The sequence below is a fragment of the Roseateles subflavus genome, from assembly GCF_030285365.1.
Lineage (GTDB): Bacteria > Pseudomonadota > Gammaproteobacteria > Burkholderiales > Burkholderiaceae_C > Roseateles_B > Roseateles_B subflavus.
Genome location: NZ_JASVDS010000001.1, coordinates 775,011 through 832,681, shown reverse-complemented (window position 1 = coordinate 832,681; position 57,671 = coordinate 775,011). Strand labels below are relative to the sequence as shown.

46 protein-coding genes (2 of these 46 cut by a window edge) are annotated in these 57,671 nt (G+C 71.2%); 23 read left to right on the top strand and 23 right to left on the bottom strand.

The genetic code is table 11. The features are described 5' to 3' along the window. On the top strand, positions 1-407 hold the 3' portion of the coding sequence (locus QRD43_RS03800) for a tetratricopeptide repeat protein (protein WP_285981141.1). Its footprint begins 346 nt before the window's first position; only the last 407 of its 753 coding nucleotides appear in the window; its start codon lies beyond the left edge, outside the window; its stop codon occupies positions 405-407. A 17-nt stretch (positions 408-424) separates the two neighbouring features. Here the strand turns inward: QRD43_RS03800 and QRD43_RS03795 are convergent, their stop codons facing one another. Then, positions 425-1,273: an enoyl-CoA hydratase-related protein gene (locus QRD43_RS03795; RefSeq protein WP_285981140.1), complete on the bottom strand. Its 849-nt coding sequence runs from the start codon at positions 1,271-1,273 to the stop codon at positions 425-427. 164 nt (positions 1,274-1,437) lie between these two features. On the opposite strand from QRD43_RS03795, the gene QRD43_RS03790 reads away from it, so the two are divergent. Then, the gene (locus tag QRD43_RS03790) at positions 1,438-2,295 is read left to right on the top strand and encodes an alpha/beta hydrolase (protein WP_285981139.1); all 858 of its coding nucleotides are present in this window, start codon (positions 1,438-1,440) and stop codon (positions 2,293-2,295) included. Positions 2,296-2,304: 9 nt separating this feature from the next. On the opposite strand, the gene QRD43_RS03785 is transcribed toward QRD43_RS03790, so the two are convergent. Continuing rightward, positions 2,305-2,688: a DUF4902 domain-containing protein gene (locus QRD43_RS03785; RefSeq protein ID WP_285981138.1), complete on the bottom strand. Its 384-nt coding sequence runs from the start codon at positions 2,686-2,688 to the stop codon at positions 2,305-2,307. A 163-nt stretch (positions 2,689-2,851) separates the two neighbouring features. Here QRD43_RS03785 and QRD43_RS03780 point away from each other — a divergent pair, with 163 nt between their 5' ends. Beyond that, positions 2,852-3,556, top strand: a complete 705-nt coding sequence (locus QRD43_RS03780; protein WP_285981137.1) for an autoinducer binding domain-containing protein — start codon at positions 2,852-2,854, stop codon at positions 3,554-3,556. Between the two features lie 458 nt (positions 3,557-4,014). On the opposite strand, the gene QRD43_RS03775 is transcribed toward QRD43_RS03780, so the two are convergent. After that, positions 4,015-4,719, bottom strand: coding sequence for an autoinducer binding domain-containing protein (locus QRD43_RS03775; RefSeq protein ID WP_285981136.1), 705 nt, complete (start codon positions 4,717-4,719; stop codon positions 4,015-4,017). A gap of 216 nt (positions 4,720-4,935) precedes the next feature. Here QRD43_RS03775 and QRD43_RS03770 point away from each other — a divergent pair, with 216 nt between their 5' ends. The 5 genes from QRD43_RS03770 (at position 4,936) to QRD43_RS03750 (ending at position 13,657) form a co-directional block, all read left to right on the top strand. Continuing rightward, on the top strand, positions 4,936-6,411 hold the full coding sequence (locus QRD43_RS03770; RefSeq protein WP_285981135.1) for a M20 family metallopeptidase: 1,476 nt from the start codon (positions 4,936-4,938) through the stop codon (positions 6,409-6,411). A 119-nt stretch (positions 6,412-6,530) separates the two neighbouring features. Next, the gene (locus tag QRD43_RS03765; protein ID WP_285981134.1) at positions 6,531-9,713 is read left to right on the top strand and encodes a bifunctional diguanylate cyclase/phosphodiesterase; all 3,183 of its coding nucleotides are present in this window, start codon (positions 6,531-6,533) and stop codon (positions 9,711-9,713) included. Positions 9,714-9,793: 80 nt separating this feature from the next. Continuing rightward, positions 9,794-11,278 (top strand): MBOAT family O-acyltransferase, encoded by a 1,485-nt coding sequence (locus QRD43_RS03760; RefSeq protein WP_285981133.1) that lies wholly within the window; start codon positions 9,794-9,796, stop codon positions 11,276-11,278. A gap of 2 nt (positions 11,279-11,280) precedes the next feature. Beyond that, entirely contained in the window at positions 11,281-12,318 is a 1,038-nt protein-coding gene (locus QRD43_RS03755) for an alginate O-acetyltransferase AlgX-related protein (protein WP_285981132.1), read from the top strand. 79 nt (positions 12,319-12,397) lie between these two features. Beyond that, positions 12,398-13,657 (top strand): THUMP domain-containing class I SAM-dependent RNA methyltransferase, encoded by a 1,260-nt coding sequence (locus QRD43_RS03750; protein WP_285981131.1) that lies wholly within the window; start codon positions 12,398-12,400, stop codon positions 13,655-13,657. Here the strand turns inward: QRD43_RS03750 and QRD43_RS03745 are convergent. The 5 genes from QRD43_RS03745 to QRD43_RS03725 all read right to left on the bottom strand — a co-directional run bounded on the left by QRD43_RS03745 (position 13,617) and on the right by QRD43_RS03725 (position 18,269). Further along, positions 13,617-14,810, bottom strand: coding sequence for an MFS transporter (locus tag QRD43_RS03745; RefSeq protein ID WP_285981130.1), 1,194 nt, complete (start codon positions 14,808-14,810; stop codon positions 13,617-13,619). The two genes, QRD43_RS03750 and QRD43_RS03745, sit on opposite strands and share 41 nt — an antisense overlap. A 76-nt stretch (positions 14,811-14,886) precedes the next feature. After that, on the bottom strand, positions 14,887-15,177 hold the full coding sequence (locus QRD43_RS03740; protein ID WP_285981129.1) for a hypothetical protein: 291 nt from the start codon (positions 15,175-15,177) through the stop codon (positions 14,887-14,889). Positions 15,178-15,195: 18 nt separating this feature from the next. Next, positions 15,196-15,924 (bottom strand): 16S rRNA (uracil(1498)-N(3))-methyltransferase, encoded by a 729-nt coding sequence (locus tag QRD43_RS03735; RefSeq protein ID WP_285981128.1) that lies wholly within the window; start codon positions 15,922-15,924, stop codon positions 15,196-15,198. 52 nt (positions 15,925-15,976) lie between these two features. After that, complete coding sequence (locus QRD43_RS03730; protein ID WP_285981127.1) at positions 15,977-16,534, bottom strand: hypothetical protein; 558 nt, start codon at positions 16,532-16,534, stop codon at positions 15,977-15,979. A 61-nt stretch (positions 16,535-16,595) separates the two neighbouring features. Next, entirely contained in the window at positions 16,596-18,269 is a 1,674-nt protein-coding gene (locus QRD43_RS03725) for a long-chain-fatty-acid--CoA ligase (protein WP_285981126.1), read from the bottom strand. Between the two features lie 342 nt (positions 18,270-18,611). Here QRD43_RS03725 and QRD43_RS03720 point away from each other — a divergent pair, with 342 nt between their 5' ends. After that, positions 18,612-22,622 (top strand): CHASE domain-containing hybrid sensor histidine kinase/response regulator, encoded by a 4,011-nt coding sequence (locus QRD43_RS03720; protein WP_285981125.1) that lies wholly within the window; start codon positions 18,612-18,614, stop codon positions 22,620-22,622. Positions 22,623-22,624: 2 nt separating this feature from the next. Next, positions 22,625-23,635, top strand: coding sequence for an HD domain-containing phosphohydrolase (locus QRD43_RS03715; protein WP_285981124.1), 1,011 nt, complete (start codon positions 22,625-22,627; stop codon positions 23,633-23,635). Positions 23,636-23,652: 17 nt separating this feature from the next. Here QRD43_RS03715 and QRD43_RS03710 read toward each other — a convergent pair whose 3' ends face one another. The 4 genes from QRD43_RS03710 to QRD43_RS03695 all read right to left on the bottom strand — a co-directional run bounded on the left by QRD43_RS03710 (position 23,653) and on the right by QRD43_RS03695 (position 28,615). After that, positions 23,653-25,632: a sensor histidine kinase gene (locus tag QRD43_RS03710; RefSeq protein ID WP_285981123.1), complete on the bottom strand. Its 1,980-nt coding sequence runs from the start codon at positions 25,630-25,632 to the stop codon at positions 23,653-23,655. A gap of 18 nt (positions 25,633-25,650) precedes the next feature. Further along, positions 25,651-27,075: an NAD(P)(+) transhydrogenase (Re/Si-specific) subunit beta gene (locus QRD43_RS03705; protein WP_285981122.1), complete on the bottom strand. Its 1,425-nt coding sequence runs from the start codon at positions 27,073-27,075 to the stop codon at positions 25,651-25,653. Between the two features lie 85 nt (positions 27,076-27,160). After that, on the bottom strand, positions 27,161-27,472 hold the full coding sequence (locus tag QRD43_RS03700; protein WP_285981121.1) for an NAD(P) transhydrogenase subunit alpha part 2: 312 nt from the start codon (positions 27,470-27,472) through the stop codon (positions 27,161-27,163). A gap of 27 nt (positions 27,473-27,499) precedes the next feature. Next, complete coding sequence (locus tag QRD43_RS03695; protein ID WP_285981120.1) at positions 27,500-28,615, bottom strand: Re/Si-specific NAD(P)(+) transhydrogenase subunit alpha; 1,116 nt, start codon at positions 28,613-28,615, stop codon at positions 27,500-27,502. Positions 28,616-28,994: 379 nt separating this feature from the next. Between QRD43_RS03695 and QRD43_RS03690 the strand changes: the two genes are divergently transcribed. The 9 genes from QRD43_RS03690 to QRD43_RS03650 all read left to right on the top strand — a co-directional run bounded on the left by QRD43_RS03690 (position 28,995) and on the right by QRD43_RS03650 (position 42,959). After that, positions 28,995-29,999 carry an ABC transporter substrate-binding protein gene (locus QRD43_RS03690; RefSeq protein WP_285981119.1) on the top strand — a complete coding sequence of 335 codons (1,005 nt, stop codon included), beginning with the start codon at positions 28,995-28,997 and terminating at the stop codon, positions 29,997-29,999. A 6-nt stretch (positions 30,000-30,005) separates the two neighbouring features. After that, entirely contained in the window at positions 30,006-33,890 is a 3,885-nt protein-coding gene (locus tag QRD43_RS03685) for a response regulator (protein WP_285981118.1), read from the top strand. Between the two features lie 13 nt (positions 33,891-33,903). Further along, positions 33,904-35,019, top strand: a complete 1,116-nt coding sequence (locus QRD43_RS03680) for a response regulator (RefSeq protein WP_285981117.1) — start codon at positions 33,904-33,906, stop codon at positions 35,017-35,019. Positions 35,020-35,044: 25 nt separating this feature from the next. After that, positions 35,045-35,557, top strand: coding sequence for an NUDIX hydrolase (locus tag QRD43_RS03675; RefSeq protein ID WP_285981116.1), 513 nt, complete (start codon positions 35,045-35,047; stop codon positions 35,555-35,557). 254 nt (positions 35,558-35,811) lie between these two features. Continuing rightward, positions 35,812-38,724: a bifunctional diguanylate cyclase/phosphodiesterase gene (locus QRD43_RS03670; RefSeq protein ID WP_285981115.1), complete on the top strand. Its 2,913-nt coding sequence runs from the start codon at positions 35,812-35,814 to the stop codon at positions 38,722-38,724. 60 nt (positions 38,725-38,784) lie between these two features. After that, positions 38,785-39,990 (top strand): tRNA 2-thiouridine(34) synthase MnmA, encoded by a 1,206-nt coding sequence (gene mnmA, locus QRD43_RS03665; RefSeq protein ID WP_285981114.1) that lies wholly within the window; start codon positions 38,785-38,787, stop codon positions 39,988-39,990. A gap of 91 nt (positions 39,991-40,081) precedes the next feature. After that, a complete protein-coding gene (locus QRD43_RS03660; RefSeq protein ID WP_285981113.1) occupies positions 40,082-41,329 on the top strand; it encodes a sensor histidine kinase in 1,248 nt (415 codons plus the stop codon). A 31-nt stretch (positions 41,330-41,360) separates the two neighbouring features. Beyond that, positions 41,361-42,005: a response regulator gene (locus QRD43_RS03655; RefSeq protein ID WP_285981112.1), complete on the top strand. Its 645-nt coding sequence runs from the start codon at positions 41,361-41,363 to the stop codon at positions 42,003-42,005. Positions 42,006-42,077: 72 nt separating this feature from the next. Beyond that, positions 42,078-42,959, top strand: coding sequence for a hypothetical protein (locus QRD43_RS03650; RefSeq protein ID WP_285981111.1), 882 nt, complete (start codon positions 42,078-42,080; stop codon positions 42,957-42,959). Positions 42,960-42,983: 24 nt separating this feature from the next. Here the strand turns inward: QRD43_RS03650 and QRD43_RS03645 are convergent, their stop codons facing one another. Beyond that, positions 42,984-43,487, bottom strand: a complete 504-nt coding sequence (locus QRD43_RS03645; protein ID WP_285981110.1) for a CAP domain-containing protein — start codon at positions 43,485-43,487, stop codon at positions 42,984-42,986. Between the two features lie 286 nt (positions 43,488-43,773). On the opposite strand from QRD43_RS03645, the gene QRD43_RS03640 reads away from it, so the two are divergent. The 3 genes from QRD43_RS03640 to QRD43_RS03630 are packed head-to-tail and all read left to right on the top strand — an operon-like array spanning position 43,774 to position 46,374. Then, the gene (locus QRD43_RS03640) at positions 43,774-44,451 is read left to right on the top strand and encodes a choice-of-anchor J family PEP-CTERM protein (RefSeq protein ID WP_285981109.1); all 678 of its coding nucleotides are present in this window, start codon (positions 43,774-43,776) and stop codon (positions 44,449-44,451) included. Positions 44,452-44,479: 28 nt separating this feature from the next. Next, a complete protein-coding gene (locus QRD43_RS03635; RefSeq protein WP_285981108.1) occupies positions 44,480-44,926 on the top strand; it encodes a post-PEP-CTERM-1 domain-containing protein in 447 nt (148 codons plus the stop codon). Positions 44,927-44,934: 8 nt separating this feature from the next. Continuing rightward, on the top strand, positions 44,935-46,374 hold the full coding sequence (locus tag QRD43_RS03630) for a PA domain-containing protein (protein ID WP_285981107.1): 1,440 nt from the start codon (positions 44,935-44,937) through the stop codon (positions 46,372-46,374). 104 nt (positions 46,375-46,478) lie between these two features. Here the strand turns inward: QRD43_RS03630 and QRD43_RS03625 are convergent, their stop codons facing one another. The 10 genes from QRD43_RS03625 to gspG are packed head-to-tail and all read right to left on the bottom strand — an operon-like array spanning position 46,479 to position 55,730. Further along, positions 46,479-46,964, bottom strand: coding sequence for a type II secretion system protein (locus QRD43_RS03625; RefSeq protein WP_285981106.1), 486 nt, complete (start codon positions 46,962-46,964; stop codon positions 46,479-46,481). 13 nt (positions 46,965-46,977) lie between these two features. Next, the gene (locus QRD43_RS03620) at positions 46,978-47,355 is read right to left on the bottom strand and encodes a type II secretion system protein (RefSeq protein ID WP_285981105.1); all 378 of its coding nucleotides are present in this window, start codon (positions 47,353-47,355) and stop codon (positions 46,978-46,980) included. Then, on the bottom strand, positions 47,355-47,837 hold the full coding sequence (locus QRD43_RS03615) for a type II secretion system protein (protein ID WP_342399032.1): 483 nt from the start codon (positions 47,835-47,837) through the stop codon (positions 47,355-47,357). Before QRD43_RS03615 ends, QRD43_RS03620 begins: the two co-directional genes overlap by 1 nt. Positions 47,838-47,847: 10 nt before the next feature. Further along, positions 47,848-50,097, bottom strand: a complete 2,250-nt coding sequence (locus QRD43_RS03610; protein WP_285981104.1) for a secretin GspD/PilQ domain-containing protein — start codon at positions 50,095-50,097, stop codon at positions 47,848-47,850. A gap of 5 nt (positions 50,098-50,102) precedes the next feature. After that, positions 50,103-50,645, bottom strand: a complete 543-nt coding sequence (locus QRD43_RS03605; protein ID WP_285981103.1) for a hypothetical protein — start codon at positions 50,643-50,645, stop codon at positions 50,103-50,105. Then, on the bottom strand, positions 50,642-51,250 hold the full coding sequence (locus QRD43_RS03600; protein ID WP_285981102.1) for a GspMb/PilO family protein: 609 nt from the start codon (positions 51,248-51,250) through the stop codon (positions 50,642-50,644). The genes QRD43_RS03605 and QRD43_RS03600 overlap by 4 nt, the downstream gene beginning before the upstream one ends. Continuing rightward, a complete protein-coding gene (locus QRD43_RS03595; RefSeq protein WP_285981101.1) occupies positions 51,247-52,575 on the bottom strand; it encodes a hypothetical protein in 1,329 nt (442 codons plus the stop codon). The genes QRD43_RS03600 and QRD43_RS03595 overlap by 4 nt, the downstream gene beginning before the upstream one ends. Next, positions 52,556-54,097: a GspE/PulE family protein gene (locus QRD43_RS03590; RefSeq protein WP_285981100.1), complete on the bottom strand. Its 1,542-nt coding sequence runs from the start codon at positions 54,095-54,097 to the stop codon at positions 52,556-52,558. Before QRD43_RS03590 ends, QRD43_RS03595 begins: the two co-directional genes overlap by 20 nt. Next, positions 54,094-55,290: a type II secretion system F family protein gene (locus QRD43_RS03585; protein ID WP_285981099.1), complete on the bottom strand. Its 1,197-nt coding sequence runs from the start codon at positions 55,288-55,290 to the stop codon at positions 54,094-54,096. The genes QRD43_RS03590 and QRD43_RS03585 overlap by 4 nt, the downstream gene beginning before the upstream one ends. Before the next feature lie 14 nt (positions 55,291-55,304). Further along, positions 55,305-55,730, bottom strand: a complete 426-nt coding sequence (gspG, locus tag QRD43_RS03580; protein WP_285981098.1) for a type II secretion system major pseudopilin GspG — start codon at positions 55,728-55,730, stop codon at positions 55,305-55,307. A 345-nt stretch (positions 55,731-56,075) separates the two neighbouring features. Here gspG and QRD43_RS03575 point away from each other — a divergent pair, with 345 nt between their 5' ends. Beyond that, on the top strand, positions 56,076-57,671 hold the 5' portion of the coding sequence (locus QRD43_RS03575; protein ID WP_285981097.1) for a TonB family protein. 330 nt of this gene lie beyond the right edge of the window; only the first 1,596 of its 1,926 coding nucleotides appear in the window; the start codon lies at positions 56,076-56,078; its stop codon lies off the right edge, out of view.

Sequence of the window (57,671 nt, the reverse complement as noted above, 5' to 3'; positions counted from 1 at the left end):
AGGGGGTCTTCGCGCATGACGCGGCGGCGCTGAGCGGTCTGGCGCGCTGCCAGGCGGCGGCGGGCCAGGAAGCGGCGGCCGTGGCCAGCCTGCGTCGCCTGTTCGCGGACCAGCCGGCGCGCTTCAGCGGTGAGCTCGCCCTGCTGATGGCTCGCCTGCTGGCCGTGGTCCATCCCGAGGAGGCCGAGTCCGCCTTCGAGGTGGCCCTGCGCACCCACAGCGGCATCGAGACGCACAGCGCCTGGGGCCAGTTCCTGCTGGCCAGCAATCGCAGGGCGGAGGCCCGCCCGGTGCTGGAGCAGGTGCTGAAGGACGCGCGCCTGAGCAGCGCCCATGCCCGCGACGTCAACCGCCACGCCATTGCCGCCGCCGAGGCCGCCCTGGACCAGCTCGGCCGTGCCGGCTGAGCGGGCACGGGCGGGCGTCAGCCCTCGGGCAGCGACGCCACCGGCTTGAGCGGCGCGAAGCCCGCATCCTCGCGCTTGGCCTGCCAGGCCACGATGGCGCGGCCCATCTCGCCCGTGTCGAAGATGGCGCTCTGCAGCAGGCTCATCTGCTGCAGCGACGCCGCCACGCCGTGGTCCCGCGCGTGGTTGAGCGCCAGCTTGCTGCCGGCGATGGCCAGCGGCGACTTGAGCGCGATCTGCCGGGCCAGCGCCAGTGCCTGCTCGAGCAGCGCGGCCGCATCCGGCGCCACGGCGTTCACCAGGCCCAGTTGCAGGGCGCGCTCGGCGCCGAGCCGCTCACCGGTGTAGGCCATCTGCCGCGCCATGCCGGCGGGCATCAGGCCTTGCAGGCGCTGAAGAATGCCGAGGTCGGCCGCCATGCCGATGGTCGTTTCCTGGATGCTGAAGAAGGCGTCGGCCGTGCACAGGCGGATGTCGCAGGCTGCCGCGAGGTCGAAGGCGCCGCCGATGCAGCCGCCCTGCACGGCGCAGATCACCGGGAAGCGCGCCTCGTCCAGCACCGAGAAGCAGGCCATCAGCCGGCGCAGCGATTCCTGGAACGACAGCCGCGCGCGGGCATCGCCCGTGTCCAGCAGGCCGCCCTGCCCGGCGAAGGTCTGCAGGGCCATGCCGGCGCTGAAGTGCTTGCCGGTGGACGCGATCACCAGCACGCGGGTTCCGCCCTCGTCGTGCAGGCGCTGGATGGCATCACGGAAGGCCGGGAAGAAGTCCGGCGCCATGGTGTTCATGCGCGCCGGCTGATTCAGCGTCAGCCGGGCGATGCCGTCCTCCTGCAGGTCCAGGTCGAAGTAGTCCGAAGCGCTCATGGAAGTCCTTGCCAAGCGGTGTGAAGGCGCCAAGCCTAGCGCCTCCTGGGGTGTCGGCCATCGCCCAGGCGACAAGGCTGGAGAGCTGCCCCTAGGTCAAAGCACACGTTTCCCAGGGCTTGCCCCAGGGAGAGCCGTGCCGGGCCCTGCCTACACTTCGCCGCATGCGAACCCTGAAGACTGATGATGGCGTGCCCCTGCATTGGCGGCAATGGAACAAGACCGGCATGGGCCCGGCGCAAGGCACGGTCCTGATCGTCCATGGGCTGGGCGAGCACATCGGCCGCTACGAGCACGTGGCGGCGCACCTGAACCACTGGGGCTGGCATGTGGTCGGGCTTGACCAGCGAGGCCACGGCGCCTCCGGCGGCCCGCGTGGCGACCTGCCGCATGACAGGCGCTTCGAGCAAGACCTGGCCCTGGTGATCGACGAGCTGCGCGCCGACGAGACCCTGGGCGCCGGCCGGCTGGTGATGCTCGGACACAGCATGGGCGGCCTGATCGCCGCGCGCTTCGCCGCGGGCGGCCTGCCGGGGCCGGACGGTCGCCCGGCGCCGTGGTTCCGCCCGCTGGACGGCCTGGTGCTCAGTTCTCCTGCGCTGGCGGTCGAGATGAGTGCCTTCCAGCGCGGCCTGCTTGCCGCCACCCTGCCCCTGGTGCCGCACCTAGCGGTGGGCAACGGCCTGAAGCCGGCGTGGATCTCCCGAAGCCAGGACGTGGTCAGCGCCTACCAGCTCGATCCGCTCGTGCACAACCGCATCACCCCCACGCTGGCCGCCCTGATCGCCCGCGGCGGCGAGGCCGTGCTGGCCCGTGCTGCCGAGTGGACGCTCCCGACCCTGCTCATGTGGGCAGGTGCCGACCGCTGCGTCGCCCCTGCCGGCTCCAGCCGCTTCGCCGCCACCGCCCCCAAGGCCATCGTCCAGGCCCAGTGCTTCGACAAGCTCTACCACGAGATCTTCAACGAGCCCGAGCAGCAGCAGGTGTTCGAGCGTTTGAGGGGCTGGCTGGAGAAGCGCTGAGGCGCGGGGCTAGTCGAGCTTGAGTCCGGCTTGGCGGGCGACTTCGGCGCGCCAGTCCAGCGCGGCTACCAAGGTGTTCAGATACACGGTGGACCTGTTCGCGCTGACGAATCGTTCCATCGCCGCGTCGACAAACCGCAGATTGCTGGCAACCGACATCGCATCGGCGACCAGCAGGCAGTTCTGCGGATAGTCCAGCTGCGCCCATTCCCAACCGAGGCCAATCGCATCCACGCTGTTGATGCAGGCCCACAGCGTGCGCCCGTAGGCGACGCAACCCATGCTGGCATCCACGCTCGTGAGACGCGTGGTCTGCAGGTGCGCAAACTTCAGCGCCGTCTTGCTGCTTACGGACCACAGGACAGCCGGCCAGGACCTCGCGGTCCAGTTCATCAAGGCCGGTGACTTGTGCGAGGGAGGCTGCATCGAGCTGCTTCTGTCCGAATCTGGGCGCGAGTCTCCTTGCCGTGACGGCGCATGGCTACTGTCAAGCGTGACAGCGGCGCCGGGGCAGACACGTCCGCACAATCCGTGCGAACCGACAGAGTTGCCACCCATGTTGCACAAAGACCATCTCGGCGTATTGGCTGCACAGAGCGAAGGCGAGTTCAGGGCGGAGATTGCTCGGTTTGCGAATAACTTGGGGTTCAGAACCGCAGATGCTCTGACGGTTCTTGACCATGAAGCTTCGGAAACCCAGTTCGTCTATGTCAGCACCATAGAGAACCCGAGCTGGTATGCCTTGGACCCCGGCTACGGCCGGCGCGACCCTGTTATGCAGCACTGCAAAAGAAGTAGCGTGCCGATGGTGTGGGGAGCACGGACATACGTAGAGACTGGTCTAGTCGACATCCATGACGTCCTTTCAGCCTTTGGCATGCAGTCTGGCATTCATACCTGCTGCCATCTCAGGAATGGACGCCACTTCGTGATGAGCATGCACACGGACAAGGATGTATTGGCCGACTCTCGTCATGTTTCCCATGCACTTCCACAGCTGCAGCTGTTCATGACGCACGCACTGGACGCAGCATTTCGATTGTTCTTGCCTGCAGAGACGCTATCGGTCGAGTTGACCCGCATGGAAGTCGATGTATTGAGTTGGCTACTTGATGGCAAATCGAAGGAGGAAATTGCAGTTCTTTTGAACGTCAGCTCTGACGCGCTGACGATATGCCTCCGGCGTCTGGAGCAAAGCCTGAGCTGCGCCAACGAGCATCAGGCTGCTCTCAAAGCTTTGAGGCTTGGAATCATTCACTAACCATTTAGGAGCATGAAATGAAACTTGATGAAAACCTGCTTTCTCAGCGCTTGGCCGAAGAGGCACTGACTGACCGGCCGGTCCTGCTGTCCAGCAGGGAGCTACAGCTTGTTTCCGGCGGAGGCACTGCTGAGTCTTCCCCCGAATTGCCGGCAGCAAACTCGGTGCCCGCACCGTTGCAACCGCCGCCGCCGCCGACTTGGCCGACTTGGTAAGCAGAAACCGGTCAAGCCCTCTTGAGCGAGTCCATGGGACTGCTTTTGCAGGCTAGCAGTGCACACAACCCACGCCATGCAAGCTTTAACGGGCGTGGGCCAGTTGCAAGCGACAAACTAAAGCGGCTTCGGATAGCAGACAGCAGCGTGCCGTCCACAGACGCCCGTGCCATCTGCAATGCGCAAGAAACGGGGCTGCACATTCCCACGGCAAATTGATGTCTGCGCGCTTCAGGCGTTGCATCAACAAAAGACCCCAATGCGCCAAGCCTTCAGCGCAGCTTGCCGAAAATGGCAGCAATCCAGCTTGGCAGCAATGCGCCCCAGCCATTCCTGGCAGGACGCCTCCCCCATATTGAATCTATCCGCCAGCATGCGGCCGGACCACCCATCGAAACCATAGCGAAGCGCCTCGATTTCACGCAAGGCCAATTCGCCGACGTTCTGACGTTCGGGGGGTAACAGGAGTCTGAACGCTGCATCCAGCGCATAGACGGAAAACAGCTCCAGTTTCGGAAGCGCCTGGGCCATATGGCTGACGCACCGGGACAGATCCCGGTCCGCCTGAACGCCCAGCACGAAGTGCCGCCCGTCGGGCAGGTGCGAGGCGACGCTCAAGCCGCTGTGCAATCCCAGGCTGGCCAGCACATCGTAGGTTTCCCGCACCCCGGCATCACGGTAGTTGCCAGCGCCCCAGATGATCGGTTGGCTGCTGCGCTTGAGATGCTGCATGACCGGATCACGCTTGGCATAGGCGGGATCCAGCGAAGTCCAATCAGCGTTGTCGATGTTCTCGACGAATTGGAACTCCACGCGACCATCCTCGTGGTCGACGACAGTCATCGCATCGACGGTCCGAAAGCCGATGTCGTGGGCAAACCGGACGATGCCGGCTTTGTAGCTGGCCACATCAGTGGCATTCAGCAGATCGACCCAATCTGAGTTCATCGTTGAAGCCTCCAAGATCGCACCGTCGGTGGATGATCTTTTCCTTGCCGCCCCTGCTTCACCGCAAATGTGCACCAGGACTGGAAAGCCCCTTCGGATGGGCTGCCATGAGGTTCGCTCAATGCCTCTTGCACCGGCATGACCATCGGCCCTGTGCCGACTGGCTCGCCGCCTTAAAATCCTCCCCTCGCGGCCACCAGCCGCCAGGAGACCGCCATGAACGCACGTGACCCGAACCTGCCCCTGCAAGCCGACGAGGCCAGCAGCCTGGGGCAGTTTGCCGCCCAGGTCTGGGACGAGGAAATCGTTCCCGCCCTGACCGAGTACATCGCCATCCCGGCCAAGAGCCCCATGTTCGATGCGGACTGGGCGGCCCACGGCCATATCGAATCCGTGCTGCGCAATGCCGCCAGCTGGGTCGAGAGCAAGAAGGTGGCAGGGCTGAAGCTGGAGGTCATCCGCATTCCCGACCGCACGCCGGTGATCTTCTTCGAGGTGCCGGCCACCAAGGCCGACTGCCAGGACACGGTGCTGCTGTACGGCCATCTGGACAAGCAGCCCGAATTCAGCGGCTGGCGCTCGGACCTCGGCCCCTGGACGCCGAAGTACGAGGACGGCAAGCTCTACGGCCGCGGCGGCGCGGATGACGGCTACGCCATCTACGCCTCGCTGACGGCCATCATGGCCCTGGACCGCCAGGGCATCCCGCGCCCGCGCTGCGTGGGCATCATCGAGACCTGCGAGGAATCCGGCTCCTACGACCTGCCGGCCTACATCGACATGCTCAAGGAGCGCCTGGGCAACGTCAGCCTGGTGGTGTGCCTGGACAGCGGCGCCGGCGACTACGACCGCCTGTGGCTCACGACCAGCCTGCGCGGCAACGTGACGGGCACGCTGAAGGTCGAGGTCCTGACGGAAGGCATCCACAGCGGTGACAACTCCGGCGTGGCCCCGAGCAGCTTCCGCATCATGCGCCAGCTGCTGGACCGCCTGGAGGACGCCAAGACCGGCCGCCTGCTGCCCGCCGACTTCCACTGCGAGATCCCGACGGACCGCATCGCCCAGGCACAGACCACGGCCGACATCCTCGGCGCGGAGGTCTACAAGCGCATGCCCTGGGCCTGCGGTGCGGACGGCGGCCCGGTGCTGCCCGTCACGACCGAACCCCTGGAAGTGCTGCTGAACCGCACCTGGCGCCCGACGCTGTCGGTCACGGGCGTGGACGGCATGCCGCCCATCAGCAATGCCGGCAATGTGCTGCGCCCCTTCACCGCCTTCAAGCTCTCGCTGCGCCTGCCGCCGCTGATCGACGGCAACGAGGCCGCGCTGAAGCTCAAGGCGCTGCTGGAAGACGACGCCCCCTACAACGCCAAGGTCAGCTTCGTGCCCGACGGCCGCGCCGGGGCCTACGGCGCCACGGGCTGGAACACGCCCGACCTGCAACCCTGGCTCACGAAGGCCGTGGCCGAGGCCAGCATGACGCATTTCGGCACCGAGATCGGCTACATCGGCCAGGGCGGGACCATCCCGCTGATGGGCATGCTGCAGAAGGGCTTCCCCAAGGCGCAGATGATGGTCTGCGGCGTGCTCGGCCCCAAGAGCAACGCCCACGGCCCGAACGAGTTCCTGCACGTGCCCTACGGCAAGCGCCTGACGGCCGCCGTGGCCCAGGTGATGGCCGCCCATCCCTGAGCCTCCGGACCGTGCGGTCTCCGCACTGCAACCGATGGCATTGCGAGATCCGGCGCCGAGCTTGACCAACATCAAGCCGGCGCCCGGCCGGGCTCGCTACTGTGGCGCCTGCTTGTGCCATGGTGATGCTCCCTTTCTCTTCCTCCCGCCCTGCGGCGGCCGACCGGCCGTCGCCTGACGCAGCGCCGCCGGTCGCCATGGGCTCGGGCAGCACGCGGCGCCGGCCCTGGCATGCCTGGCTCGGGCTGTGCCTGGCCCTGGCCGGCATGTGGCTGCTGCTGGCCCTGTGGTTGCACAACGAGCGCCGCGTGGCGCGCGCGCACGAAAGCGAGAAGCTGCAGAGCCTCGTCCAGACGCTGGACGGCATCGTCTCGCAGCAGCTGATCGCCATCCAGGCCGCGCTGCAGACGGTGGACGCCGAGTACCCGAGCTGGCGCCGGGACCAGAAGCAGGCCGACGGCGAAGCGGTCCTGCAGACCCTCACCCGCGCCATGCCCGGCGTGCGGCTGCTGCTGGTGGTTGATGCCAGCGGGCGCATCCAGGCCTCGTCGATGCCGGAACTGCTGGGTCGCGACGTCTCGGACCGCCCCTATTTCCGGCAGAGCCGGCAGCGCCCGCAGGAAGGGCTGCTGCACATCACCCCCCCCTTCAAGACGCTGCTGGACGACCGAAGCGTGGCACTGGCGCGCTCCCTGCACGACGCCGAGGGGCATTGGCAGGGCGTGATCGTGGCCAGCCTGGACCCCAACTACTTCGCCCTGGTCCTGGCGACCGTCCAGCCCTCGGAGGACACGTGGGCGGCGATCGCCCACGAGGGGGGCACGATCTTCGCCGTGCAGCCGTACATGGAGGGCTGGATCGGCGGCAACGTCCTCGCCCGCCCGGGCTCGGTGCTGGAGAACCACCTGCGCTCCGGGCAGCCGGCCAGCCTGCACCTGCAGCAGTCCGGCCTGAGCCATGACCTGCGCCTGGTTGCGGCGCGGTCCGTGTCGCCCGACAGTCTCTGGCTGGACCAGCGCCTGCACGTGGCCGTGGGCCGCTCCATGCGCAGCGTGGAAGGTCCGTGGCGGCGCCAGCTCTTTAGCGCGCTGCTGGGTGGATCGGTCGTCAGCCTGCTGGCCCTCCTGGGCCTGTACCTCTACCAGCGCCGCCGCCGCCTGGTCGAGCACCTGCGCCAGCAGCAGCGCCGCACCGAGCGGGACAGCGCCGCCCGCACCGCCCTGGCGCTGGACGGTGCGGAGCTGGGACTGTGGGACTGGAACCTCGTGACGGGCGAGAGCCGCTTCGACGCCCGGTGGTGCGCCATGCTCGGGCACGAGCCGCATGAGATCGAGGGTCACGTGCGCGCCTGGGAGGACCGCCTGCACCCGGACGACAGCGCCGTGGTGCGCGAGCAGCTGCGGCGCTATCTGGCGGGCGAGCTGGCGCACTACACCCAGGACTACCGCATGCGTCATCGCGCCGGGCACTGGGTGTGGATCCATGCCAACGGCCGCATCATGGCGCGCGACGCCGAACGCCGGCCGACGCGCGTGGTGGGCACGCACATGGACATCAGCGCCACCAAGTGGGCCGAGGCCCAGCTGCAGGCCCAGGCGCAGCACACGCAGGCCATCCTCGACCACATGGTCGACGGCATGATCACCATGGATGCGCAGGGTCGCATCGACGCCATCAATCCGGCCGCCTGCCGCATGTTCGGCTATGAGGCCGCTGAGCTGGTCGGCCAGCGCGTGGAGCTGCTCATGCCCGCGACGGAGCGCCCCCACCATGCCGGCCACGTGCGGCGCTACCTCGATACACGGGTGCCGCATGTCATCGGCATCGGGCGCGACGTCAGCGGGCAGCGCAAGGACGGCACCATCTTCCCGATGAGCCTGGCGGTGTCGCAGATCGAGCGCGACGGCGAGCCCCTGTTCATCGGCCTGACGCGTGACATCACGGAGCGCAGGAAGGCCGAGGCCGAGATCGAGCAGCTGGCCTTCTACGACTCGCTGACCGGCCTGCCCAACCGCCGACTGCTGCTGGACCGCCTCAACCAGGCGCTGGCCATCAACCGCCGCACCCAGCGCCATGGCGCGGTGCTCTTCATCGATCTCGACAACTTCAAGGCGCTGAACGACACCCTGGGCCATGGCATGGGCGACCGCGTGCTGGTGGGCGTGGGCCGCCGGCTGCAGGCCGCGCTGCGCACCGAGGACACCATCGCGCGCTGGGGCGGCGACGAGTTCGTGGTCGTGCTGCAGGACCTCGGCCAGAACGCCCAGGTGGCGGCGCTGCATGCCGAGGCCGCGGCCGAGAAGCTGCTGCGGGTGCTGGGCCAGCCGCACCAGCTCGACGGACACCAGCACCACAGCACGCCGAGCATCGGCATCGTGATCTGGGGCGGGGACGTGAACAGCAGCGAGGACCTGCTCAAGCACGCCGACCACGCCATGTACCAGGCCAAGGGCGCGGGCCGCAACCGCCTGTGCTTCTTCGACCCGGCCACGCAGGCCGCCATGGCCGAGACGACCGCGCTGGAGGCGGATCTGCGCCAGGCCATCGACTGCCAGCAGCTGGAGCTGTTCTACCAGGCGCAGGTGGACACGTCCGGGCGCATCGTTGGCGCGGAGGCCCTGCTGCGCTGGAATCACCCGCAGCGCGGCTGGGTGTCGCCGGCCCGCTTCATCCCGCTGGCGGAGCAGACCGGCCTGATCGCGCAGCTGGGCGAATGGGTGCTGCAGCAGGCCTGCGCGCAGCTGGGCCTGTGGGCGCGCGAACCGCAGCTCGCCGACATCACGCTGGCCGTCAACCTGAGCGCCCACCAGTTCCGCCAGAAGGGCTTCCTCGGCTTCATGCAGCAGCTGCTCGCCCGCAGCGGCGCGCCGACGGAGCGGCTGAAGCTGGAGCTCACCGAGAGCGCGCTGGTCGACAACGTGGAGCAGGTCATCGCCCTCATGCTGGCACTGCGCAGCCTGGGCCTGCGCTTCTCGCTGGACGACTTCGGCACGGGCTACTCCTCGCTGGCCTACCTCAAGCGTCTGCCCCTGGACCAGCTCAAGATCGACCAGAGCTTCGTGCACGATCTGGTCAAGGAGCCCAATGCCCTGGCCATTGCCCACGCCGTGATCCAGCTGGGCGACAGCCTGGGCCTGGACGTCATCGCCGAAGGGGTCGAGACCGAAGCCCAGCGGGACGCGCTGGTGCAGCAGGGCTGCCATGCCTTCCAGGGCTATCTCTACGCCCGGCCGCTGCCCCTGGCGGACTTCGAGGCGCTGGTGCGGCGCGGCACCGAAGGCAGCCAGCCCCCTTTGTCTTAGGGGGGAAGCGGCCAAGGGCGCGGCCTACACTGCGCCTCCTGCCGACCCTGGGCCGGTGCCTGACTTTTCAACGACGTGTCATGCTGTTCACGACTGCAGCCTTCGTCTGCCTGTTCCTGCCGCTGACCCTGGCGCTCTTCTTCGGCCTGGGTCGCTGGCGGCCTTCCTGGGCTGCCAGCGCGCTCTTTGGCGCGTCCGTGGCGTTCTACGGCGTGTGGATGCCGATGTACGTGCTCCTGCTGCTGGGCTCCATCGCCGGCAACTTCCTGCTGGGGCGGATCATCGCCACGGCACGGGCCGAGGAGCGCCGGGCCGCGGCCAAACGCTGGATGGTCCTGGGCGTGAGCGCCAATCTCGCGCTGCTGGCCTATTACAAGTACGCCAACTTCTTCATCGACAACCTGAACGCGCTGACCGGCCAGCACTGGCAGCTCGGCACCGTGCTGCTGCCCATCGGCATCTCGTTCTTCAGCTTCACGCAGATCGCCTTCCTGGCGGACAGCTACCAGAAGGGCGTGAAGGAACTGCGCTTCAGCCACTACGGCCTCTTCGTCACCTACTTCCCGCACCTGATCGCGGGGCCGGTGCTGCACCACGCGCAGATGATGCCGCAGTTCCGCGACCCGGCCACCTACCGCTGGCAGGGCGCCCACTTCAGCGCGGGTTTGCTGATCTTCGTGATCGGCCTGTTCAAGAAGATCGTGCTGGCCGACGGCATCAGCCCCTGGGCCGATGCGGTCTTCAACCCCGTCGACGCCGGGCAGGTGCCGACCCTGCAGGAGGCCTGGCTCGGCGCGCTGGCCTACACACTGCAGATCTACTTCGACTTCTCGGGCTACTCGGACATGGCCATCGGCCTGTCCCGCCTGTTCAACGTCAGCCTGCCCTTCAACTTCGACTCGCCCTACCAGGCCACGAGCATCAGCGACTTCTGGCGGCGCTGGCACATCTCGCTCTCGACCTTTCTGCGGGACTACCTCTACATCGCGCTGGGGGGCAACCGCCACGGCAGTGTCCGCCGCTACCTCAACCTCGCCACGACCATGGTGCTGGGCGGCCTGTGGCACGGCGCGAGCTGGTCCTTCGTGCTGTGGGGCGCGCTGCACGGCAGCTACCTGATGATCAACCACGGCTTCCGCGCCCTGTGCGGCCAGGCCCTGCAGCAGCGACTCGCCGGCCTGTGGAGCTGGCGCGTGCTGGCCTGGGGGCTGACGCTGCTGAGCGTGATCGTGGCCTGGATCTTCTTCCGCGCGACGACGCTCGACGGGGCGCTGCGCCTGCTGCGCGCCCTGCTGCCGACGGGCGAGCCGGCGGGCCTCGACCGCCTGCTGTGGGAGGCCGGCCTGCCCGCGGCGCGCGGCTGGATGCTGTGTGCCGTGCTGGGGCTGGCCGCCGTGACGCTGCCCAACAGCAATGCCATCGGTCAGCGCCTCCTTGCGCAGATGCAGCAGCGTCCGGGCCTGCGGGCCTTCGCCACCGGTGCCGCCCTGCTGGCCGTGGCACTGCTCGTGCTGCTGAACACCGCGCGCAATGCCGTCAGCGCCTTCATCTACTTCAACTTCTGACCATGCGGCGCGCCTTCACTCACGTCCTGCCCGGCATGCTGGCCCTCCTGGCGGCCCTGGAGCTCACGCTGCAGGCGCTGCCGGTGTCCGACGCCACCATGAAGGACTACCACCTGGACCCGATGGTCCTGAGCTACCCCGCCGGACATGGCTGGACCACCTCCATCGGCTGGGACCTGCGCCACCCCCAGCGCCATCAGGCCAACAACGCCGGCTTCCTGGCGAAACACGACTTCACGCCCGACGCGCAGGCCGTCGCCCTGATCGGCGACAGTCTCGTCGAGGCCTCCGCCCTGCCCGCCGCCGACCGGCCCGACGCCCAGCTGGAGCGGGCCCTTGCCGGCCCGGCCGTCTATGGCCTCGGCGCACCGGGCAGCAGCCTGCTCGACCATGTCGAGCGCCTGCGCCTGGCCCACGATCGCTACGGCATCCGCCGCTTCGTGATCCTGCTGGAGAACGGCGACGTGGCGCAAGGCCTGTGCGGCTCGGGCAATGTCCAGGGTCCTTGCCTGGACCGGCAAGACCTGACCCCGCGCACCGAGCAGCAGCCGCCGGCCGGCGCCGTCAAGCGCCTGCTGCGGCACAGCGCCCTGCTGAACTACCTGCTGGGGCAGCTGAAGCTCTCGGGACCACGCCTGTGGCAGCAGGCCGTGAAGCAGGCACGGCCCGACATGAGCCCACCCGCGGCCCTTGCGGCGCCGAGGGCCGAGCCGCCGTGGTCGGCAGCGGAGCAGGCCGTCACGGAGGCCTTCCTGCAGCGCCTGCGTCCCTACCTCGCCGACAGCCGCGTGCTGGTGGCGATCGAGTCTCGCCACGACGCCCTGCCCGCCGGAGGCCCGGCCCACATCGCCCGCCTGGAGGGCTTCCGCGCCCGGCTGCAGGAGGCCGGCATCGAGGTGCTGGACCTCGCGCCGGCCTTCGAGGACGCCTGGCACCGCACGCGGCTGCCGCTGGAGATCGGCCCCTACGACCATCACTTCAACGCCCTGGGCGTGCGGACGCTGGCCGACGCCATCGCCGCGAAACTCCGCACGCCCTGAGCGGGCGGCCACCCGCGGGAATGGGCGCCCCGGCCGGGGCTCTGGGACAATACGCCCTTTGCACGCCCGAAGCTCCGCCATGTCCCGCCCTGAAACGCTGTATCTCTTCGTCTCCTGCCCCGGTGGGGTCGAGCCCCTGCTGGAGGAAGAGCTGCACCGCATCCTGCCGCGCGGCCGCATCCACGCCATGCGCGGCGGCTGCTCGGTGCAGGGCACGGCCGAGGACGTCATGCAGATCAACCTCGAGAGCCGGCTCGCGCAGCGGGTGCTCATCGAGCTGACCGAGGGCGGCTACCGCCACGAGGACGATCTCTACGTGCTGGCCCGCCGCGTGGACTGGGACCGCTGGATCGGCCCGCAGCACACCATCCGCGTGGACACCACGGCCCAGCGCTCGCCCCTGCGCAGCCTGAACTTCGCCACGCTGCGCATCAAGGACGCCATCTGCGACACCCTGCGCGACGCCACGGGCGAGCGCCCGAGCGTGGACACCCGCGCCCCGGACCTGCCCGTCGTGCTGCACCTGGGTGAGGACCGCGCCGCACTGTACGTGGACACCTCGGGCGAGCCGCTGTTCAAGCGCGGCTGGCGCGTGGACAAGGGCGACGCCCCGCTGAAGGAGACGCTGGCCGCCGCCATGCTCGCCGCGGCCGGCTGGCGCGGCACGCCCGAGACCGGCGGCGCGCTGCACGACCCCTGCTGCGGATCGGGCACCATTCCCATCGAGGCGGCACAGATCGCCTGCGGCATCGCCCCCGGCATCCAGCGCCGCTTCGCCTTCGAGCGCCAGCTGCCCTTCCAGCCGCTGCGCGCGCGCTGGGCCGAGATGAAGCAGGCCGCCCAGGCCCGCGTGAAGGCGCCCGAGGTGCCCATCTTCGCCAGCGACGTCACCTTCCGGATGGTGGACTTCGCCCGCCGCAACGCCGAACGCGCCGGCGTGGCGCAGTACATCCAGTTCAACGGCGGCGATGCCCTGGAGCGCGCCGCGCCCAAGCTGCCCGAGGGCATGCCCGGCACCATCATGATGAATCCGCCCTACGGCGAGCGGATCGAGGTGCGGGGCAAGGCCGCCGCGGTGCGCGAGGCCAGCGGCTCGGAGCAGCGGGATGCGGAAGATGACTTCTTCCCCCGCCTCGCCGCCCACTGGAAGCGCAGCTACACCGAGAACCCGGCCGGCTGGACCGCCTGGCTGCTGTGCCCGGACATGAAGCTGCCCACGAAGATGCGGCTCAAGGAGAACCGCCGCGTGCCCATGTGGAACGGGCCCATCGAGTGCCGGCTGTTCCGCTTCGACCTGATCAAGGGCTCGGCACGGGACAAGCCGCGCGCTGCCGACTGAGCCGGCGCGCCCCGACCGCCAGCGCCACACCGGCGATGGCGAGCGGCACGAGCGAACCGAGGTTCATCCACTGCCAGCCGCCCGTCGTGACCAGCGCGCCGGAGCTGAAGGCGGTGACCGTCATCGTGCCGTAGATGGCCATGTCCATCGCGGCCTGCGCCCGGGTCTTCTCCTCGGGACGGTAGGTCTCGGTGAAGAGGGTGGTGCCGCCGACGAAGAGGAAGTTCCAGCCCACGCCCAGGGTCAGGAGCGCGCCCAGGAAGTGCGTCAGGTCCTGACCGGCCAGCGCGAAGGCCACGCAGGCCAGGTTCAGCAGCAGGCCGACGGCCATGACCGGCAATGCGCCGAAGCGCTTGATCAGCGAGCCCGTGAAGAAGCTCGGCACGAACATCCCCAGCACGTGCCACTGCAGCACGAGCGTGGCGTTGTCGAAGGGCAGGCTGCACTGCTTCATGGCGATCGGCGTGGCGGCCATCAGCAGGTTCATCACGCCATAGCCCAGCGCGCAGGCGGCCATGGCCACGAGGAACAGCGGCTCCTCGCGCGCGATCTGCCGCCAGTGGCGCCCGGTGAGGGCGCCGGGCTGCGATTCAGCCAGCGGCGGGAAGGCGATCAGCGACACCACGCCCAGGCTCAGCACCCCCACGCCGATCAGCACGAGGTAGGCGCCGGCAAAGGGCTGCACCAGCAGGTCGCGGCTGTAACGGGCCAGTGCCGGGCCGACCACGGCGCCCAGCAGGCCGCCGGCGAGCACCCAGGAGATGGCCGTCTCGCGCTTCGCCGGCGGCACCAGCTCCGTCGCGGCGAAGCGGAAGAGACCGGCGCTGGCGTTGTAGTAGCCGGCGATCACGGTGGCCAGCACCACGCCCCAGAAGCTGCGCTCATTCACCGCCCACGCGGCCAGCGCACAGCTGACGATCGCCACGAGCGCCCCCAGCTGGAAGCCGCGCCGCCGGCCCCATTGACGCTGATGCCGCGCCACCAGCGGCGCGAAGACTGCACCGCCCGCCACATAGCCGCACACGGGCAGCGTCGCCATCCAGGGCTGCGGCGCCAGCGCCAGGCCCACGAGGCCGTTGATGGCGATGAAGGTGATGTTGTTGGTGAGCAGCAGGCCCTGGCAGAGGGTCAGCAGCAACAGGGGCAGATTCATGCGCGCTTTCGGGGGTGGGATGGCAAGGCTAGCAGCCCCGGAGGCGGGCGACCCCTCGTCATGGCGATGGCCGGACTTAGTCGCCCACGAAGTACAGCGTGTGCCCCTCGAGCGCCGCGCGCAGCAGGAGGGCATAGAGCGCCAGCAGGGCCGGCGACTCCTGGTTCAGCGGCGCGGCCAGCCGGGGGTCCAGGACGCGCGCCAGCGTCGCCGCATGCGCGGGCTGGATGTGGAAGTCGCGGTAGAAGTCGAAAGCGACGCCGCACTGCCGGAGCGCCTCGACGAGGGTCCAGCGGCCCGCGAAGTCCCGCTCCTGCAGCTGCAGGCAAGGCGCGCCGTGGCGGCTGCCCAGGTAGACGTCCAACATGGCGCGTGCGCCTCGAGCTCAGCCCTGCTGCAGCGCCACCCAGCCCAGCACGGCCAATGGGGCGGTGTCGGCGCGCAGGATGCGAGGCCCCAGCTGCAGGGCCTCGAAGCCGCGCTCGCGGGCGGCCTGCTCCTCGGCGGCGCTCAGGCCGCCTTCCGGCCCGCTGAGGACCAGCGTGGGCTGCGGCTCGCCCGCGGCGCGCTCGGCGAGCGGGCGGGCCGCGGTGGGGCTCAGCAGCCAGCGGCGCGCGGGGGCCGCGCCGTCCAGGCCCGACAACCAGGCGGCGAGCGTCTGCACGGGGTGGATCTGCGTGACGCAGGCGCGGCCGCACTGCTCGGCCGCCGCGATGGCGACCCCCTGCCAGTGCACCTGCTTCTTCTGCGCGCGATCGCCCTGCAGACGCAGGACCGAGCGCTCGCTCATCAAAGGCTGGATGGCGACGGCGCCGAGCTCGGTGGCCTTCTCGACGATGCCGTCCATGCGGTCATTGGCCGGCATCACGACGCACAGGGTCAGGGCCGTGGCCAGCTCGCGGTTCACGAGCTGGCGGGCATGCAGCTGCACGCGGACCTCGCTGCGGCCCATGGCCGTGACCTCCGCCTGCCATTCGTCCCCCGAGCCGTCGAACAGCGTCAAGGGGCTGCCGGGCTGCAGGCGCAGGACCTGGACATGACGCGCCGCGGACGCGGGCAGGCTCAGCTCGGCCGGGCCGGCAAGCGGGGTGTCGACGAAGAAGCGTGGAGGCATGGGCGGGGTCAGGTGAGGTTCGCCGGAACCCGCCAGTGTGCCAGGGAAGCGCTCAGTGCATCCCCATCGCCCGGCGGACCTGCTCGGCGAGGTCGTCGCCCTGGGCCTCGCGGACCATCTCGACGAAGCGGCGCGCGTAGTCCTGCAGCTCGGGCAGGCCACTGCAGCGCTCGACCTCCAGCACCACCTTGTAGCCCTTCATCAGGCCGAGGTACTGCTTGGCGTGGCGGGTGAGGTAGGCGTAGAGCTGCTCGTAGTCCAGCTGAGGCACGTCCCCCCCCGGGGCCGCAGCGGAGGCCGCCGGGGCGCTGGCCGGTGCGGGTGCCGGGGCAGCGGGCGCGCCCCCGAAGGCCGGAGCGAAGGGGCTGGCGGCCTCGGTGCCGGCCGGGTGAGCCGCGGGGGCATGGCCGACCGCCTGGATCATGCCCAGCTGCAGCAGCTGCTGGACGTCCGCCTCGGTGCTGCCCTGCACGAGGCCCAGCCACTGCCGGGCGGACTTGCTGGCATCGATCACCAGCAGCAGGTTGCGGGTGGCACGGGCATTGACGAGCTGGCGCACCTTCATTTCGGCACGGCCAGCGTCGGTTTTCTGATAGCTCTGGTCCAACACGGCAAAAGTCTCCTCGGCGCGAGCTTACGCGCTGCGCCAAGGGCCGGCCGTCGGGAAAGTGCTACTTTTTGTCGCGCAATTCCCGACGAAGGATCTTGCCGACCGGCGTCTTGGGCAGCTCGGTCCGGAACTCCACGATCTTCGGGCGCTTGTAGCCCGTCAGGTTGGCCTCGCAGAAGGCCCGCACGTCGGCTTCGCTGACGTTGGGGTCCTTGCGCACGATCACCACCTTGACCGCCTCGCCCGCCTTCTCGTCCGGGATGCCGACGGCTGCGCACTCGAGCACGCCGGGCATCTGGGTGATGACGTCCTCGACCTCGTTCGGGTACACGTTGAAGCCGCTGACCAGGATCATGTCCTTCTTGCGGTCGACGATCTTGAAATAACCACGTTCGTCCATCTGGCCGACGTCACCGGTGCGGAAGAAGCCATCCGGCGTCATGACCTTGGCCGTCTCGTCCGGGCGCTGCCAGTAGCCGGCCATGACCTGCGGGCCCTTGATGGCGATCTCGCCGGTGCCGCCGAAAGGCACGTCCTGGCCGTCGTCGTCCAGCAGCTTCATCTCGGTGCCGGGCACGGGCAGGCCGATGGTGCCGGTGTAGGACTTGGAATCCGTCGGGTTGCAGCTCGCCACGGGCGAGGTCTCCGAGAGGCCGTAGCCCTCGCAGATCGGGCAGCCGGTCTTCTCGAGCCACAGCTTGGCCGTCGCCTGCTGCACCGCCATGCCGCCGCCAACGGAGATCACCAGGTGGCTCCAGTCCACCGTGTTGAATTCCTTGTGATTGGCCATGGCCATGAAGAGCGTGTTCACTGCCGGCAGGCTATGGAAGCGGTGCTTCGAAAGCTCCTTGAACACCGCCGGGAGGTCGCGCGGATTGGGAATCAGCACATTGCAGCCGCCCATGTGCATGGACAGCATCATGTTCGTGGTGAAGCCGAAGATGTGGTACAGCGGCAGCGCGCAGATGGACACCACCTGCTCGCCCTGCGGCACCTTCTTCAGGGCCGGCTGGTACCAGGCCTCGGCCTGCATCACGTTGGCCACAAGGTTGCGGTGCAGCAGCACGGCACCCTTGCTGACGCCCGTCGTGCCGCCGGTGTACTGCAGCACGGCGATGTCGGAGGAGGCCACCTTGGGCGCCTTGTACGCCTGACCGCGGCCGCGGCTCAGGGCGTCGTTGAAGCGCACGGCCTGGGGCAGCTCGAAGGCCGGCACCAGCTTCTTCACCTTGCGCACCACGTAGTTGACGATCAGGCCCTTGGGGAAGCCGAGCATGTCACCCATGGCGCAGAGCACGACGTGCTTGGTGGGCACGTTGTTGATCACCTGCTGCAGCGTGGCGGCGAAGTTCTCGATGATGATGATGGCGCGGGCGCCGGCATCCTTGAGCTGGTGCTCCAGCTCGCGCGGGGTGTACAGCGGGTTGACGTTCACCACCACATAGCCCGCACGCAGCACGGCGGCCACGGCCACGGGGTACTGCGGGACGTTGGGCATCATGATCGCGACGCGATCGCCCTTCTCGAGGCCCAGGCCCTGCAGATAGGCGGCCATTGCACGGGAGGCATCGTCGATCTGGGCGAAGCTGAGGGTGCGGCCCATCAGCGTGTAGGCTGGCCGGTCCGGGTACTTCTTGAACGCCGCGTCCATCAGCTCGACCAGCGAGGCGTACTGCTCCGCGTGGATGTCAGCGGGGACGCCCGCCGGATAGCTTTTCAGCCAGGGTTTCTCCATTGTTGTCTCCAATTCTTCGGGCCGATTCTCCCCGAGGCGCACGGGTGCGCGATCAGGGGATTCGATAGCGAAACTAGAGAGAAACCCCAAATCGCCCCGAAGGGGGTGTCAGCGATCGCAGTATCAGCTGCAAAAAATGTCACAAGGGCATCAAGACAAGGGCCGGGCGGCACGCTACCCTGGCGGCTCGGATGGTCCAGAGCCGAGCAGCGGCTGCCCTTGCAGCAGGCGCGCCGGAGCTCACGGGGAGTGGCAGCGGCCAATCCGAGCAACTTGGTTCCGGTGTGACGGGACGGCACCGCGAGGCGCCTGCCCGGGCACCTGCAGATGCAGGACTGAGCGATGAAACCTTGGCATGCCGGCCTGGCCGGCCCTTTGCTCGTGGTTGCGCTGGGCGCCGTGCTGGCGGCCGCGGTGGGCCAGCGCCTGTACCGGGACCAGCGGATGCAGCTGGAGCAGCGTCTCGCAGCCGCCACCGACACGGTGCTGGACTCCCTGCAGGAGCGCATCCGCACCTACGAATTCGGCCTGCGCGGGGCGCGCGGGGCCGTGATCACCACCGGCCCGGAACTCATCAGCCGCGAACGCTTCCGTCACTACATGGCGTCGCGCGACCTGGAGCACGAGTTCCCCGGCGCCCGCGGTTTCGGCGTGATCCGCAAGGTGCCCCGGGACGGCGAGGATGCCTTCCTGAGCACGGCCAATGCCGACGGCTGGCACGGCTTCGCCATCCGGCAGATCGCGCCGCATGACGGCGACCGCCTGGTGATCCAGTACCTCGAGCCCATCGAAGGCAACACGGCGGCCATCGGCCTGGACATCGCCTCGGAGCCGCACCGGCGCGACGCCGCCCTGCAGGCCATCGACAGCGGCCGGGCCGTCCTCTCGCAGCCGATCACCCTGGTGCAGGCCAGCGGCAAGACGGACCAGGGCATGCTCTTCCTGCTGCCCATCTACGGCCAGGGTCGCCCGGTGGGCACCGTCGCCGAGCGCCGGGCCGCCGCCTTCGCCCTGGCCTACTGCCCGCTGGCGATGGACGAAGTCCTGCAGCGCCTGGGCGCCGTGCCCCGGGGCATGGTGCTGCGCATCCGCGATGCCGGCCAGGAGGTCGGCGCCCCGCCGCTCTTCGCCTCGGCCGGGTTTGGGCAGGCGCTGCCCGACGGCCCGCAACTGCAGCGCAGCCTCAGCATCTACGGGCGCTCCTGGCAGGTGGACACCGGCATCACGCCCGCCTTCCTGCCGGAGGCCGGCGCCCTGACCCCCGGCCGGGCCGCCGTGCTGGTGCTCCTGGCCAGCGCCCTGCTCGCGCTGCTGCTGCACGTGGGCCTGCTGGCCCTGCACCGGCGGCGTCTGGCGCAGGCCGGGATGGAGCGCCTGGCGGCCATCATCGAAGGCTCCAATGACGCCATCGTCGGCAAGGACCTGCAGGGCCGGGTGATCAGCTGGAACCCCGCCGCCGAGCGCATCTTCGGCTACAGCGCCCAGCAGGCGCTCGGCCGCTCCATGTCCGAGCTGGTCGTCCCCGACGAGCTGCTGGATGAGGAGCAGCGCATCCTCGAGACCATCGCGCGGGGTCAGGTCGTGCCCCTCTTCGACACCGTGCGCCGGCGCCGCGACGGGCGCCTGATCGACGTGACGGTGACGGTCTCGCCCGTGCGCGGCGCCGACGGCCGGGTGATCGGCGCGGCCAAGACGGCACGCGACGTCACCGAGGAGCGCCGGCACGACGCCCGCTTCCGCCTCGCCGTGGACGCCGCCGGCATCGGCATCTGGATCTGGCAGCTGGGCGACAACCAGCTGTTCTGGGACGAGCGCATGTGCGAGCTCTACGAGCTGCCGCCCGAGGAGCGGCAGCATGGCCTGTTCTACGAGTACTGGCGCAGCCACGTGCACCCGCAGGACCTGCCCGAGGCCGAGCGGCAGCTGCAGCAGCTCGTCCGCGGCGAGGGCACCTACACCCCGGTCTTCCGGGTGATGCTGGACAGCGGCGGCGTGCGCTGGATCAAGGCGGCGGCTATCCTGGAGCGGGACCGTCAGGGCCAGCCGGTGCAGGTCGTGGGGACCAACCTCGACATCAGCGCCGAGGTCGAGGCCAAGCTGCGCGTGCAGGAGCTCAACAGCGACCTGGAAAGCCTCGTGCTCAAGCGCACCGCCCAGCTGCAGGACGCGGTGGTGGCCGCCGAGCAGGCCAACCTGGCGAAATCGGCCTTCCTGTCCAACATGAGCCACGAGATCCGCACACCGCTCAACGCCATCCTGGGCCTGGCCTACCTGCTGCAGCGGCAGCAGCTGGGTGGCGAGGCGGGCGACATGGTCGGCAAGATCCACGGCGCCGGCAAGGGTCTGCTGGGCATCGTCAACGACGTCCTGGACTTCAGCAAGATCGAGGCCGAGCGCCTGGAGCTGGAGCAGGCCCCCTTCCGGCTGGCGGACGTGCTGGACAACCTCGCCTCCCTCATGGCGCCCATGCTGGGGGCCAAGCCGGTGGAGCTGCTGATCGGCGCGCCGCCGCCCGGCGCGGGCGAGCTGGTCGGCGACGCCATGCGCCTGGGCCAGATCCTGACCAACCTGCTGAGCAACGCCCTCAAGTTCACGCCGTCCGGCGAGGTGGTGCTGAGCGTGCAGCGGCTGGACGAGCCCTGGGCCGGAGACTGCGGGCCGCGCCACCTGCGCTTCAGCGTGCGTGACACCGGCATCGGCATTCCAAAGGACAAGCAGGCCGTGATCTTCGAGGCCTTCAACCAGGCCGACAACTCCACCACGCGCAGCTACGGCGGCACGGGCCTCGGCCTGGCGATCAGCTCCCGGCTGGTGCGCCTGATGGGCGGCACGCTGACGGTGCAGAGCGAGCCCGGCCAAGGCAGCGAGTTCAGCTTCGAGCTGCATCTGCCCTGCGCCGATGCCGACACGCCCGCGCGGCCCACCGGCGCAGGCCTGTCCGTGCTGATCGCCGATGACCACGAGCTCGCCCGCCAGGTGCTGCGCCAGACCGCGCAGGGCCTGGGCTGGCGCGCCCGCACCGTCGAGTCCGGCGAGGCGGCGCTGGCCAGCCTGGAGGAGGCCGAGGACAGCGCCTACGACGTCCTGGTGCTCGACTGGCGGATGCCCGGCCTCGACGGCCTGGAGACCGCAAGGCGCATCCGCGCGCAGCACGGCCCCCAGGGCGCGGCCGCCCCGGGACGGCACTGGCCCATCATCGTGATGGTCACGGCCTACGACCGCAGCGAGCTGCGCGGCCAGGACACCGAGGCACTGGTCGACGCCGTGCTCACCAAGCCCGTCACCGCCTCCAGCCTCTATGACGCCGTGCTGGCCGCCCAGGGGCACCGCGGTCGCTTCGAGTTCGTCTCGCAGGACCCGGACGGCGCACCGCGGCTGCAGGGCCGGCGCGTGCTGGTCGTGGATGACAGCGACATCAACCGCGAGGTGGCCGCCCGCATGTTGGAGCGCGAGGGCGCGCAGGCGCTGCAGGCCGAGGACGGCCAGGCGGCTCTGCAGCTGCTCGAGAGCCAGGACGGCGTGGACATCGTGCTGATGGACATGCAGATGCCGGTGCTGGACGGCTACGGTGCCACGCGCGCCTTGCGACGCCACCCGCGGCTGGCCCGGCTGCCGGTCCTGGCGCTGAGTGCGGGCGCCTTCAAGGAACAGCGCGAACGGGCGCTGGCAGTGGGCGTCAACGGCTTCGTCGCCAAGCCCTACACCGCCGATGAGCTGGTCGCGGCCATCCGCCAGGCCCTGGAGCCGGGTGAGCGCCTGGCCTCGCAGCCGGCGTCGGCCGCCGCGACATCCGGCGTGCCGCTGCTGAACCGCGCCCGCGGCCTGCAGTCGCTGGGTGACGAGGCGACCTGGCACGCCGCGCTGCTGCGCTTCGCCACCAGCTACCGCCACAGCCTCGAGGAGCTGCCCCCGGACGCCGACGCGCGCGGCGCCTTTGCCCACAAGCTGCGCGGCGCCGCGGCCCTGCTCGGGCTGGAGCAGCTGGCCGCCGCGGCCGCGGGGCTGGAGCAGGCCGCCGCCGCCGCCGCGCCGACCCAGCCCCCGCTGCAGACACTGCGACAGGCGCTCCGGCAGGCCTTCGACCTGATCGAGGAACTCGCCGACGCCACGGCCGCGCCCTCGCGCCCGGTCCGGTCCGAACCGGCGGGCGTGCAGGACGCCGACCAGCTCCGCGAGGCCCTCGAGAGTGACGACTACGACCGCCTCGCCCAGGCGCTGTCGCAGTGCCAGGGCCATCTGAACCCCGAGCTGCTCGCGGCACTGGACCGCTGCCTGGCGAGCTACGACTTCCGGGGCGCCCGTCTCATCTTCGATGCCGCCAGCCGCGGCCCCGTTCTGGAAAGGGAGAGCTGAACATGCCGCAAGGACCCATCCTGGTCGTCGACGACGAGCCCATCAATCTGGACGCCATGCGCCTCGCGCTGGGCGCCGTGCACAAGCTCATCTACGCCCGCGACGGCGGCAGCGCGCTGGAGGCGATCGCCCGGCACAAGCCGTCCCTGGTGCTGCTGGACATCCGCATGCCGGGCATGGACGGCTACGAGGTCTGCCGCGCCATCAAGGCCAATCCGGCGACCGAGTACCTGCCGGTCATCTTCGTCACCAGTCTCTCGGACGTGGGCGACGAGGCCCGGGGCTTCGAGGCCGGCGGCGTGGACTTCATCGTGAAGCCAATCTCGCCGCTGGTGGTACGGGCACGGGTGCAGACGCACCTCTCGCTCGTCAAGCACAGCCGCCTGGAGCGCAGCCACCGCGACGCCATCTTCATGCTCAGCGAGGCCGGGCACTTCAACGACCACGACACCGGCGCGCATGTCTGGCGCATGGCGGCCTACTCCGCCGAACTGGCCCGCGCGGCCGGCTGGAGCGTGGAGAGCTGCCGCCTGATGGAGCTCGCGGCGCCGCTGCACGACACCGGCAAGATCGGCGTGCCCACGACCATCCTGGCCAAGCCCGGTCCGCTGGACGAGGCGGAATGGGCCGTGATGCGCCAGCATCCGCAGATGGGGCACGAGATCCTCTCCAAGAGCGCCGCGCCGGTGTTCCAGATGGCCGCCGAGATCGCGCTGAACCACCACGAGAAGTGGGACGGCAGCGGCTACCCGCACGGCATCGCGGGCACGGCGATTCCGGAGTCCGCGCGCATCGTGGCCATCGCCGATGTCTACGACGCCCTCACCATGAAGCGCGCCTACAAGGAGCCGTGGCCGGCGGAGCAGGCACTGGCCCACATCGCGGAGCAGCAGGGCCGGCAGTTCGACCCGCACCTGGCGGGCATCTTCCTGACGCTGGCGCCGAAGCTGGTGGACATCCACCGCCGCTGGCAGCAGCAGAGCTCGCCGGTGCTGCCGCCGCTGGTGGCCTGAGCCGCCCGGCGCCCCGCTCAGGTCCGGCGGTCCGCCGGGTCGCCTTCCGCCGGGGCTGCGGTGGCGCGCGGCGCCACGGGGATCCGCAGCTGCACCTCGCAGCCCGGCCGCTCGCTGCCCGGGTCCACCTCGCGCCAGCTGATCTGGGCGCCGATGCGCTCGGCCCGCTTGCGCATGCCCTTGAGCCCCTGGCCTTCGCGTGCATGGCGGCGCAGCCCCTTGCCGTCGTCGCCGATGCTCAGCAGCACGGTCCCGCCGTCGTCCACCACGCGCGTGGCGAAGCGCACGCGCGACGCCTGCGCATGATGCAGCACGTTGCTGAGCGCCTCCTGCACGATGCGCACGAGATCCCGGCCCTGCGCCCCCATCAGGCGCGGCAGGTGCGGCGTGTCCTGGAGCTGCCATTCCAGCTGCAGCCCGGCCGAGCGAAGGCGGTCCTGCAGCCGGTGGCGGACGTTGGCCAGCAGCAGGCCGAGGTCGCCGTCGTCCACGGTCATCGCGTCGATGGTCAGGCGCATCTCGGCGATGCAGTCGTCCAGCAGGGCCACGAGGGTGTCGGTGTCCATGCCCTGGCGCGCGCCGAGCTTGGCCATCAGCAGTTGCGACCCCAGGCCGTCATGCATCTCCTGCAGCAGGCGCTCCCGCTCCTGGGCCGCCACGCGCAGCTGCTCGCTGCGCTGCAGGTCCTGGTAACGGGCCTCGAGCTCGCGGCTGCGGGCCGCCAGCGCCTCCTCCAGGGCCTGCCGCGAACGCGCCTGCGCGCGCAGCGAGGACACGAAGCGGCGCTGCAGCACATAGCCCGCCATCCCGACGACGGCCGCATAGCCGGCGACGTTGATGTCCACCAGCGGGAAGGTGCCCTCGTCGATCAGCGCGAAGTAGCCCACATAGGCCCAGCAGAAGAAGGCCAGGCCGAGGCTGGCCGCCGCCAGGCTGTGCGAGGCCAGGCCGCTGCGCACCGCCGCCCGCAGCACCACGCCCCAGGCCCCCACCATGACGATGCCGCGACTGCCCAGCGCCCACCAGGGCCAGAGGTTCTCGAAGGCCCCCCACGAGGAGCCGGTGTAGGCGGCCCAGAGGTCCAGCGGCAGTGCCACGGCCATGAAGCCGAGCGCCAGGCGGCGGCCCCAGGAGTCCCCCGGCGCAAACCACTGCACCACCAGCAGCAGCATCAGGCCGCGGGCGAGGATGTCCGCCGCGTCGAGGATCATGCGCCACCAGGGCAGCGGCACCGGCGCCACGCTGAGGTAGGGCAGGAGCAGCAGCGCCGCGCTGAGCGCGTAGACCCCTGTGATCCCGTACACCCACTCCTGGCGCAGCGCCAGCCACACGAGCAGCAGGAAGAGGCCCAGCAGCGCCGCGCTGAGCGCCGTCAGCAGGCGGGCGGTCTGCCAGAAGTCGCGCGCCTTCTGCAGCTGGCGCATCTGGGTCGCCGGCCCCATCTGGACGACGGACATCGTGCCCATCTGCTCGCCCGTGGCCCCCAGGTGCAGCGCGAGGCGGTGCTCGCCCGCCTCCAGCATCGCCGGCGGCACGTTGATGAGCACGCCGCTGCTGCCCAGCCGCAGGCCGCGGTACATGGGCTCCAGCTCCAGGCCCTGCTGGGAGCGCGCGAGCAGCTTGCCGTCGAGGTAGAGATTGAGTTCCGGACTGTGCGTGAAGGCCACCAGCCAGGGCTCGTGGACGGCCTCGGCCAGCTTGAAATCCAGCAGGTACCAGCCGGGCTCGCTGCCTTCGACACGCAGGTCCGGCAGCTGCATCGCCTCGGCCTTCTCGGGCATGGCCTGCCCGGGCAGCAGGGGCGGGTCGCCCTGGCGGTCCTCCAACCACTGGCCGTCCACCAGGCGAATCACCTGCGGCATGTTCAGCGGCCCGAGGTGCAGGGACAGCATATGCAGACCCAGCAGGGCCAGCAATGGCAGGAGCACGCCGAGCAGCAGCGCGCGCAGGCGGCCCGTCCGCGTCACCCCCCGCGGCGGGGTGCCGGGCTCAGCCATGAATGGGTTCCATCGTCGCTATTCGATCGCCTTCACCATGTCCTCGACGACCTTCTTCGCGTCGCCGAACACCATGAGCGTCTTGTCCATGTAGAAGAGCTCATTGTCCAGCCCCGCGTAGCCCGCGGCCATGGACCGCTTGTTGACGATCACGGTCTTGGCCTTGTAGGCCTCCAGAATCGGCATGCCGTAGATGGGACTTCCCTTCTGGTGGGCGGCCGGGTTCACCACGTCGTTCGCGCCCAGGATGATGGCGACATCGGCCTGCCCGAACTCGGCATTGATGTCCTCCATCTCGAAGACCTGGTCATAGGGCACCTCGGCCTCGGCCAGCAGCACGTTCATGTGGCCGGGCATGCGACCGGCCACGGGGTGGATGGCGTACTTGACGCTCACGCCCTTCTCGGTGAGCTTGGCCGCCAGCTCCTTCACCGCATGCTGGGCGCGCGCCACCGCCAGGCCGTAGCCGGGCACGATGATCACGCTCTCGGCATTGCCCATGATGAAGGCGGCGTCGTCCGCGCTGCCGCTCTTGACCGAGCGCTGCACCGCGCCGCCGGCCGCGGCCGCCGAGGCATCGCCGCCGAAGCCGCCCAGGATCACGTTGAAGAACGAGCGGTTCATCGCCTTGCACATGATGTAGCTCAGGATCGCGCCCGAGCTGCCCACCAGCGAGCCCGCGATGATCAGCATGCTGTTGTTGAGCGAGAAGCCGATGCCCGCCGCCGCCCAGCCGGAGTAGCTGTTGAGCATGGACACCACGACGGGCATGTCCGCACCGCCGATCGGGATGATGAGCAGCACGCCCAGCACGAAGCCCAGGGCCAGCACCAGGCCGAAGTCCAGCCAGCTTTGCGAGTGCCAGAAGCCGACGATGAAGAACAGCGAGGCCAGGCCCAGCCCGAGGTTCAGCCAGTGCTGGCCGGGGAAGGTCACCGGCGCGCCCTGGAAGAGGCGGAACTTGTACTTGCCGCTGAGCTTGCCGAAGGCGATCACCGAGCCGCTGAAGGTGATCGCGCCGATGAAGGCCCCGAGGCCCAGCTCGATGCGGTTGCCGCCGGGAATGCGCCCGGCCGCGTCGGCGATGCTGAAGGCGGCCGGCTCCAGCACCGCGGCCGCGGCGATGCAGACGGCGGCCAGGCCGATCATGCTGTGCATGAACGCCACCAGCTCGGGCATCTTGGTCATCTCGACCCGCTGCGCCATGAAGGCGCCCGTGCCGCCGCCGACGAGCAGGCCCAGCAGCACATAACTCAGCCCGAAGGCGTCGCCCTGCGCCAGCTTGACGATCAGTGCCGCCGTGGTGCCGGCGGCGATGGCCATGCCGACCATGCCGAAGACGTTGCCGCGGATGGAGGTGGTCGGATGCGACAGCCCCTTCAGGGCCTGGATGAAGCAGACGCTGGCCACCAGGTACAGCAGCGTGACGAGGTTCATGCTCATGCCTGGCCCTCCTTGGCGGCGGCCGCTTCGCAGCACTGGCCCACCGGCCCGTCAGCCGGCGTCGAAACATTGCTGGAATGGCTCATCACTTGGCCTCCTTCTTGGCGGGCGACTTCTTCTTGAACATCTCCAGCATGCGCCGCGTGACGAGGAAGCCGCCGAAGACGTTGACCGCCGCCAGCGCGACGGCCAGGGTGCCGAGCACCTTGCCCATGTCGGTGCGCGTGAGCGCCGCGGCCAGCATGGCCCCGACGATGACGATGGCCGAGATGGCATTCGTGACGGCCATCAGCGGCGTGTGCAGGGCCGGCGTGACGGTCCAGACCACGTGGTAGCCCACGTAGATGGCCAGCACGAAGATGATGAGATTGATGACGGTGTGGTCGATGGCTTCCATGGCGGTTTCCTCTCGATCGATGCGGACTCAGGCCCGGGTGACCTGCCCGTCGCGCGCGACGAGGCAGGCGGTGACGATGTCGTCATCGGCCGGGATCTGGAAGGCGGCCTCCTGGGTGCAGACCAGCTTGAGGAAGTCCAGCACATTGCGGGCGTAGAGCGCCGAGGCGTCAGCCGCCACGAGGGACGGCAGATTGGTCTCGCCCACCAGCGTCACGCCATGCTTCACGACCGTCTGGCCGGGCTCCGTCAGCGGGCAGTTGCCGCCGGCGGGTGCCGCCAGGTCCACGATCACCGAGCCGGCCTTCATCGACTTCACCATCTCCTCGGTGACCAGCACCGGCGCAGCACGGCCGGGGATCAGCGCGGTGGTGATGACCACGTCCGCCTGCGCCACGCGCTTGGCGACCTCGAGCTTCTGTCGCTCCAGCCAGCTCGGCGGCATGGGCCGCGCATAGCCGCCCACGCCCTCGGCGGCTTCCTTTTCCTCGGCCGTCTCGTAGGGGACGTCGATGAACTTGGCGCCGAGCGACTCGACCTGTTCCTTCACCGAGGGTCGCACGTCGGACGCCTCGATCACCGCGCCCAGGCGCTTGGCCGTGGCGATGGCCTGCAGCCCGGCCACGCCGACGCCCAGCACCACCACGCGCGCGGCCTTGACCGTGCCAGCCGCCGTCATGAGCATGGGGAAGAAGCGCTGGTAGCGGTCCGCCGCGATCATCACGGCCTTGTAGCCCGCCACATTGGCCTGGCTGGACAGCACGTCCATGCTCTGGGCGCGCGTGGTCCGCGGGGCGGCCTCCAGCGCGAAGGCGGTGACGCGGGCATCGGCCAGGCGCTGCAGGCCCTCGCGGTCGAAGGGGTTCAGCATGCCCACCAGCACGGTGCCGGGCCTCACGAGCGCCAGCTCCTCGGGCCCCGGCGCACGCACCTTGAGCAGCATCTCGGCGGCATAGGCCTGCTCGCGCGCGACCAGCTCCGCCCCGGCCGCGGCATAGGCCTCGTCCGTCACGCTGGCCCGAAGGCCGGCGCCCTGCTGCACCTGCACACGGTGGCCCTGGGCCACCAGCTTCTTCACGGTCTCCGGCGTGGCCGCGACACGGGACTCTCCCGCCGCGGTCTCCTGCGGCACTGCAATCAGCATCGAACTTCTCCTGTGGGAAGGCGGGCCGGCCGGCCGGGGGCCGCGCGGCCTGCAGATCGGGATCGGCAAGACTTGCGGCGAGCTTACATGCGCTTGATGACATAGGGCGATGCCCCTAAGCGCGGGTTTCTCCCAGGAACGGACCGGCGCGCAAGGCAGCGACGGCCGCCGGGCCACCGCGCGGCACCGGGGCCATCGGGCCGGGGGCGTCTCGCTTCGCCACGGGACAAGGCAGCCTTGTGCATCATCGACGCCACAGTCGATGGGACCCTGCACGCGGGCCGTGACGCCAGGCAAGAACTGGCCCTCCGCGGTGCTGCGCATCACCAGGCCAGATGCTAGAGTCGTCAGCGGGCATTCTTCGCGCCCTCGACGGCACATGGTCCGAGCCTTTCCGCGCCACCCCGACAACGCCTGCACGCGTCGCCATTGCCTGCGACGCGGCGGGGCGGCGCTGGCCTCCCTGGTGGGCGCCTCGATGTTGGCGGGGTGCCAGCCGCCGCCGCCCCTCCTGCGCGTGGGCTGCATCGTCTTTCCCGGCTACGAGCTCATCGTGCTGGCTCGCGAGCTCGGCCTCCTGCCCCCCTCGCGCGTGCGCCTCATCGAGATGCGCAACAACACCGACACCCTGCACGCCCTCGCCACCGCGCAGCTGGAGGCGGCCTGCCTCACGCTGGACGAGCTGCTGACCGCCCGCGGCAACGGTCTCGACCTGCGCGTGATCGCCGTGCTCGACAGCTCGGCCGGCGCCGATGCCCTGATGGCCCGCCCCGGCCTCGGCGACCTGCGTGCGCTCGCGGGGCAGCGCATCGGCACCGAGGACTCCGCCAGCGGGGCGCTGATGCTCGGCGCCGCCCTGAGCGCCGCCGGCCTGGCGCTGCCCGAGGTCCGCAAGGTGCCCATGTCGCTGGACCGCAGCGTCGAGCTGTACCGCAGCGGCGCGGTGGATGCCGTGGTGACCGCCGAGCCCTGGGCCAGCCTGCTGGAGAAGCAGGGCGCGCGCCGGCTCTTCGACAGCCGCTCGATCCCCGACCGCATCGTCGATGTGCTGGCCGTCCGCGCCGAGGCCATCCAGGGACGGCCGGAGGCCCTGCGCGCCCTGCTGCGCGGGCATTTCGCCGCGCTGCATCACCTGCGCCAGCAGCCACAGGACGCAGCGCGCCTCATGGCGCCGCGGCTGTCGCTGCGTCCCGAGGAGGTGGCCGCGGCGTTCCAGGGCCTGATCCTCCCGGACGCCGCCCGCAACCGGGAGATGCTGGCCCCCGAAGGGTCGCTCGCGCGCAGCGCCCGGCAGCTCGTGCGGCTGCTGCTCGACCAGGGGCTGATGGCCACGCCGCCCTCCATGAACCAGTGGCTGGACCCCCGGTTCCTGCCCGAGGACTGAACCGCGATGACGCAGGCCGGCGGCAAGCTTCGCAACACCCTGCCCCTCGCGGTGCTGAGCGTGCTGGTGCTGGCCCTGACGCTCGCCTTTTTCGACGAACGCAGCCGTGGCGCCGAGCAGGTCCGGGACCGTGCCCGGCATGACCTGCTCTGGCGAGCCGAGGAGATGGCCCGCGCCGCGCAGCAGGACCTGACCGAGCGGCCGGGACATGTGGCCACGGACGTCAGCGCCACGACCACCGACCCGCGGGTGGCGCAACTGCTGATCCTGGATGGCGAGGCCCGCATCCTGCTGGCCCATCGCCTGGCCTGGCAGGGCGCACCGGCCGCCAACCTGGCGCCCGGCTTCGACCCCGAGCGTTTCCGGCGGGTGCTGATGAACACCGTGCCGGACGTCCACCTGGACGCCAGCGGGCGCACGATGAGCGTGATGATGCCCTTCGCGTACAACCGGGACCTGGGCCGGCTGCGGGACCTCCGGCGCGGCATCGTGCTGCTGTCCTTCGATCTGGAGCGAGACCTGGCGCAGGCCGAGCACGACGCCGCCGCCCACCTGCTGCCCCAGCTCGCGGTGGCCCTGGCGCTGATGCTGGGTCTGGGCTTCGTGCTGCGCTGGGCGGTCACGCGGCCGCTGCAGCGGCTGGAGGAGGCCAGCGCCGAGCTCGCGCGCACTGGCAGCCTGGACCACCCGGTGCCGGAGCAGGGCCCGCAGGAGATTGCGCGTCTGGCGCGCAGCTTCAACGCCATGGCCGCACAGATCCACGAGAGCCGCGAAGCCCTGGCCACCAGCCGCGCCCGGCTGCGCGGCATCGTCGAGGCGGCGATGGACGCCATCATCACCATCGACGAGCGGCAGCAGATCATCGGGGCAAACGCCGCGGCCGCCCGCATGTTCGGGGCCGAGGTTGGCACCCTGGAGGGCCGCTGCATCGAGGAGCTCATCCCCGAGCGCTCACGGGCCGGGCACGCCGAGCGGGTTCTCCGGTTCGGCGAGAGCGCCAGCGAGACCCGCATCACCGGCAAGCAGGCCGTCCTCCACGCCCTGAGACTGGACGGCCGCGAGTTCCCCGTCGAGGCCTCCATCTCGCACCTCAAGCTGGGACAGGAGCACCTCTACACCGTCATCCTGCGCGACATCTCCGAGCGGCACCGCGCCGAGGCCGAGATCCGCGAGCTCAACCAGCACCTGGAGGCCCAGGTCGCGCAGCGCACCGCCAAGCTGCGCGAGACGGCCGCCGCCCTGGAGATCGAGCGGCACCGCCTCGAGAACACCTCGCGCGAGCTGCAGGCCATCTTCGACACGGCGACCATCGGCATCGTGCTGCTCAAGGATCGCCGCGTGGTGCGCTGCAACCAGCGCCTCGAGGAGATCTTCGGCTGGGAGCCCGGCACGCTGCCGGGGCAGCCCACGCGCGTCTGGTTCCCCGACGAGGAGGGCTACGAGCGCCTGGGCTGGGAGCTCTACACGGACATCGCCGCCGGCCGCCTGCACCAGCGCGAGCAGCAGTTCCTGCGCCGGGACGGCCAGCGCTTCTGGGCCCGCATCTCGGCGCGGCGCTTCGAGGGGGACGCCCAGTCCGCCAACCTCATCGCCATGATCGAGGACGTGACGGCCGAGCACGAGGCGGCCGAGGCCCTGCGCCAGGCCAAGGAGCAGGCGGACCACGCGAGCCAGGCCAAGAGCAGCTTCCTCGCGAACATGAGCCACGAGATCCGCACGCCCATGAACGCGATCATCGGCATGACGCACCTGGCGCTCAAGACGTCGCTGGACGCGAAGCAGCGGGACTACCTCGACAAGATCCAGCTCTCCTCCAACCACCTGCTGGGCATCATCAACGACATCCTCGACTTCTCGAAGATCGAGGCGAACAAGATGAGCCTGGAGCGCATCGAGTTCCACCTGAGCAGCGTGCTGGACCACTTCGCGACCCTGGTGGCGGGCAAGGCGGCGGCCAAGGGGCTGGAGCTGATCTTCGACGTCGGGCGCGACGTGCCCGAGCACCTGGTCGGGGACCCGCTGCGGCTGGGCCAGATCCTCATCAACTACGGCAACAACGCCGTCAAGTTCACGCAGCGCGGCGAGATCGCGCTGCGGGTGCGCAAGAGCTGGGAGCAGGACGACACGGTCTGCCTGCGCTTCGAGGTGCAGGACACCGGCATCGGCATCGGGCCGGCCGAGCAGGCCCAGCTGTTCCAGAGCTTCCACCAGGCCGACAACTCCACCAGCCGGCAGTACGGCGGCACCGGCCTCGGCCTGGCCATCGTGCGGCGCCTGGCGGGGCTGATGGGCGGGGACTCGGGCGTCTCGAGCGTGCCGGGCCAGGGCTCCACGTTCTGGTGCACCGTGCAGCTGCGCAAGGCGGCCACGCCGGCCGAGGACCGCCCGCCGCCCGTGGCGCTGCGCGGCCGCCGCGTGCTCGTGGCGGATGACAACGACTCCGCCCGCGCCGTGCTGGTCGACGTGCTGGACAGCCTCGGCTTCGAGGTCGTGGCCGTGCCCGGCGGTGCGGCCGCCCTGCGGTCCGCGGCCGCGGCGGAGGCCGAGGGCCGGCCCTTCGATCTGATCCTGCTCGACTGGCAGATGCCCGAGATGGACGGCCTCGAGACCGGCCGCCGCCTGCGCCAGCTCGGGCTGCAGCACCTGCCGCCGATGATGCTGGTCACGGGCTTCGGCCGCGAGGAGGCGCTGCAGCAGGCGCTGTCCGAGCACTTCGCCGCCGTGATGGTCAAGCCGCTCAATGCCTCCGTGCTGGTGGACCACCTCATGCAGGTGCTGCAGGGTCGTCCCGCGCCGCTGCAGTGGACCGCCTCCCCCCCGAGCGTGGCGGTGCCGTCCATGCCGGACCTGCAGCGGCTGCGCGGTGCCCGCGTGCTGGTGGTGGACGACAACGACATCAACCAGCAGATCGCCGGCGAGCTGCTGCGCGATGCCGGCCTGAACGTGGACGTCTGCAGCGATGGCGCGCAGGCCGTCGCTGCAGTGCAGGCGCGGCCCTATGCGCTCGTGCTCATGGACCTGCACATGCCCGTGATGGACGGCCCCGCCGCCACGCAGGCCATCCGCGCCCTGCCCGGCTTCGAACATCTGCCCATCGTCGCCATGACGGCCAACGTGCTGCCCGCGGACCGGCAGCGCTGCATGGCCGTCGGCATGAACGACTTCCTGCCCAAGCCCATCGAGCCGGCCCTGCTCTACGAGCACGTGCTGCGCTGGGCGCAGGTCGGCGAGGTGCCGCTGCCCAGCCTGGCCACGCCGCCCGATGCCCAGCTCTACGCCGTCCCCGAGCCGACGGCCGAGCAGCTGATGGAGCAGCTGCGCCTGGTGCCAGGGCTGGACGTCGAGCAGGGCTGGCGGCGCACCTCGGGCAAGACCTCGCTGTACCTGCGGCTGCTGCACCGCTTCGCACACAGCCAGGCCGGGGCGGGCGAGGACATCCGGGCAGCCTGGCAGGCGGGCGACCTCGAACGCGCCCAGCGCGGTGCCCACACGCTCAAGGGCGTGGCGGCCAATCTCGGCGCCCTGCTGCTGCAGGCGCAGGCCGCCGCCGCCGAATCGACCCTGCGCGACGATCCCGCGCAGGCCGGCCCCGCCGTGGACGCGCTGCACGAGACGCTGGCCACGCTGCTGCCGCGCCTCGGCGAGCTGCTGCGGCCGCTGGACCTGGCCGAGGCCGTGCCCGGCGAGGACACCCGCTGGCGGGACATCGGGCCGCGCCTGGCGGGCCTGCTGGACGGCGGCTTCCCCGAGGCGGTGGACGAGTTCGACGCCCACGCCGACCTGCTCCGCGAGCAGCTGGCTGAGCAATACGAGCCCTGCGCCGCGGCCGTGCAGCGCTATGCCTTCGACGAGGCGCTGCAGCTGCTGCGCCCGCGCCTGCCGACCTCCTGACCGCGAGCGCCCCATGGACCTGCTTCAACCGAACACCGCGCAAGCCACCGTGCTGGTCGTGGACGACACGCCCGAGAACCTCAGCCTCATGCACGGCCTGCTGCGCGAGCACTACCGCGTCCTGGTGGCGCCGACCGGCGAGCGGGCGCTGAGCCTCGCCCACGGCGCATGGGTGCCCGACCTGATCCTGCTGGACGTGATGATGCCGGGCATGGACGGCTACGAGGTCTGCCGCCGCCTGCAGGCCGACCCGGCCACGCGCGACATCCCCATCATCTTTCTCACCGCGCGGGCGGACGTGGCGGACGAGACGCTCGGCCTGTCGCTCGGGGCCGTGGACTACATCACCAAGCCCATCAGCCCCCCCATCGTCCTGGCCCGCCTGCGCACCCACCTGAGCCTGAAGGCCGCCGCGGACTTCCTGCGCGACAAGAGCACCTTCCTCGAGAGCGAGGTCGCCCGGCGCACCCGGGAGGTCGAGGCGCTGCAGGACGTCACCGTGCTGGCGCTGGCCTCGCTGGGCGAGACGCGCGACAACGAGACCGGCAACCACCTGCGCCGCACGCAGCACTACGTCCAGCGCCTGGCCGAGCAGCTCAGGAGCCATCCACGCTTCGCCCGACTGCTGGACGACGCCAGCATCCGGCTGCTGTTCAAGTCGGCCCCCCTGCACGACATCGGCAAGGTCGGCATCCCGGACCACATCCTCCTCAAGCCCGGCCGGCTGACGCCCGAGGAATTCGAGGTGATGAAGACCCACACCACGCTCGGCTACGAGGCCATCCTGCGTGCCGAGCAGGCACTGGGGCTGGACATGCCCTTCCTGCGCTTCGCCAAGGAGATCGCCCACGCCCACCAGGAGAAGTGGGACGGCAGCGGCTATCCGCTGGGGCTGGCCGGCGAGGACATCCCGGCCTCCGCGCGGCTGATGGCCGTGGCGGACGTCTACGATGCGCTCATCAGCCGCCGCGTCTACAAGCCCCCGATGCCGCACGCCGAGGCGCTGGCCATCATGCGCCAGGGGCGCGGCAGCCATTTCGACCCGGACGTGATCGACGCCTTCCTCGCCGTGGAGCAGGACTTCCTGGCCATCGCCCTGCGCTTCGCCGACCCGGAAGACCTCGCCTGACCCCGGCCCGCCGCCCGATCCCGCCATGTCCCTGCCCCGCTTCAAGCCCAGTGTCACCGTCGCCGCCGTGATCCCGCACGGCGGCCGCTACCTGATGGTCGAGGAACAGACGCCCGAGGGCCTGCGCATCAACCAGCCCGCGGGGCACCTCGAACAGGGCGAATCCCCGCTGGAAGCCGTCGTGCGCGAGGTGCGCGAGGAAACGGCCCACGCGCTGTCGGTGCAGGCGCTGCTGGGGCTCTACATGGCCCGCTTCCAGCGGCCGGCCTCGGGCGAGGACGTCACCTACCTGCGCATGGCCTTCATCGGCGAGGTGGGCGCGCCGCTGCCCGGGCTTGCGCTGGACGACGGCATCGTGCGCTGGCTGTGGCTGGACGCCGACGAGATCCACGCGGCCGACCGCGAGGGCCGCACCCGCTCGGCCCTGGTCTGGCAATGCGTGCAGGACCACCAGGCCGGGCAACGGCATCCGCTGTCGCTTCTGCATTGCGCCGAGAGCCTCTGGCACCCCGAGCGCTACCCCGCCGGTCCGGCGTGATGCGCTTGATGCACATCAAGCGCGCACCCGCCATCCTTCGCCCCTCTGCAATCCAGCCCTCTTGCCTGTCGCCAGACGCCGACGGTGTGCGGCATTGCACAGGCACCGCGCAGGCCCGGTGCTAGCATCAGCCGCAGTCTCCAACCTGAACCGTTGCCACGGGCGAGCGGCCGCCATCGCGTGCCGCGTCTAGCCGACAGGGGCCCCCTCTGCCGTCGGGCAGCGCCCCTCCGCCCGCCGCCGGCCCCGCTGTCTTGCGAGCCCTCGACCGTCTCGATCCCAGCCACCGCGCCGACCTGGCCCGGCTCCTGCCGTGGCAGGGTCTGCTGCTGGGCGCGCTCCTGCTGTGCTGGTGGTTGCCCGTGCCGCAGGCGTTGCAGGGGCTCGGGTCCTATGCGCCGCTGCATGCGCTGCTGGAGACGCTGTCCATCATCGTCTCGGCCCTGATCTTCAGCCTGGCCTGGGGCAGCCGCCTGGGCCAGGTGCCGGCCAATGTGTGTGTGCTGGCCTGCGCCTTCGCCGGCGTGGCCCTTCTCGATTTCTCGCACCTGCTGTCCTACTCCGGCATGCCGGACTACGTGACGCCGGCGGGCCCCGAAAAGGCCATCGACTTCTGGCTGGGCGCCCGGCTGATGGCCGTCCTCGGCCTGCTGTGGATGGTCGCGCTGCCCTGGCAGGCACCGCTGCCGCGGGCGCGCCGCCGGGCGCTGCTGGTGGCCGTGCTGCTGTGCGTGGGGCTGGTGCACTGGGTCGTTCTCGTCCACCCCGAGCTCCTGCCCCGCACCTTCATCGCGGGGCAAGGCCTGACCCCGCTCAAGATCCGCATGGAGTACCTGCTGGTCGCCATGCTCCTGGGCACCGCCCTGCTGCTGCTGTGGCGCATGCGCGGGCCCACGCCCTTCCATGCCGCGGCGCTGCTCGGCGCCGTGCTCGGCATGGCGATGAGCGAGCTCTTCTTCACGCTCTACGCCAGCGTCACCGACGTGCTCAACCTGGCCGGCCACGTCTACAAGGTCATCGCCTACCTCTTCCTGCACCGGGCCGTCTTCATGGAGGCCGTGCAGCGCCCCTACATGGAGCTGGAGCAGGTGCGCCAGCAGCTGCAGGCCACGCTGGCGACCGTGCCGGACCTGGTCTTCGAAATGGACGCCCAAGGCCGCTACCTCAGCTACCACTCCCCGCCCAGCGAGCTGCTGGCCGCCCCCGCGGGCGACTTCATCGGCCGCCTCGTGAGCGAGGTCCTGCCGGCCGAGGCGGCCGCCACGGTGATGCAGACCATGGCCCAGGCGCTGGCCCAGGGCAGCGCCGGTGGCCAGCGCATCACGCTGGACCTGCCGGTCGGCCGGCGCCACTTCGAGCTGCACGCCACGCGTTGCCAGCAGGAGCCGGGGCAGGCGCCGCGGCTGATCGTGCTCTCCCGCGACATCACGCTGGCCGTGAATGCGCGCGATGCGCTGCTGGAAGCCGCGCAGCACACCCAGGCCATCCTGGACAACGTGGTCGACGGCATCATCACCATCGACCGCCAGGGGCTGGTGCTCAGCGTCAACCGCTCAGCCAGCGCGATCTTCGGCTACGAGGCCGACGAGGTGATCGGCCGCAACATCAAGATGCTGATGCCCGCCCCCTATGCGCAGGCCCACGACGGCTACCTCGCCAGCTACGCCCGCACCGGCATCCGCCAGGTGATCGGCCGCGACCGTGACGTCGAGGTCGAGGGCCTGCGCAAGAACGGCGAGCAGTTCCCGATGAGCCTGGCCGTCAACGAGATCGAACGCGAAGGCGAGCGCGTCTACATCGGCATGGTGCGCGACATCACCCAGCGCCGCGCCGCCGCGGCCGAGATCCAGCGCCTGGCCTTCTTCGACCAGCTGACCGAGCTGCCCAACCGCCGCCTGCTGCTGGACCGCCTCCAGCGGGCCGTGCTGAGCGCCGCCCGCCGCGGCCAGCTCGGCGCGCTCCTCTTCATCGACCTGGACGAGTTCAAGCTGCTCAACGACACCTGGGGCCATGACTTCGGCGATCGCATGCTGGTGCAGGTGGCGCACCGCCTGAGCGACTCGGTGCGCGAGGGCGATACCGTGGCACGTCTGGGCGGCGACGAGTTCGTCATCATGCTCGAGAGCCTCGGGGACACGCGCGAGGCCGCGGCCAGCCATGCCGAGATGGTGGCGCGCAAGATCCTGGCCGGCTTCGAGCAGTCCTTCCGCCTGCAGGAGCGCGAGCAGCACACCACCCCGAGCATCGGGATCACGCTGTTCGGCGACAACCTGCTCGGCGCCGGCGAGCTGATGGCGCACGCCGACACGGCCATGTACCAGGCCAAGTCCCAGGGCAAGAACACCTTCCGCTTCTATGACGCCGAGCTGCAGGCCGTGCTGGCCACGCGCGCGGCGCTGGAGTCGGAGCTGCGCCAGGCCATCGCACGGCAGCAACTGCAGCTGCACTTCCAGCCGCAGGTGGACGACAGCGGCCAGCTGCTCGGCGCCGAGGCGCTGCTGCGCTGGCAGCACCCTGACCGCGGGCTCGTGGCGCCCGGCGTCTTCATTCCCGTCGCGGAGCAGTGCGGCTTCGTGCTGGAGCTGGGCAGCTGGGTGCTCGACGCCGCCTGCCGGACCCTGGCCAGCTGGGCGACACTGCCGGGCTGCCAGGCGCTGAACCTGTCGGTGAACGTCAGCGCCCTGCAGCTGCGCGATCCGCAGTTCGTGACCGACGTGCTGAAGACCATCCAGCGCCATGGCGCCGATCCGCGGCGCCTGACGCTGGAGCTGACCGAGTCGCTGCTGGCGGAGAACGTCGAGGACACGATCGCCAAGATGCAGGCGCTGCGCGACGCGGGCGTGGGCTTCTCGCTGGACGACTTCGGCACCGGCTACTCCTCGCTGAACTACCTGCGCCGCCTGCCGCTGGAAGAGCTCAAGATCGACCGCAGCTTCGTCAACGACATGCTCGGCGACCCCAACAGCGCCGTCATCGCCCGCACCGTCGTGGCGCTGGGGCAGACCTTCGGGCTGCAGGTGATCGCCGAGGGCGTGGAGACGCCCGAGCAGCGCGACGCCCTGCTGCGCATCGGCTGCAAGCGCTTCCAGGGCTACCTCTTCGGCCGGCCGACGGACCAGGCCAGCTTCGAGCGTCAGGCCCGCCAGGGTGTCGCCGTGGCGAGCTGACGGGCCGGCCCGCAATGCCCCCGCGCGGGCAGACCGGCCGGCATTTGGGACAATCGGGGCATGAGTTCGTCCCCGCTGTCCCCGTCCGCTGCGAAGCAGCGCATCGTCATCGGCCTGTCCGGTGGCGTCGATTCCGCCGTGTCCGCCTACCTGCTGAAGAAAGCCGGCCATGAGGTCATCGGCATCTTCATGAAGAACTGGGAAGACGACGACAACGACGAGTACTGCTCCTCGCGCCAGGACTTCCTCGACGCGGCCTCGGTGGCCGACGTCATCGGCATCGAGATCGAGCACGTCAACTTCGCGGCGGACTACAAGGACCGCGTCTTCGCCGCCTTCCTGCGCGAGTACCAGGCCGGCCGCACGCCCAACCCCGACGTGCTGTGCAATGCCGAGATCAAGTTCAAGGCCTTCCTGGACCACGCCATGGCACGCGGCGCCGAGAAGATCGCCACCGGGCATTACGCGCGGGTGCGACGGGTGGAGGGCCGGGCCGGCGCCGGGCCGTCCCAGGCGGGCGAGGGTCCCCTCGGGGAGCAGGAGCGCAGCGACGGGGGGGTCTACCAGCTCCTCAAGGGCCTCGATCCGCTCAAGGACCAGAGCTACTTCCTGCACCGCCTGCAGCAGCACCAGCTGGCCAAGACGCTGTTCCCCGTGGGCGAGCTGCCCAAGACGGAGGTGCGGCGCATCGCCGAGGAGATCGGCCTGCCCAATGCGAAGAAGAAGGACTCCACCGGCATCTGCTTCATCGGCGAGCGGCCCTTCCGCGAGTTCCTCAACCGCTATCTCTCGCACCAGCCCGGGCCCATCAAGGACGAGCGCGGCCGCAAGCTCGGCGAGCACGTCGGCCTGTCCTTCTACACGCTGGGCCAGCGCCAGGGCCTCGGGATCGGCGGCATCAAGGAGAAGGGCGCACCGCGCGGCGGCGGCGAGCACGCGCCGTGGTTCGTCGCCCGCAAGGACCTCGAGACCAACACGCTCGTCGTCGTGCAGGGCCATGAGCATCCGCTGCTGCAGTACCGCAGCCTCGTCGCCGAGGACCTGTCCTGGTGCGGCGCCGCGCCGGCCTTCGGCGGCTTTGGCGCCAAGACGCGCTACCGCCAGGCCGACGCCGCCTGCGCCTTCACGCCCGAGCACCCGTCCGCCGGCCACTTCCGCCTGGACTTCCCGCAGGCGCAGTGGGCGGTGACGCCGGGTCAGAGCGCCGTGCTCTACGATGGCGAGGTCTGCCTGGGCGGCGGCGTCATCGCCGAAGCCATGCCCTGAGCCACGATCGGTGAATGCCCGGGCCATGACGCCCGGCACGTGATCAAAGCCAGGCGCTGTGGCACGCTGGCAGCCTGTCACGACCTCGCCCTTGAACTTCGACCGCTTCCTCGCCCGCATCGCACGCCCCTCGGTCGTGCTGCGCATCGCCACGCTGGCCTATTTCCTGATGGAATTCGGGAGCCTCGTGACGTCCCTGCGCGGCGGCAACTCCGAGCCCTACGACGGCCTGCTCGCCCAGCTGTACCGCCGCGGCGCGGGCCATCCGCAGGACCCGGCGCTCGTCATCAGCTGCTTCGTGCTGTTCTGCGGCTTCATCGCGCTGTTCTGGCAGGCCGCCCAGGAGAGCAGCCTCGACCGCCCCCGGCCGCGCGCCCTGTTGCGCATCATCTGGCTGGACGCGCTGGCCTGGTGCATCACCCCGGCCCTGCCCTTCCTGGTGACGGTCCTCGCGTCGGTGCGGCTGCGGCTGCGCCCGGCCTTCTTCTTTGCCGTCAGCCAGGTGGTGATCCGCCTGCTGCTCTACACGCTGCTGCCCTCGGAGACCGAATGGCAGGAGCAGCACCAGCCCAACGCCTCGATGTGGGCGCTGCTGATGGCCCAGCTCGGGGCCTTCGTGGGCCTGTACGCGATGGCCTTCGGCATCGGGCGGCTGCTCGCCAACGAGGTGGACAAGCGCCGCTGGCTGCAGGTCATGCTGGCCGAGAAGACCTCCGGCGAGGCGCTGCAGGCCGAGCAGCTGCGCTATGCCGAACGCATGATGATGGCGCGCGAACTGCACGACGTCATGGGCCACCACCTCACCGCCCTGAACCTGCAGCTGCAGCTCTCGGAGGCGCTGCTCAAGCGCCAGGACGCCGACGGAGCCGCGCAGGCCGTGGCCCGCGCCCGCGAAGGGGCGGCGCACCTGCTGGCCGATGTGCGCGCCGCCGTGTCGGCCGAGCGCGCCAGCAACCGCATCGACCTGCGCGAGGCCCTGCAGGCGCTGGCCCTGGGCATCGCCAGCACCGACATCCAGCTGGAGCTCGACGAGGTCGCCCAGGACCTCGGCCCGCGCACCGCCCACGCGCTGCTGCGCTGCGTGCAGGAGGCCGTCACCAACAGCGTGCGCCATGCCCGCGCCCAGCACATCACCATCCGGCTGCGCCGTGAGGGCGAGGGCGATGCGGCGAACGTCTGCGTCAGCGTCGAGGACGACGGCCCGGGCGCGCCGCGCCTGCGCGAGGGCAACGGCCTCAAGGGCATGCAGGAACGCATGGCCGAGCTGGGCGGCAGCTTCAGCATCCTGAAGAACGGGCCCGGTTTCATGGTCGAATGGCGGGTACCGCGCAAGAGCTGAGCCCAGGAATCACGACAAGAGGAGAGAGTCCATGAGCGAGAAGATCAAGGTGCTGCTGGTGGAAGACCAGCAACTGGTGCGCGAGGGCCTCAAGGGCCTGCTGGCCCTGCACGAGGAAGTGCAGCTGATCGGCGAGGCCGCCGACGGTGCCGAGGCCCTGGAGAAGCTGGCCGAGGACCAGCCCGACGTCATCCTCTCCGACATGCGCATGCCGCGCCTGGACGGCACGGGCCTGATCCGCGCCCTGGCCGCTCGCGCCTGGAAGATCCCCGTGGTGCTGCTGACCACCTTCGACGACGCCGAGGCCTTCGACGAGGCCGTGCGGGCCGGCGCCAAGGGCTTCCTGCTCAAGGCCATCAGCCCGGACACCCTCGTCCAGGCCCTGCGGGACGTGGCCGCCGGCGGCACCGCGCTGCGCCCCTCGCTGACCGAGCGCATGGAGCGCCCGAGCGTCGAGCGCGCCTTCAGCGCGACGCCGCAGCCCGATCCGCTCTCGCCCAAGGAGCTGCAGGTGCTGCGTCTCGTGGCCAGCGGCCGCAGCAACACCGAGATCGCGGCCCTGCTGGGCAACAGCGAAGGCGTGATCAAGAACCACTGCTCGGCGGTGTTCTCCAAGATGGGCGTGCGCGACCGCACCCAGGCCGTGCTGCGCGCCATCGACCTCGGCTGGATCTGAGCCACCTTTGCTTACCTTGAGCCCGGTTCTGCCGGGCCGGGGCGCGACGCAGGCCGGCTAGAGTGCCGCCCCATGCGACCGTTTCCCTACCGTCTGCGCCGCGGTCTGGCGGCTCTCCTGCTGATCAGCCAGGCCGCGCTCGCGGCCACGCCCCCGCGGGCCGCCAAGCCGCCCCGCCCGGGCGCCGCCCGGCCCGCCGCCGACATCTCCGAACGCGACTGGGCCCTGCTCGAACCGGACGGCCCCTTCTACGTGCGCTTCCAGGTGGACGGGGACGCGGTGAACAAGCCCCTCTACCGGCTCGGCGGCAGCTATGACCACGCCGTGCTGGAGATGAAGGGCCCGGGCTCGCCCCAGGTCGAGCAGCTGCGCCTGGAGGTAGGCACGATGCCCGGCAGCACCCGCGCCGAGAGCATCGAGCTCTGGCTGCACCAGGGCTTCGAGCTGCGCGAGGGCGCCACGCTGCGGCGCGAGATCACGGGCATGCCCTTCTGCGGCTGGGAGGGCGCGACCAAGGACGTGCCCATGGAAGGCTTCTACCGCGTAGCCACGCCGCGCACCGTGAAGCGGCCCTACGACTTCGGCCCGGGGCCCGGCCGCGGGGCCCTGTTCAGCACGGACGCGAACACCGACGCCGCCAACACGCTGCCGGACGGCTACCAAAGCCAGGCACCAAACTTCCTCGGGACCTACGAGGGCCACTTCGAGATCACCGCCATCGACACGGCGCGCCACATCCTCGAGGGCCGCTTCGCCTTCGACGCCGCCCGCGTGGTGTCCACCCACCGTGGTCGCTACGGCAATGTCGAAGCGATGTGCGGCAATCCCTCGCACTTCAAGCTGCAGACCGTGCGCATCACGGGCGGGGAGTTCCGCATCCGCTACTGCCTGTCGCCCATGGACCCCAGCAACAGCCGCTACTGCCCGCCCCCGCTGTCGCCCGAATCGCGCTGACGCGGCGCACGCCGCCAGCCCGGCTCAGGGACGCCGGGCCGGAGCGCCCAGGTGCATCACCCAGAAGCGCTCGTAGCGGCCGGTGCCGCTGACGCAGGCGACGCCCACGTCCTCGAAGTCCGCCCGCATGAGGTTGACGCAGTGATCGGGGCTGCCCGTCCACAGCGCGAAGACCTCGTCCAGCCCCAGGGGGCCGGCGGCCAGGTTCTCCCCGACGGCCCGCAGCAGATAGCCCGACTCCCGCACGCGCTCGCGCAGCGTGGGGCTGCGGCGGCCCTGGTGGCTCAGCTCCCCGCGCTCGGCCAGCTCGGTGGCGTAGCGCTCGGCCGAGGCCTCCAAGCCCGCATGCCAACGCAGGGCCGGCGCCGCCTCGAAGGCCTGGCTGCCGCACTGGCGGGCCGCCTGCCGCCAGGCATTGGCGGCGGCCAGCGCCTCCTGCGCCGAGACCCGGCACAGCGGCGCCGGCTCGGCCACGGCCAAGCCGCCAAGCAGGCAGGCCGACAGCAGCAAGAGAGGCAGGGAACGCATGGCGCCCGATCATAGAGCCGCGGGCCTGAGGGCCCCTGCGGCACGCCGCCGCGCCCGCCCCGCCGTGGACCCGATGACTGGTGCCCGCCCCAAATCCGAGGCCATTCAGGCTTTCCAGTAAGGGCTTCCACGGCCCCGCAAGCCGGGGTGCCTAGGGCTTCCCACATCCCCACAAAGAGGGGCAATTCATGAGAATCCGCACGGTCTGGACAGGTTCCGGCCCTTGCAGTTTTGAGCGCCGCTCCCCACGCCAGCCCATCTAGAGTCTGTATTTGGAGGGTTATTCATGCGCAAGCAAGTTCTTTCGGTCCTGGCGCTCTCTGCCGCCATGGCTTCTGCCCAGGCCAGCACGCTGCTGTCCGAGGGCTTCGACAACGTCAACGGTCTCGCGGCCCAGGGCTGGGTGTTCACCAACAACAGCGTGAACCCGCTGTACAAGTGGCAGCAGGGCGCCGATGGCGTGTACCCCTCGCAGTCGGGTGGCCCCACGAGCTACGTGACCGCCAACGCCGAAAGCAGCCGCAACGGCTCCTCCGGCACCGCCGGCAAGATCGAGAACTGGCTGATCACCAAGACCTTCTCGCTGTCGCAGTCCTTCCAGCTGAGCTTCTACGCGGCTTCCGAGCTGTTCGGCATCTTCGCGGACAGCCTGGAAGTGCGCGTGAGCACCGGCGGCAGCGCCAGCGCCACCAGCAACTTCACCCGCCTGCTGGTGTCCATCAACCCCAACGGTGACGTCGACGGCGCCCCGAACGGCTGGACGCGCTACACCGCCACCTTCGACGGTCTGGGCGGCAACGCCTCCGGCCGCCTGGCCTTCGTCTACAAGGGCGACGGCGCGAGCGCCAACTTCATCGCCCTGGACACGCTGGACGTCAGCACCGTCCCCGAGCCCGCCAGCTACGCCCTGATCGCCCTGGGCCTCGTCGGTGCCGCCGCGGCCCAGCGCCGTCGCAAGGCCTGAGTTCCACAAGACAAGAGGAGAGCAAGACATGAACAAGCAATCCCTGGTCGCCCTCGCCGGCGGCCTGATGCTGAGCGGTGCGGCCCTGGCCTGCACCGTCTGCGACGAGCACGCCAAGGCCCAGGCCAAGGCGCCCGCCACGACCGAGGCCGTCGAAGCCGACGGCATGATCGCCGTCCGTGACGCCGTGACCGGCCAGCTGCGCGCGCCCACCGCCGAGGAAGCCGCCGCCCTGCAGGCCAAGGCCCAGGCCAGCAAGTCCACCCGCGCCCGTGCCCTGTCGGCCACGGCCACGCCGGTGGGCCGCACGAATGCCTACGGCGCCGTCGGCTTCCGTCCGGCCCCCGAGAACATCAGCTACTCCGTGGTCACCCGCAACGCGGACGGCAGCCTGTCCACCTCCTGCGTGCAGGGCCAGGACAAGGCCGAGGCCATGGTGCGTGAGCACGCCGCCAAGAGCAGCAACAAGGAGTGAGCCCCGTCATGAGCAAGCATTTCATCAAGCCCCTGGCGGCCTCCCTGCTGCTGGCCTTCGGCGCCGCCGAAGCCGCCACCATCCAGATCCTGAGCCGCGACCCCGCCGGTGTCGGCTTCAATGACCCGACGCCCGTCGCCCCCGTGGGCGGCAACCCCGGCACCACGCTCGGCGAGCAGCGCTGGAACGTCTACCGCTACGTCGCGGACATCTGGGAAAAGCAGCTGACCAGCGATGTGCCCATCACCGTCAGCGCCGGCTGGGAAGCCCTGACCTGCGACGCCGGTTCCGCCGTGCTGGGCAGCGCCAGCGCCTGGAACATCTGGATCAACCCCCCGGGCGCCGCCCACGCCAACACCCTGTATCCCCAGGCACTGGCCAACAAGCTCTCGGGCGTGAACCAGTCCGAAGGGCAGGAAGACGACGGCAGCGGCTACGGCAACGTCGACATCAAGACGCAGTTCAACGTCAACCTGGGCCAGCCGAACTGCCTGGCGGGCTCGGGCTTCTACCTGGGTCTGGACGGCAATGCCGGCACGCAGGTGAACTTCGTCGCCACGCTGCTGCATGAGCTGGGCCACGGCCTCGGCTTCGCCACCTTCACCCGCGGCAACACCGGCGCCATGCTGGCCGGCTACCCGTCGGTGTGGGACCACTACCTGATGGACAACATGACGGGCAAGCGCTGGGTCCAGATGACCAACGCCGAGCGCGTCACGTCCGCCAACAACGGCCGTCGCCTGGTGTGGACGGGTGGTGAGGTGAAGGCCAAGGTGCCGGAAGTCCTGGCCCTGGGCACGCCCTCCGCCAAGATCACCGCCCCGTCGCCCCTGGTGCGCGCTCTGGCCATCGGTACCGCCTCGTTCGGCCCCGCCATCACGGCGGCCGGCACCAGCGCCGAAGTGATGCCCGTGGTCGACCAGGCCGACGGCGTCACCGGCCTGGCCTGCGACCCGCTGAACGCGATCAACAAGCTGGCCGTGGCCGGCAAGATCGCCCTGGTGGATCGCGGCGTCTGCGGCTTCACCGTCAAGGTCAAGAATGCCCAGCTGGCCGGCGCCAAGGCCGTGCTGATCGTGGACAACGCCAACGACAACCCGCCTCCGGGCCTGGGTGGCGCCGATCCCACGATCACCATCCCGGCTGCCCGCATCAGCAAGGTGGATGGCCTGGCCCTGAAGGACGCGATGAAGGCCCGCAGCCGCACCCGCTCCGGCCTGTTCATCACCCTGGGTCTGGACATGAGCCAGTACGCCGGCGCGGACCTGCTGGGCCGCCCCTACCTGTACACGCCCAATCCGTACGCCTCGGGCTCGTCGGTGTCCCACTATGACACCAGCGCCTTCCCGAACCAGCTGATGGAGCCCTTCATCAACTCGGACCTGACGACCGTCCTGAAGGCCCCGAAGGATCTGACCTTCCACCTGCTGCGCGACATCGGCTGGTAAGCCGCTGCCCGCCCCACCAGCGCCCCGGTTCTGCCGGGGCCTGCCAGGCGCGAGAACCCTCCCCGGGGTCTCGCGCCTTTTTCATGGGCGCTGCTACCGGCGTATCAGGGCGTGGCGGCCCGCGCCGGCAGGGCTTGCGCCATGAACTGCAGCCCGTTCGCGCGCTCCACCGCCTGGCCGTCCGGCCCCTGGCTCATCAGCAGCGGGCGATCGGAACGGCTGCGCACCCCGATGAAGCCGGTGGCAGGCGGCGGCGCGGCGATCAGTTCCCAGTCGGGCTCGCCCGAGAACGGGTCGGCATAGCGCTGGCGCAGGTGATGGCGCGGGCGCAGGCTGCGGCGGTCCTCGACGAGATCCTCCAGGCGCTGCGGGTAGGCCGGCCGCTCCGGCGTCGCCGCGGCGTAGCGCTCGATCGCCCGCGCGATGGCCTGCCCGCGAAAGACCAGCTCCCGCTCCCGCTCGCGCTGCGCCGCGGCGCTCCAGCGCTGCCCCAGCGCCGCCAGCGACGCCGCCGTGAGGGCGATGAAGAAGAGCAGCCCGAGGTAGCCGAAGCCGCGCGCACGCGATCGGGCGACGCCTCGGCGAGGCAAGACCTGCCCCCTGTCACCAGTCGGCATAGGCCGTGCCGTCGCTGCCCGCACCCGGCGCCCCGCTGTGCAGGTCATAGACCGCGCCGCTCACGCCGCCATCGGCCGGCGGCGCCTGCAGCTGCCACCCGTCGCGCTGGCCGGTGATCGGATCCTCCGGCGCCTGGCGCAGGTAGCGCGCCGACACCAGCTCATCGAGCGTGTCCGGGTAGCGGCCCTTGTCCGCCGCGAACTGGTCGATGGCATCGCGCACCGTGGCCAGGGTCTGGCGCAGGGCCACCTCCTTGCCGCGCTGCAGGCTGTTGAAGTAGCGCGGCGCGACGATGGACGCCAGCAGGGCGACGATGCTCATCACCACCAGCAGCTCGATCAGGGTGAAGCCACGGCGCCGCATCACCAGTCCTTGTAGAGGCTGCCGTCCAGCGCGCGGCGCTCGGAGCGGGAATGCACATCGAAGACATCGCGGCCGGCGCGCCGCTCCTCGGGGCCGCTGTCGGCGGCGCGCAGGGCCCAGGTCTCCGCCGGGGGCAGCTCCGCCGGCGCAAAGGGGTCGCGCGGCAGGCGGCGAAGGAAGTACAGCCGGCGGCCGTTGGGCGACTTGATGTCCGGCACGCCGCGCACCAGGGCGTCGAGGTCGGGGGGATAGCCGCTGTCGTCCACCGCGCGGGCGATCCGGCCTTCATCGGCGGCGCGCCGGTAGGCATCGAGGCCGCCGCGGAGCTGGCGCAGGGCCTCGCGCAGCGCGAACTCCTGGCTGCGCCGCACGCTGAGCTCCAGCACCGGCCGGGCCGCCGCCGCGAGCACGCCCACGAGCGCCAGCACGACCAGCATCTCGATCAGCGTGAAGCCGCGGGGGCGCCCGGTGCGTCGCATCATGGCATCGGCCTCAGCGCGGGGCCTCGACGCGCACCTGCGTGCCGCCCTCGACCTGCACGGGCACCGCCACGGGCTGCTCCTGGGCGTTGCGTGCCGCCAGCCCGTCGAGACTCAGCGTGACGATCTGCCCCTGGGCGGCCGGCAGCGCGCGCAGCAGCAAGGCCTGGGCCGAGGCCGGCGCCAGCACGAAGGGCAGACGGCCGGGTTCGCCCCCGGCCAGCGGCGAGACGGGCTGCAGCAGGCTCGGGTCGTAGCGCAGGCTGCCGCTCAGGGTGAGCGCGCTGCCCTGCCTCAGGACCACGGACACGGTGCCATCCGGCACGACCTCGGGCGTGGTCTCCAGCAGCAGCCGCACGGCCTCGCCGGCGGGAGTCGTCGCAGGAGTCGTCGCGGGACCCGGCGCCGGCGCCGACCCGTCTGCCGCGGTGGGCAGGGGCGCGGGCGACGACAGCAGGGGCGCCGCCGGTGCCGAGGCCGCCGGCGTCCGCAGCAGGCTGCTGAACGCGCCCGGCAGGGCATCGGTCCCGGCGGGGAGCTGCGTGAGGCGCACATCCGGCAGCGGCACGTTGCGCACGATGCGCGGCGTGATCAGCAGGACCACCTCGGTCTTGTTGCGCGTGTCGGTGTTGACGCCGAAGAGCCGGCCCAGCAGCGGCAGGCGCGAAAGCCCCGGCACGCCCTGCGCCGTGCTGCGATCCTCGTCGTTGATCAGCCCGGCCAGCACCTGCGTCTCGCCGTCGTTGAGGCGCAGCGTGGTGGAGGCATTGCGCGTGCCCGTCGCGTAGGCCGTGGTGCCGCCCGGGCCCACCATCTCCTTGATGACGTTGCTCACCTCCAGGCCCATGCGGATGATGACGTCGCCGTCGAGCTGGATGGTGGGCTCCACGTCGAGCTTCAGGCCGACGTCGAGGAAGCTGACGGACGCCGCGACCGAGGTGCTGCCATTGAAGTTGGTGGTCGTCGTGAAGACCGGCAGCTTCTGGCCGATCTGCACCTTGGCCTTCTCACGGTTGCGCACGCGGATCTTCGGATTGGCCAGCAGGTTCACCTGCCCGGCCGTGCCCTTGAGCGTGGCCACGAGCGCCGGGTTGGCGATGGCGCCGCGGAACTCGTTGCGCTGGCCCAGCAGCACGGTGCCGCCCATCTTGCCGTCCGGGCCCACGAGCCCGTACTGCACCTGGTCCGGCCATTGCAGGCCCAGGGCCTCGACCTGGTCGGAGCCGACCTCCATCACCTCGACGTCGAGCATGACCTCGGGCTCCGGCAGGTCCACCGAGGCGATGAGCTTCTCGACCAGGCGGATCACCTCGGGCGTGTCCCGCACCACCATCAGGTTCAGGCGCTCGTCGATGTGCAGGTCCCGCACCTTGGCGATGGTGCGCACGAGGTTCTGCACCTGCTTCACGTCGGCGTTGCTGAGGTACAGCGTGCGGGTGATCAGCTCCTGGTGCTCGCGCTGCTTGGCCTGGCTGTTGGGGTAGATCAGCACGGAGTTGGCGTTGAGGATCTTGCGGTCCAGCTGCTGGGTGGACAGCAGCACGCGCATGGCCTCGTCCAGCGTGACGTTGCGCAGGAAGAGGCTGGCCCGCGCGTCCGTGCGCACGTCGCGGTCGAACACGAAGTTGACCTGGCTGCTGCGGCTCAGGGCCTCGAAGATCTGGCGCAGCGGCGCATCGCGGAACTCCAGCGTCACCGGCACCTGGAAGGCCGGCCCCAGCTCCTGCGCGCCGGACTCCAGCGGGCGCGCCTGGGCGATCTGGTTCTGCAGCTGGCGGGCGCCGGCATGCAGGGGGTTCTCGGCGAGGATCTCCCGCGCCAGGGCGTCGGCCATGCCCGGGTGGCCGCCACTGAAGCGCTGGCGGGCCTCCTGCAGGCGCTGCTCATGGCGGCGGCCGCGCGGCAGCTCGACGGCCAGCGCCTGCGCCCGCGGGTGCTGCGGCTCGATCTGCTGCAGCTGCGCCAGCAGTGCCTGGGCCTCATCCCAGCGTGCGGCGGCCCGCAGGCCCTCGATCTGCACCAGCAGCCGCGCCACCCGCTGCTCACGCACCCGCAGCTGCGCGCTGCGCAGGGCCGCGTCCTGCGGGGCCGCGCGCAGCGCCTGCGCCAGCACGGCGTCGGCCTGGCTCAGCTGGTTGGCGCGCAGCAGCTCGTCGGCCTCGCGCAGGGCGGGATGGGCACAGCCCTGCAGCACGGCCGCGCCGCACAGCAGGGCCGCCAGGGTGAGCGCGCGGCATGGGGCGCGAAACCGGGGTTGGGACATGGCACTCACAGAGGTTTGAAGCGGAGCGTCTGGGGCAGCGGGCCGGGCAGCCACAGCAGCTCCAGGGATTCATCGCCGATGGCCTGCACCCGCCATTGGCCATCGATGGTGTCGCCCACCTTCACGGCCAGGCTGCGCTGCTCGGCACCGAGCAGGGCCTGCGTGCGGCCCGACTCGACGAGGCGGCCGATGAGCTGGTAGGGGAAGGCCGGCGCCTGCGGCGGCAGGCTGGCGGTGGCGGTCTGGGGGGCCGTCACCGCCGGGGCTGGCGGGGGCGGGGGCGGCTGCCACGCGGCCAGGGCGGCGGCGCCCGGGTCCGGCCAGGCCTCGCGCGCCGACGCGGACCAGCGCGGCACCGGGGCTTCGCCCATCGCAGGGGAAGCCGGCGGCGCCGCCCGGCGGGGGCGCGCCAGGTCCAGATCCGCCGCGTCGTCCTGCGGCAGCTGCGCGGCCCACAGGCAGGCCGCGACCGTGGCACCGAGGCTCGCCGCCAGGAGCCCATGGCGCAGGGTCAGCGGACGTGCCGCCGAACGGCTCGATGCGCTCATGGCGCCCCTCCCGTCCGGGCGTCGCCGGCAGGCGCCCCGGCGGCCGGGAGGGCCCGGCTGTGCAGCGTCCACACCAGGTCCGCCTGCAGGACCGTGCTCTCGCGCTGGCTGCGGCGCAGGTGCAGGCTGTCCAGGCTCAGGGCCGGGTCATGCACCAGCGCCGCGCCCAGGTACTGGCGCAGCTGCGCATAGCTGCCCTGCACCGGCAGGCTGACGCGCAGGCGCTCCAGGCCCGCGCCAGCGTCCGGCACGAGCCGCTGCTCGCTGCGCTGGATCTCCAGGCCCAGGCGCACGCCGATCTCCAGGAGGTCGGCCAGGCGCTGCTGGCGCTCGCTGGCGGGCGGCAGGGCCGCGAGGAAGCGGGCCGGCGTGTCCGTACCACGGGCCGGCCCCTGGGCTCGCAGGGCGCGGCGCAGCTGCGCCTGCTGCACGGCCAGCTCCTCGGTCTGCGCCTCCCACGAGGGCGTGACGAGCAGCGCCAGCACCGCCGTCGCCGCCAGGCCCAGGAGCGCCGCAGCGCCCGGCACGCCCAGCGAACGCAGCGCGCGCCCGATCGAGCGCGCATGCAGGGTCAGGTCTTGCCTGATCGAGAACCGGTGGGTCATGGCCCCTCTCCCCGCGCGGCGACTGCGGGCACCTGATCGGCCGACAGCCGCGCCTGCAAGGTGAAGCGCAGGCCCGGGCGCCCGCCCTCCTCGGGCTGGATGGCACCGGGCAGCACGTCGCGCCAGCCGGGCTCGCGGGCCAGCGCATTCGCCACGGCCAGGATGCGGCTGCGGTCCTCGGCCAGGCCTTCCAGCCGGACCTCGGCGCGCGAGGCCTGGACGTCCAGGCCCAGCCAGGCGACGCGAGGGCGCTGCTGCTCGTCCAGCGCCGCGCGCTCGACCTGCGCCAGCACGCCGGCCCAGGGCTGGTGCAGCGCCTGACGGGCCGCGAGCAGGGCCTGGGCTTCGGCCGGCGCGGGTCGGGCGTCCGGACGGGCTGCGCGGGCCGCGGGACGCCCCTGGCGTGCCTGCAGCGCGGCCAGATCCTGGCGTGCCGACTGCCAGCGGGTGTGCGCCTGCCAGGCCTCCTGCGCCGCGAGCCCCAGGCACAGCGCGGCCACGGTCAGCAGCGGCCAGCGCCAGCGCCTCAGCGGCTGGGCGGGCGGAAGAAAATCGCCCCGGGCCTCGGCGGGAGCGGGCACGGCGGGCATCCACAGCAGCGCCGGCGGCACCGCCGACTCGAGCGGCGTGAGGCAGCGCAGGGCCGCCGTCGCCTTCCCGGTCCACGCAGCGGACAGCCCATAGCCCGCCAGCGCGACGTCCGCCTCGGCCGGCAGCGCCGCACACAGCGGCTGCAGGCGCGCGTAGAGGGCCTCCGGCGTCGCCGCGGCCAGCCGCAGGTGCCGCACGGTCTGCAGCACGCCGGCCTCCAGCGTCATCCAGCACAGCAGGTTCGACTCGACCCACGCCAGCGCCGCGCGCGGTGCCCGCGCCCAGGCGGCGTCCTGGGCACGCACCGCAGCCAGCGCCGCCCAGGCCGCGGGGCGGGCCGTGCGCAGGGGCGTCGTCAGCGCGTGCCAGGGCTCGGCCTGCGACAGGGCCCACGCCCCCCCGCGCCGACGGGCGCCCCGCCCCTCCGCCCAGGGCGCCAGCGGCCACGCCAGCGCCGCCGCACCGTGGTAGTGGGCAAGGACCTGCGCGGCATACGCGCGAAGGTCGGCGTCGTGCGGCAGGGCCAGGTCGGCCTCGGCCACGACCGGCGTCAGCAGGTGCTCGGAGAGGACCAGGTCCGCCGGGGTGGGCGCACCCGGCGCGTTCTCGGCCGGGTCGCTCAGGCCCTCGGGGCCCAGCCACCGCGGGCATTGCGCGCGTGCCGGGAGCACCGGCCACCCGGGCAGCCGGCGCGCCCGCGGGTGAGGGAAGCGCTCATTCATCGAGGGTGACACGTTCCAGCTCCTCGAAGGTCGACTCGCCGCGACACACGGCCGCCAGGGCCTGCAGGCGCAGGGGCTTCATGCCACGGCTGCGCGCGGCGGCCTTGATCTCGGACATCGGCGCCCGGCTGGCGATGAGGTCGCGCAGCCCGTCGTCCAGACGCAGCAGCTCCGCCACCGCCCGGCGGCCGCGATAGCCAGTGCCGCGGCAGTGGCCGCAGCCCTCGCCGCGCAGAAAGGTCTGCCCGTCCGCCCGCAGCCCATGGCGTGCCAGCAGCGCGGCGTCCGGCAGCACGGGCACGGCGCAATGCCGGCAGTTCACACGCATCAGCCGCTGAGCCAGGACGGCATTGAGCGCAGACACGACGTTGTAAAGATCCAGGCCCATGTGCATGAAGCGGCCGATGACGTCGAAGGCGTTGTTCGCATGGACGGTGCTGAAGACGAGGTGCCCCGTGAGCGCGGCCTGCACCGCGATCTGCGCCGTCTCGGCGTCGCGGATCTCGCCCACCATCACGCGGTCCGGGTCGTGGCGCAGGATGGAGCGCAGCCCGCGCGAGAAGGTCAGGCCCTTCTTCTCGTTCACCGGGATCTGCACCACGCCGGGCAGCTGGTACTCCACGGGATCTTCGATGGTGATGATCTTGTCCTGGCCGGTGTGGATCTCGGTCAGCGTCGCGTAGAGCGTGGTGGTCTTGCCCGAGCCCGTGGGCCCGGTCACGAGCAGCATGCCATGCGGCTGGCGCGCCTGCAGCCGCAGCGCGGCGCGCTCGGCCTCGTCGAAGCCCAGGGCATCGAGGCTCAGCGCGCCCTGGTCCTGCTCGATGCGCGCGCGGTCCAGCAGCCGCACGACGGCGTCCTCGCCGAACACGCTGGGCATGATGGAGAGGCGGAAGTCGATCTCGCGGCCGGCGTGGCGCAGCTTGAAGCGGCCGTCCTGCGGCACGCGGCGCTCGCCGATGTCCAGCTCCGCCATCACCTTCAGCCGGGACACCAGCTGCTCGGCCAGCGCGGCGCCCTCGACCTGGCGCACCGGCGCCATCACGCCGTCGATGCGGAAGCGGATCTGCGCACCGCGGGCGGTGCACTCGAGGTGGACGTCGCTCGCGCCGTCCTGCAGGGCATCGAAGAGCGTGGCGTTGAGCAGGCGCACGGCGGGCGAGGCCGCCTCGGACAGGGAGCGGGTGGACAGCTCCTCGACGGCCACGGCGGCACGCTCTCCCGGGGCGAGGCCTTCGTCCACATCGGCCAGTGCGCGGAAGCTGGCCTCGCCGCTGCCGAGCCAGTGCTCCAGGGCGGCGGGCTCGCAGCGCAGCCAGTCGACGGCGGCCTGCAGCCGGGACTCGACGCTCTGCAGCAGCAGCACGTCCGCCTCCCGGTCGGCCAGCAGCACGAGCCGCGGCGCCTGCGCAGGGCCGCCCTGCGCCAGCACGGCGCGCCAGCGCTGCGCCTGGGCCTGCGGCCAGCGCTCGAAGTCCAGGTGCCAGGGGCCGGCGTCGGCGGGCAGGGTGTCGTGGAGGGCAAACTCGCTCATTGCACCTGCTCCACCAGCTGGAAGATGGGCAGGTACATCAGCACGATGATGCCGCCGATGAGGACGCCCATGATCAGCATCAGGGCCGGGTTGATGGCGCGGCTGAGGAACTCGCTGAGGCGCACGGCCTCGTCGTCATGGAAGGCCGCGGCGCGTTCGAGCATGGCGGCGAGCTCGCCGCTGCGCTCGCCGACGCGCACCATGCGCCGGGCAACGGGCGTGGCGAGGTCCTCGGCCTCCAGGGCCTCGGAGAAGCGCCGGCCCTCGCCCACGGCCGCAGCCAGGCGGGTGACGGCGCCCTGCCAGGGTCGGGCCATCAGGGGCTGCACGATCTCCAGCGCCTGCAGCACGGGCACGCCGGCGCCGAGCAGCATCGCCAGGCTGCGGTAGAAGCGGGCCAGGGCCAGCACGCGCAGGCGCGGACCGAGCGCCGGCAAGGTCCACAGGCGGGACTGCAGGGCAGCCCGCACCGCGGCGGAGCGCAGCGCCAGCACGGCCGCCAGGGCGACGCCGCCCATGCCCGCCGCCACCAGGGCGGGATGATCGCCGGTGAGGCGGCCGAAGCGCAGCAGCAGCAGGGATCCCCAGGGCAGGTCGGACCCCAGGCCGTCCAGGATGCCCGCGAAGCGCGGCAGCACGAACAGCAGGAGGAAGAGGATCACCGCGGAGCCCACGCCCAGCAGCACGGCGGGATAGACGCAGGCGGCCACGAGGCGGTCGCGCAGCTGCTGCACCCAGGCCAGGTAGCGGGCATGCTGGGCCAGGGCCGGCGCCAGCTGGCCGCTGCGCTCGTTCGCGGCCACCAGCGCGCAGATCAGCTCGTCGAAGGCCTGGGGCTGGGCGCGCAGGGCCGCGCTGAGGGGCTGGCCCGCCGAGAGCGCCGCGACCACCGCCGCGAGCGCGGCGCGGATGTCGGCCTGCGACTCCTTCTCGCTCAGGGTCTCCAGCGCTTCGACCAGGGTCACCCCGGCGGACAGCAGCACCGACAGCTCCTGGCTGAAAAGCTGAAGGGGGAAACGTTTGCCGGCGCGCGACGACGCCGGCGCGGGGGCCGCGTCCAGCTCCTGCACCGACAGGATCCGCTGCGGGCTCACCCCCAGCAGCGCGGCCAGGGCGTGGCGCTCCGGCGCCTGCAGGCGCACCTGCTGCACACCGGAACCGGCCTGCTGGAATCGGACGATGAACTCGGGCATGGACGCAGCGCGGGTCACCAGCTGGTGAGGTCGGCGTCCTCGCCGTCGCCACCGGGGCGGCCGTCATGGCCGAAGGACAGCAGGTCGTACTCGCCGTGCTCGCCCGGCGAGCGGTACTGGTAGTCGTGGCCCCAGGGGTCCTTGGGAACCGCCTTGGACAGATAGGGGCCCGCCCAGCGGGCCTCGTCCACCGGCTTCTCGCGCAGGGCCGCCAAACCCTGCTCACTGCTGGGGTAGCGGCCGGCGTCGATGCGGTACTGGTCCAGCGCCTTCTGCAGGGCATCCAGCTGCGCGCGCGCCACCTTGACCTCGGACTTGCCGATCTGCCCGAAGAAGCGCGGCCCCACGTAGCCGGCCAGCAGGCCGATGATGACCATCACCACCAGCAATTCCAGCAATGTGAACCCCCGCCCGGCACGCGGGCTGCGGCAACGACTCATACATTCCCTCACATGGACATGGCACGGCGGCAGGCTCATCGCGTGAGCGAGCACCGCGCCCCTCGGCACCTCGGCCGGGCTGCTTTATGACACAGCCATTCGACAGGCGTTTGACAAGCGTCGGCCGCAACGGGCGACCGCGGCAATCTGCCCCATCATGCCGCAGCGCACAACGGCGTTTTCCAGCAGGTGGGCCGGCGCATCCCCAGGCTCAGGGGTGGATCGTCCGGTGAGCCTGGCCGGCCCGGCCGGGCCCATACCCCCTCGAACGGGTCGGGTCGGGGCTGGAGGCGCCCCGGGGGAAACGGCGAGAATCAGCGCCACTTTCCCTGCCCGGCCACCCGCTTGAAAGTCGCCCCCTTCCGCCTTGCCTCGCCGCCCGCCTTCCGCACGCAGCTGCCGGCGGCCCTGGCGGCCATGGCAGCGGCGGCCCATGACCCGGCCGGCAGCGCCGAGCGGGGCACGGTCCGGCGCCCGACGCTGTCCCTGGCGCTCTCGCTCGCCCTGCACGCCTTTGTGCTGAGCCTGACGTTCGGCGGCCAGGGGCTGGGCCTGCCGGGCCTCGGCCTGCCCTGGGACGGGCCGGTACGAGAGCCGGCACCGGCGCCCCTGCAGGTCCGCCTGAGCCCGCCGCCCGAGCCGGCTTCCGCCCCCACGTTCACGAGCCCTGCCGCGACGCAGACGATCGCCCAGCCCGACGACCAGACGAGCACCGCGCCGGCGGACGCGCCGGCGGAGCCGCCCGCGCCATCGAAGGCGGTGGCCGACCCCCCCCCTGCGCAGCGTCCCGAGCCATCCGCCGCGACCTCGCCCGCACCGGCCACACCGACCCCGCGTGCGGCGGCGGATCGCGCCTGGGTGGCCCTGGACACGCCGCAGCCGGACGCCTGGAGCGTGCCCCGGTCCCTGGCCGCCTCGGCGCCCGGGGCGAGCCTCGAGCCGAGCAGCGCGGCGCCGCTCGATGACGCGGAGCTGGCGCGGGAGCTGCTGGCGCTGAAGGCCCGGCCGGTGCAGCCCTCACAAGACCTGACCCCGCCCGTCGATCGCACGGTGGCAACGCTGCCGCGCCCGGCGGCATCCAGCGCCCCTGACGCCACCCTGCCGGACGATGACCGGCAGGAGCTGGAACGCCTGCTGCGCCGGGCGCTGGCCCGCCAGGAGACGACATCGCGGGAAGCCGCCCAGCGCCTCGCCCGCGTCCAGGCCCAGGCGCAGAGCCAGGACCGCCAGGAAGCCGCCGCGGCCGAGGCAGCCCGCCAGGAATCGATGCGCCTGGCCGCCCGGGCGGAGGCCGGCCGGCAGGCGCTGGCACGCCAGGAAGCCGCGCAGCAGGAGCGCGTGCGCCAGGAGGCGGCGCGCGCCGAGACGGCCCGCATGGCCGCCTCCCAGGCCGAGGCGGCGCGTGCGGAGGCTGCACGCGTGGAGGCGGCCCGTGCGGAGCAGGCGCGGCAGGAAGCCACCCGAGCCGAGGCTCAGCGCGCGGAAGCCCGGCTGGCCGAAGCGGCGCGCCAGGACGCAGCCCGCGCGGAGGCCGCGCGGCAGGAGGCGGCTCGTCAGGAGAGCGCCCGGCAGGAGGCGGCCCGGGCGGAGGCGGCACGCCAGGAAGCCTCGCGGGCGGAGGCCGCGCGGGCGGCCGCGGCCCGGGCCGAGGCCGAGCGCCTGGAAGGGGAGCGCCAGGCTGCCGCCCGCCTGGAAGCGGATCGGCAGGCCGCGGCGCAGGCGGCGGCTCGCGCCGCCGAGCAGGCCGCCAATGCCGCGAATGCCGCCAACGCGGCCAAGGCCGCCCAGCTCGAGGCGGCCGAGCGCCGCGAGGCGCGCCTGCGCGAGATCGGCCGCCAACTCGACCAGGAACGTGCGCAGCGCGATGCCGAAGCGGCGTCGGCGCGCCAGTCCAAGGACCTGCCCTTTGCCAGCAGCCAGCGCCGCGGCCGCCTGATGGGT

Bases quoted from the DNA above. Each gene is read 5' to 3' on its own strand.
- QRD43_RS03620 (WP_285981105.1), bottom strand. From the start codon at position 47,355: ATGCGGCGCCGTGGCTTCACCCTGATCGAGCTGCTGGTGGTGATGAGC.
- QRD43_RS03610 (WP_285981104.1), bottom strand. From the start codon at position 50,097: ATGTCCCAACCCCGGTTTCGCGCCCCATGCCGCGCGCTCACCCTGGCG.
- mnmA (WP_285981114.1), top strand. From the start codon at position 38,785: ATGAGTTCGTCCCCGCTGTCCCCGTCCGCTGCGAAGCAGCGCATCGTC.
- QRD43_RS03685 (WP_285981118.1), top strand. From the start codon at position 30,006: ATGACGCAGGCCGGCGGCAAGCTTCGCAACACCCTGCCCCTCGCGGTG.
- QRD43_RS03795 (WP_285981140.1), bottom strand. From the start codon at position 1,273: ATGAGCGCTTCGGACTACTTCGACCTGGACCTGCAGGAGGACGGCATC.
- QRD43_RS03735 (WP_285981128.1), bottom strand. From the start codon at position 15,924: ATGCCTCCACGCTTCTTCGTCGACACCCCGCTTGCCGGCCCGGCCGAG.
- QRD43_RS03635 (WP_285981108.1), top strand. From the start codon at position 44,480: ATGAACAAGCAATCCCTGGTCGCCCTCGCCGGCGGCCTGATGCTGAGC.
- QRD43_RS03690 (WP_285981119.1), top strand. From the start codon at position 28,995: ATGGTCCGAGCCTTTCCGCGCCACCCCGACAACGCCTGCACGCGTCGC.
- QRD43_RS03605 (WP_285981103.1), bottom strand. From the start codon at position 50,645: ATGAGCGCATCGAGCCGTTCGGCGGCACGTCCGCTGACCCTGCGCCAT.
- QRD43_RS03590 (WP_285981100.1), bottom strand. From the start codon at position 54,097: ATGAGCGAGTTTGCCCTCCACGACACCCTGCCCGCCGACGCCGGCCCC.
- QRD43_RS03615 (WP_342399032.1), bottom strand. From the start codon at position 47,837: ATGATGCGACGCACCGGGCGCCCCCGCGGCTTCACGCTGATCGAGATG.
- QRD43_RS03680 (WP_285981117.1), top strand. From the start codon at position 33,904: ATGGACCTGCTTCAACCGAACACCGCGCAAGCCACCGTGCTGGTCGTG.
- QRD43_RS03600 (WP_285981102.1), bottom strand. From the start codon at position 51,250: ATGACCCACCGGTTCTCGATCAGGCAAGACCTGACCCTGCATGCGCGC.
- QRD43_RS03790 (WP_285981139.1), top strand. From the start codon at position 1,438: ATGCGAACCCTGAAGACTGATGATGGCGTGCCCCTGCATTGGCGGCAA.
- gspG (WP_285981098.1), bottom strand. From the start codon at position 55,730: ATGAGTCGTTGCCGCAGCCCGCGTGCCGGGCGGGGGTTCACATTGCTG.
- QRD43_RS03700 (WP_285981121.1), bottom strand. From the start codon at position 27,472: ATGGAAGCCATCGACCACACCGTCATCAATCTCATCATCTTCGTGCTG.
- QRD43_RS03725 (WP_285981126.1), bottom strand. From the start codon at position 18,269: ATGGAGAAACCCTGGCTGAAAAGCTATCCGGCGGGCGTCCCCGCTGAC.
- QRD43_RS03675 (WP_285981116.1), top strand. From the start codon at position 35,045: ATGTCCCTGCCCCGCTTCAAGCCCAGTGTCACCGTCGCCGCCGTGATC.
- QRD43_RS03780 (WP_285981137.1), top strand. From the start codon at position 2,852: ATGTTGCACAAAGACCATCTCGGCGTATTGGCTGCACAGAGCGAAGGC.
- QRD43_RS03770 (WP_285981135.1), top strand. From the start codon at position 4,936: ATGAACGCACGTGACCCGAACCTGCCCCTGCAAGCCGACGAGGCCAGC.
- QRD43_RS03720 (WP_285981125.1), top strand. From the start codon at position 18,612: ATGAAACCTTGGCATGCCGGCCTGGCCGGCCCTTTGCTCGTGGTTGCG.
- QRD43_RS03775 (WP_285981136.1), bottom strand. From the start codon at position 4,719: ATGAACTCAGATTGGGTCGATCTGCTGAATGCCACTGATGTGGCCAGC.
- QRD43_RS03630 (WP_285981107.1), top strand. From the start codon at position 44,935: ATGAGCAAGCATTTCATCAAGCCCCTGGCGGCCTCCCTGCTGCTGGCC.
- QRD43_RS03755 (WP_285981132.1), top strand. From the start codon at position 11,281: ATGCGGCGCGCCTTCACTCACGTCCTGCCCGGCATGCTGGCCCTCCTG.
- QRD43_RS03785 (WP_285981138.1), bottom strand. From the start codon at position 2,688: ATGAACTGGACCGCGAGGTCCTGGCCGGCTGTCCTGTGGTCCGTAAGC.
- QRD43_RS03645 (WP_285981110.1), bottom strand. From the start codon at position 43,487: ATGCGTTCCCTGCCTCTCTTGCTGCTGTCGGCCTGCCTGCTTGGCGGC.
- QRD43_RS03750 (WP_285981131.1), top strand. From the start codon at position 12,398: ATGTCCCGCCCTGAAACGCTGTATCTCTTCGTCTCCTGCCCCGGTGGG.
- QRD43_RS03585 (WP_285981099.1), bottom strand. From the start codon at position 55,290: ATGCCCGAGTTCATCGTCCGATTCCAGCAGGCCGGTTCCGGTGTGCAG.
- QRD43_RS03710 (WP_285981123.1), bottom strand. From the start codon at position 25,632: ATGGCTGAGCCCGGCACCCCGCCGCGGGGGGTGACGCGGACGGGCCGC.
- QRD43_RS03760 (WP_285981133.1), top strand. From the start codon at position 9,794: ATGCTGTTCACGACTGCAGCCTTCGTCTGCCTGTTCCTGCCGCTGACC.
- QRD43_RS03705 (WP_285981122.1), bottom strand. From the start codon at position 27,075: ATGAGCATGAACCTCGTCACGCTGCTGTACCTGGTGGCCAGCGTCTGC.
- QRD43_RS03640 (WP_285981109.1), top strand. From the start codon at position 43,774: ATGCGCAAGCAAGTTCTTTCGGTCCTGGCGCTCTCTGCCGCCATGGCT.
- QRD43_RS03715 (WP_285981124.1), top strand. From the start codon at position 22,625: ATGCCGCAAGGACCCATCCTGGTCGTCGACGACGAGCCCATCAATCTG.
- QRD43_RS03695 (WP_285981120.1), bottom strand. From the start codon at position 28,615: ATGCTGATTGCAGTGCCGCAGGAGACCGCGGCGGGAGAGTCCCGTGTC.
- QRD43_RS03740 (WP_285981129.1), bottom strand. From the start codon at position 15,177: ATGTTGGACGTCTACCTGGGCAGCCGCCACGGCGCGCCTTGCCTGCAG.
- QRD43_RS03650 (WP_285981111.1), top strand. From the start codon at position 42,078: ATGCGACCGTTTCCCTACCGTCTGCGCCGCGGTCTGGCGGCTCTCCTG.
- QRD43_RS03655 (WP_285981112.1), top strand. From the start codon at position 41,361: ATGAGCGAGAAGATCAAGGTGCTGCTGGTGGAAGACCAGCAACTGGTG.
- QRD43_RS03745 (WP_285981130.1), bottom strand. From the start codon at position 14,810: ATGAATCTGCCCCTGTTGCTGCTGACCCTCTGCCAGGGCCTGCTGCTC.
- QRD43_RS03765 (WP_285981134.1), top strand. From the start codon at position 6,531: ATGGTGATGCTCCCTTTCTCTTCCTCCCGCCCTGCGGCGGCCGACCGG.